Source organism: Cellulomonas sp. P4_D11, assembly GCF_056401915.1.
In genome coordinates, this window is sequence record NZ_JBFUIK010000004.1 from 1 (window position 1) to 56,775 (window position 56,775).

Annotated in this window: 51 protein-coding genes, 2 tRNA genes and 1 pseudogene (1 of these 54 only partly in view); 14 read left to right on the forward strand and 40 right to left on the reverse strand. The window is 74.0% G+C overall.

Annotated elements, in window-relative coordinates; genetic code table 11:
- A pseudogene (locus tag AC1DT4_RS03565) lies at nt 1–312 on the forward strand (hypothetical protein); the annotation flags it as partial.
- A gap of 24 nt (nt 313–336) precedes the next feature.
- Here AC1DT4_RS03565 and AC1DT4_RS03570 read toward each other — a convergent pair.
- From AC1DT4_RS03570 to AC1DT4_RS03645, 16 genes are all read right to left on the reverse strand, one after another.
- A complete protein-coding gene (locus AC1DT4_RS03570) occupies nt 337–588 on the reverse strand; it encodes a hypothetical protein (protein ID WP_477088392.1) in 252 nt (83 codons plus the stop codon).
- 79 nt (nt 589–667) lie between these two features.
- A complete protein-coding gene (locus tag AC1DT4_RS03575; RefSeq protein WP_477088393.1) occupies nt 668–2,143 on the reverse strand; it encodes a lipopolysaccharide biosynthesis protein in 1,476 nt (491 codons plus the stop codon).
- A complete protein-coding gene (locus AC1DT4_RS03580; RefSeq protein WP_477088394.1) occupies nt 2,140–3,201 on the reverse strand; it encodes a hypothetical protein in 1,062 nt (353 codons plus the stop codon). The genes AC1DT4_RS03575 and AC1DT4_RS03580 overlap by 4 nt, the downstream gene beginning before the upstream one ends.
- Nucleotides 3,194–4,468, reverse strand: coding sequence for an O-antigen ligase family protein (locus AC1DT4_RS03585; RefSeq protein ID WP_477088395.1), 1,275 nt, complete (start codon nt 4,466–4,468; stop codon nt 3,194–3,196). Before AC1DT4_RS03585 ends, AC1DT4_RS03580 begins: the two co-directional genes overlap by 8 nt.
- Nucleotides 4,465–5,313 carry a glycosyltransferase family 2 protein gene (locus AC1DT4_RS03590; protein ID WP_477088396.1) on the reverse strand — a complete coding sequence of 283 codons (849 nt, stop codon included), beginning with the start codon at nt 5,311–5,313 and terminating at the stop codon, nt 4,465–4,467. Before AC1DT4_RS03590 ends, AC1DT4_RS03585 begins: the two co-directional genes overlap by 4 nt.
- Nucleotides 5,306–6,247, reverse strand: a complete 942-nt coding sequence (locus tag AC1DT4_RS03595) for an NAD-dependent epimerase/dehydratase family protein (protein ID WP_477088397.1) — start codon at nt 6,245–6,247, stop codon at nt 5,306–5,308. Before AC1DT4_RS03595 ends, AC1DT4_RS03590 begins: the two co-directional genes overlap by 8 nt.
- Nucleotides 6,244–7,041 (reverse strand): WecB/TagA/CpsF family glycosyltransferase, encoded by a 798-nt coding sequence (locus AC1DT4_RS03600; RefSeq protein ID WP_477088398.1) that lies wholly within the window; start codon nt 7,039–7,041, stop codon nt 6,244–6,246. Before AC1DT4_RS03600 ends, AC1DT4_RS03595 begins: the two co-directional genes overlap by 4 nt.
- On the reverse strand, nt 7,028–8,239 hold the full coding sequence (locus AC1DT4_RS03605) for a glycosyltransferase (RefSeq protein WP_477088399.1): 1,212 nt from the start codon (nt 8,237–8,239) through the stop codon (nt 7,028–7,030). Before AC1DT4_RS03605 ends, AC1DT4_RS03600 begins: the two co-directional genes overlap by 14 nt.
- 50 nt (nt 8,240–8,289) lie before the next feature.
- The gene (locus AC1DT4_RS03610; RefSeq protein WP_477088400.1) at nt 8,290–9,813 is read right to left on the reverse strand and encodes a sugar transferase; all 1,524 of its coding nucleotides are present in this window, start codon (nt 9,811–9,813) and stop codon (nt 8,290–8,292) included.
- Nucleotides 9,814–9,928: 115 nt separating this feature from the next.
- Complete coding sequence (gene pth, locus AC1DT4_RS03615) at nt 9,929–10,549, reverse strand: aminoacyl-tRNA hydrolase (protein ID WP_477088401.1); 621 nt, start codon at nt 10,547–10,549, stop codon at nt 9,929–9,931.
- A gap of 143 nt (nt 10,550–10,692) precedes the next feature.
- On the reverse strand, nt 10,693–11,325 hold the full coding sequence (locus AC1DT4_RS03620; RefSeq protein ID WP_477088402.1) for a 50S ribosomal protein L25/general stress protein Ctc: 633 nt from the start codon (nt 11,323–11,325) through the stop codon (nt 10,693–10,695).
- Between the two features lie 275 nt (nt 11,326–11,600).
- The gene (locus AC1DT4_RS03625; RefSeq protein ID WP_477088403.1) at nt 11,601–12,269 is read right to left on the reverse strand and encodes an SIMPL domain-containing protein; all 669 of its coding nucleotides are present in this window, start codon (nt 12,267–12,269) and stop codon (nt 11,601–11,603) included.
- Between the two features lie 5 nt (nt 12,270–12,274).
- On the reverse strand, nt 12,275–13,258 hold the full coding sequence (locus AC1DT4_RS03630) for a ribose-phosphate diphosphokinase (RefSeq protein ID WP_477088404.1): 984 nt from the start codon (nt 13,256–13,258) through the stop codon (nt 12,275–12,277).
- Nucleotides 13,255–14,871, reverse strand: coding sequence for a bifunctional UDP-N-acetylglucosamine diphosphorylase/glucosamine-1-phosphate N-acetyltransferase GlmU (glmU, locus tag AC1DT4_RS03635; protein WP_477088405.1), 1,617 nt, complete (start codon nt 14,869–14,871; stop codon nt 13,255–13,257). Before glmU ends, AC1DT4_RS03630 begins: the two co-directional genes overlap by 4 nt.
- Nucleotides 14,872–14,935: 64 nt before the next feature.
- Nucleotides 14,936–15,199, reverse strand: coding sequence for a hypothetical protein (locus tag AC1DT4_RS03640; protein WP_477088406.1), 264 nt, complete (start codon nt 15,197–15,199; stop codon nt 14,936–14,938).
- Between the two features lie 52 nt (nt 15,200–15,251).
- A tRNA-Gln gene (locus AC1DT4_RS03645) sits at nt 15,252–15,323 on the reverse strand.
- A gap of 104 nt (nt 15,324–15,427) precedes the next feature.
- Between AC1DT4_RS03645 and AC1DT4_RS03650 the strand changes: the two genes are divergently transcribed.
- The 3 genes from AC1DT4_RS03650 to AC1DT4_RS03660 are packed head-to-tail and all read left to right on the forward strand — an operon-like array spanning nt 15,428 to nt 17,767.
- Complete coding sequence (locus AC1DT4_RS03650; RefSeq protein WP_477088544.1) at nt 15,428–16,027, forward strand: TetR/AcrR family transcriptional regulator; 600 nt, start codon at nt 15,428–15,430, stop codon at nt 16,025–16,027.
- 35 nt (nt 16,028–16,062) lie between these two features.
- Nucleotides 16,063–16,587 (forward strand): MarR family winged helix-turn-helix transcriptional regulator, encoded by a 525-nt coding sequence (locus AC1DT4_RS03655; RefSeq protein ID WP_456847032.1) that lies wholly within the window; start codon nt 16,063–16,065, stop codon nt 16,585–16,587.
- Between the two features lie 4 nt (nt 16,588–16,591).
- Nucleotides 16,592–17,767: an MFS transporter gene (locus AC1DT4_RS03660; RefSeq protein ID WP_477088407.1), complete on the forward strand. Its 1,176-nt coding sequence runs from the start codon at nt 16,592–16,594 to the stop codon at nt 17,765–17,767.
- On the opposite strand, the gene AC1DT4_RS03665 is transcribed toward AC1DT4_RS03660, so the two are convergent.
- A complete protein-coding gene (locus AC1DT4_RS03665; protein ID WP_477088408.1) occupies nt 17,764–19,551 on the reverse strand; it encodes an ABC-F family ATP-binding cassette domain-containing protein in 1,788 nt (595 codons plus the stop codon). The genes AC1DT4_RS03660 and AC1DT4_RS03665 overlap by 4 nt on opposite strands.
- An 86-nt stretch (nt 19,552–19,637) precedes the next feature.
- On the opposite strand from AC1DT4_RS03665, the gene AC1DT4_RS03670 reads away from it, so the two are divergent.
- Nucleotides 19,638–20,813, forward strand: coding sequence for an LCP family protein (locus AC1DT4_RS03670; RefSeq protein ID WP_477088409.1), 1,176 nt, complete (start codon nt 19,638–19,640; stop codon nt 20,811–20,813).
- A gap of 7 nt (nt 20,814–20,820) precedes the next feature.
- Here AC1DT4_RS03670 and AC1DT4_RS03675 read toward each other — a convergent pair whose 3' ends face one another.
- The 10 genes from AC1DT4_RS03675 to AC1DT4_RS03720 form a co-directional block, all read right to left on the reverse strand.
- The gene (locus AC1DT4_RS03675; protein ID WP_477088410.1) at nt 20,821–21,288 is read right to left on the reverse strand and encodes an SRPBCC family protein; all 468 of its coding nucleotides are present in this window, start codon (nt 21,286–21,288) and stop codon (nt 20,821–20,823) included.
- 21 nt (nt 21,289–21,309) lie between these two features.
- On the reverse strand, nt 21,310–21,768 hold the full coding sequence (locus tag AC1DT4_RS03680; RefSeq protein ID WP_477088411.1) for an SRPBCC domain-containing protein: 459 nt from the start codon (nt 21,766–21,768) through the stop codon (nt 21,310–21,312).
- Nucleotides 21,765–22,103 (reverse strand): ArsR/SmtB family transcription factor, encoded by a 339-nt coding sequence (locus tag AC1DT4_RS03685; RefSeq protein WP_477088412.1) that lies wholly within the window; start codon nt 22,101–22,103, stop codon nt 21,765–21,767. The genes AC1DT4_RS03680 and AC1DT4_RS03685 overlap by 4 nt, the downstream gene beginning before the upstream one ends.
- Before the next feature lie 140 nt (nt 22,104–22,243).
- A complete protein-coding gene (locus tag AC1DT4_RS03690; RefSeq protein WP_477088413.1) occupies nt 22,244–23,182 on the reverse strand; it encodes a 4-(cytidine 5'-diphospho)-2-C-methyl-D-erythritol kinase in 939 nt (312 codons plus the stop codon).
- Nucleotides 23,179–24,117, reverse strand: a complete 939-nt coding sequence (rsmA, locus tag AC1DT4_RS03695) for a 16S rRNA (adenine(1518)-N(6)/adenine(1519)-N(6))-dimethyltransferase RsmA (RefSeq protein WP_477088414.1) — start codon at nt 24,115–24,117, stop codon at nt 23,179–23,181. Before rsmA ends, AC1DT4_RS03690 begins: the two co-directional genes overlap by 4 nt.
- A gap of 68 nt (nt 24,118–24,185) precedes the next feature.
- Entirely contained in the window at nt 24,186–25,436 is a 1,251-nt protein-coding gene (locus tag AC1DT4_RS03700; protein ID WP_477088415.1) for a ubiquitin-like domain-containing protein, read from the reverse strand.
- Between the two features lie 360 nt (nt 25,437–25,796).
- Complete coding sequence (locus AC1DT4_RS03705; protein WP_477088416.1) at nt 25,797–26,930, reverse strand: aggregation-promoting factor C-terminal-like domain-containing protein; 1,134 nt, start codon at nt 26,928–26,930, stop codon at nt 25,797–25,799.
- Nucleotides 26,931–27,162: 232 nt separating this feature from the next.
- The gene (locus tag AC1DT4_RS03710; RefSeq protein WP_477088417.1) at nt 27,163–28,080 is read right to left on the reverse strand and encodes a TatD family hydrolase; all 918 of its coding nucleotides are present in this window, start codon (nt 28,078–28,080) and stop codon (nt 27,163–27,165) included.
- The gene (metG, locus tag AC1DT4_RS03715; RefSeq protein ID WP_477088418.1) at nt 28,080–29,873 is read right to left on the reverse strand and encodes a methionine--tRNA ligase; all 1,794 of its coding nucleotides are present in this window, start codon (nt 29,871–29,873) and stop codon (nt 28,080–28,082) included. Before metG ends, AC1DT4_RS03710 begins: the two co-directional genes overlap by 1 nt.
- Before the next feature lie 33 nt (nt 29,874–29,906).
- The gene (locus AC1DT4_RS03720; RefSeq protein ID WP_477088419.1) at nt 29,907–31,049 is read right to left on the reverse strand and encodes a PQQ-dependent sugar dehydrogenase; all 1,143 of its coding nucleotides are present in this window, start codon (nt 31,047–31,049) and stop codon (nt 29,907–29,909) included.
- Nucleotides 31,050–31,197: 148 nt separating this feature from the next.
- Between AC1DT4_RS03720 and AC1DT4_RS03725 the strand changes: the two genes are divergently transcribed.
- Nucleotides 31,198–32,406 (forward strand): cytochrome ubiquinol oxidase subunit I, encoded by a 1,209-nt coding sequence (locus tag AC1DT4_RS03725; RefSeq protein ID WP_477088420.1) that lies wholly within the window; start codon nt 31,198–31,200, stop codon nt 32,404–32,406.
- Entirely contained in the window at nt 32,403–33,344 is a 942-nt protein-coding gene (locus tag AC1DT4_RS03730; protein WP_477088421.1) for a cytochrome d ubiquinol oxidase subunit II, read from the forward strand. Before AC1DT4_RS03725 ends, AC1DT4_RS03730 begins: the two co-directional genes overlap by 4 nt.
- A gap of 205 nt (nt 33,345–33,549) precedes the next feature.
- On the opposite strand, the gene rsmI is transcribed toward AC1DT4_RS03730, so the two are convergent.
- Nucleotides 33,550–34,443, reverse strand: a complete 894-nt coding sequence (rsmI, locus tag AC1DT4_RS03735; protein WP_477088422.1) for a 16S rRNA (cytidine(1402)-2'-O)-methyltransferase — start codon at nt 34,441–34,443, stop codon at nt 33,550–33,552.
- A 64-nt stretch (nt 34,444–34,507) separates the two neighbouring features.
- Here rsmI and AC1DT4_RS03740 point away from each other — a divergent pair, with 64 nt between their 5' ends.
- Nucleotides 34,508–36,301, forward strand: a complete 1,794-nt coding sequence (locus tag AC1DT4_RS03740; RefSeq protein WP_477088423.1) for a dolichyl-phosphate-mannose--protein mannosyltransferase — start codon at nt 34,508–34,510, stop codon at nt 36,299–36,301.
- Between the two features lie 12 nt (nt 36,302–36,313).
- On the opposite strand, the gene AC1DT4_RS03745 is transcribed toward AC1DT4_RS03740, so the two are convergent.
- Both AC1DT4_RS03745 and AC1DT4_RS03750 read right to left on the reverse strand, forming a co-directional pair.
- Entirely contained in the window at nt 36,314–37,780 is a 1,467-nt protein-coding gene (locus AC1DT4_RS03745; protein ID WP_477088424.1) for a family 20 glycosylhydrolase, read from the reverse strand.
- Nucleotides 37,781–37,838: 58 nt separating this feature from the next.
- The gene (locus AC1DT4_RS03750) at nt 37,839–38,825 is read right to left on the reverse strand and encodes a bile acid:sodium symporter family protein (protein ID WP_477088425.1); all 987 of its coding nucleotides are present in this window, start codon (nt 38,823–38,825) and stop codon (nt 37,839–37,841) included.
- A gap of 100 nt (nt 38,826–38,925) precedes the next feature.
- On the opposite strand from AC1DT4_RS03750, the gene AC1DT4_RS03755 reads away from it, so the two are divergent.
- Nucleotides 38,926–39,201, forward strand: coding sequence for a GlsB/YeaQ/YmgE family stress response membrane protein (locus tag AC1DT4_RS03755; protein WP_477088426.1), 276 nt, complete (start codon nt 38,926–38,928; stop codon nt 39,199–39,201).
- 96 nt (nt 39,202–39,297) lie between these two features.
- Here AC1DT4_RS03755 and AC1DT4_RS03760 read toward each other — a convergent pair whose 3' ends face one another.
- The 6 genes from AC1DT4_RS03760 to galU form a co-directional block, all read right to left on the reverse strand.
- Nucleotides 39,298–40,284, reverse strand: coding sequence for a type IV toxin-antitoxin system AbiEi family antitoxin domain-containing protein (locus tag AC1DT4_RS03760; RefSeq protein WP_477088427.1), 987 nt, complete (start codon nt 40,282–40,284; stop codon nt 39,298–39,300).
- Nucleotides 40,285–40,582: 298 nt separating this feature from the next.
- A tRNA-Ala gene (locus tag AC1DT4_RS03765) sits at nt 40,583–40,655 on the reverse strand.
- Nucleotides 40,656–40,709: 54 nt separating this feature from the next.
- Entirely contained in the window at nt 40,710–41,846 is a 1,137-nt protein-coding gene (locus AC1DT4_RS03770) for a hypothetical protein (protein WP_477088428.1), read from the reverse strand.
- Between the two features lie 63 nt (nt 41,847–41,909).
- The gene (locus tag AC1DT4_RS03775) at nt 41,910–42,506 is read right to left on the reverse strand and encodes a GNAT family N-acetyltransferase (RefSeq protein WP_477088429.1); all 597 of its coding nucleotides are present in this window, start codon (nt 42,504–42,506) and stop codon (nt 41,910–41,912) included.
- Nucleotides 42,506–43,744: a molybdopterin molybdotransferase MoeA gene (locus AC1DT4_RS03780; RefSeq protein ID WP_477088430.1), complete on the reverse strand. Its 1,239-nt coding sequence runs from the start codon at nt 43,742–43,744 to the stop codon at nt 42,506–42,508. Before AC1DT4_RS03780 ends, AC1DT4_RS03775 begins: the two co-directional genes overlap by 1 nt.
- 26 nt (nt 43,745–43,770) lie before the next feature.
- Complete coding sequence (galU, locus tag AC1DT4_RS03785) at nt 43,771–44,673, reverse strand: UTP--glucose-1-phosphate uridylyltransferase GalU (RefSeq protein ID WP_477088431.1); 903 nt, start codon at nt 44,671–44,673, stop codon at nt 43,771–43,773.
- Nucleotides 44,674–44,792: 119 nt separating this feature from the next.
- Here galU and AC1DT4_RS03790 point away from each other — a divergent pair, with 119 nt between their 5' ends.
- On the forward strand, nt 44,793–45,431 hold the full coding sequence (locus AC1DT4_RS03790) for a 5-formyltetrahydrofolate cyclo-ligase (protein WP_477088432.1): 639 nt from the start codon (nt 44,793–44,795) through the stop codon (nt 45,429–45,431).
- On the opposite strand, the gene AC1DT4_RS03795 is transcribed toward AC1DT4_RS03790, so the two are convergent.
- A complete protein-coding gene (locus tag AC1DT4_RS03795; protein ID WP_477088433.1) occupies nt 45,421–47,988 on the reverse strand; it encodes a penicillin acylase family protein in 2,568 nt (855 codons plus the stop codon). The two genes, AC1DT4_RS03790 and AC1DT4_RS03795, sit on opposite strands and share 11 nt — an antisense overlap.
- 156 nt (nt 47,989–48,144) lie before the next feature.
- Between AC1DT4_RS03795 and AC1DT4_RS03800 the strand changes: the two genes are divergently transcribed.
- From AC1DT4_RS03800 to mscL, 3 genes are all read left to right on the forward strand, one after another.
- Complete coding sequence (locus AC1DT4_RS03800; RefSeq protein WP_477088434.1) at nt 48,145–48,453, forward strand: FmdB family zinc ribbon protein; 309 nt, start codon at nt 48,145–48,147, stop codon at nt 48,451–48,453.
- A gap of 242 nt (nt 48,454–48,695) precedes the next feature.
- Nucleotides 48,696–49,376: an SAF domain-containing protein gene (locus AC1DT4_RS03805; protein ID WP_477088435.1), complete on the forward strand. Its 681-nt coding sequence runs from the start codon at nt 48,696–48,698 to the stop codon at nt 49,374–49,376.
- Between the two features lie 48 nt (nt 49,377–49,424).
- The gene (gene mscL, locus AC1DT4_RS03810) at nt 49,425–49,982 is read left to right on the forward strand and encodes a large conductance mechanosensitive channel protein MscL (protein WP_477088436.1); all 558 of its coding nucleotides are present in this window, start codon (nt 49,425–49,427) and stop codon (nt 49,980–49,982) included.
- 106 nt (nt 49,983–50,088) lie between these two features.
- On the opposite strand, the gene AC1DT4_RS03815 is transcribed toward mscL, so the two are convergent.
- The 3 genes from AC1DT4_RS03815 to AC1DT4_RS03825 form a co-directional block, all read right to left on the reverse strand.
- Nucleotides 50,089–50,670 (reverse strand): dienelactone hydrolase family protein, encoded by a 582-nt coding sequence (locus AC1DT4_RS03815; RefSeq protein ID WP_477088437.1) that lies wholly within the window; start codon nt 50,668–50,670, stop codon nt 50,089–50,091.
- A 95-nt stretch (nt 50,671–50,765) separates the two neighbouring features.
- Entirely contained in the window at nt 50,766–51,041 is a 276-nt protein-coding gene (locus AC1DT4_RS03820; protein ID WP_477088438.1) for a hypothetical protein, read from the reverse strand.
- A 133-nt stretch (nt 51,042–51,174) separates the two neighbouring features.
- Nucleotides 51,175–55,809: a hypothetical protein gene (locus AC1DT4_RS03825; protein WP_477088439.1), complete on the reverse strand. Its 4,635-nt coding sequence runs from the start codon at nt 55,807–55,809 to the stop codon at nt 51,175–51,177.
- Between the two features lie 343 nt (nt 55,810–56,152).
- Between AC1DT4_RS03825 and AC1DT4_RS03830 the strand changes: the two genes are divergently transcribed.
- Nucleotides 56,153–56,775, forward strand: the 5' portion of a protein-coding gene (locus AC1DT4_RS03830) for a peptidoglycan-binding protein (RefSeq protein WP_477088440.1). The gene runs 508 nt beyond the window's last position; only the first 623 of its 1,131 coding nucleotides appear in the window; it begins with the start codon at nt 56,153–56,155; the stop codon falls past the right edge of the window.

Below are 56,775 nucleotides of genomic sequence, written 5' to 3' on the forward strand. Positions count from 1 at the left end.
GTGCCGACCGTGGAGGAGCCGCCGGCACTCCCGGGCGCGCCGGCCGCTCTCGACGAACCGGCCGCTGCCGACGTGTCGATCTCCGCCGAGCCGGCCGACTCCGCGCCGGCCGACGCCGGGCCGGCGGACGGAGAACCCGAGGCCTCCGCGCCGGCGGACGCCGGCGCCGACTCCTTGCGTGAGCACCCCTCCGCGGAGATCTCCGGGCTCGACGAGCACGGCGTCGCGGAGCGGCCGACCAACGGGACGCCGACGAACGGCACCCCGACGTCGACCGACGACGAGGCCGAGCAGCGCCACCCCGTGGCCTGACCGACCTGCCCGGGAAGGCCGGCGCTAGGGCCCGGCGAGCGCCATCCGCTCGGCCCGGGCGACCGCGTCGGGCACCGTCAGCCTGATCACCACGCCGCTGTGCCGGTCGACGAGCCGCGGCCCGTTGGCGATCGGTCCGTCGCCGCGGCCACCGCTGGTGTCGAGCACCACCAGGAGGAACGACGTCGCGTCCTGGCGTGCCCGCCGGCGGTCGACCCGCAGGAACGGGGAGTCCAACGTCGCCTCGACGGCCGCGACGGCCTCGTCCAGCGTCATCTCGTGCACAGTCATCCAGGCCGCCTCACCGCAGGGATCTGCCCATGAGAGCGCCGGCAGCGCCGTGCGCATTCCGCGGTCACGAGCTGCGGGCGGCCTTGGCCTTCTCGCCCCGCGCGGCGGCGTGCCGCAGCAGCCCGATCACCTCGGCGACGTCGCGCCGCACCGGCCGCACGACGAGCGCCACGATCGCGACGAGCGCGGCCCCGGCCACGGCACCGGCGGCGAGCGCGAGCACGGGGTCACCGATCCAGGAGCTGACGTACCAGCTGGCCAGCGCGGCGGGCAGCGCCACCCCGAGCAGGGCCCGCACCGCGCGCATGACGAGCGGCACCGCGACCAGGCCGGCGGACCGGGCGGCGACCAGCAGCCCGACGATCCAGTACAGCGGCCAGACGATCACGGCGGCCCACGCGGCGCCGAGCGCGCCCTGGCTGGCGCCGAGCACGATCACGGCGACCATGGTCGGCTGCGCCCACAGGTCGAGCCGGAACTGCACGCCGGGCCGGCCGCTGGCCAGGAAGATCCAGTACGCCAGCTGGGACAGGGACCGGAACACACCGGCGATCGCGAGCAGCGACAGGATCGGGGCGACCTCGGACCACCCCGGGCCCAGCAGGACGTCGACGATCGGCTCGGACAGGCCGGCGACGAACGCCAGCACGGTGGCCGTGAGGTACGCGCCGGCCAGCTGGGCGCGGGAGGCCGCGCGGGCGAACCGGTCGGGCTCGAGGTGGGCCTTCGACAGCACGGGCAGCGCCACGCGGGTCAGCGGCCCGTTGATCTGGTTGAGCGGGACGACGGCGATCTGCTGCGCGCGGTTGTAGACGCCGAGCACGGACGGGCCCCAGAAGGCGCCGAGGGCGACCGTGTCGGCGTTCTTCGACGCGTACGAGAGCACCTGCGTGCCGAACACCGACAGCCCGAACCGGAAGAACCGCCGGATCGACGCGCCCCGCTGCGGGAGGCCGGGGTGCCACCGCGTGCTGATGACGTTGACCAGCAGCGCGACGAGCGCGACGGTCAGCTGCTGCGTCACGATCGCCCAGTACCCGCCGCCCAGCACGGCCACGACGATCGCGACGATGGTGCCCACCAGCTGCGCGATCACGTCCGACGACGCCAGCGCGACGAACCGCAGGGCGCGGCCGAGGTCGGCCCGGTACTGGGTGTTGATGCCCGAGACGAGCAGCACGAGCGACAGCGCGGGGACCACTTGCACGAGCGTCGGCTCGTCGTAGAACGCCACGATCAGGGGCGTCGACGCGGCCACGATCAGCGTGCAGCCCAGCCCGAGGCCGGTGTTCGCCCAGAAGAGGTTGGTCCGCTCCCCCCGGCTCACGGTCGGCGACTGGACGGCGGCCGACGACAGCCCGAAGTCGCGCAGGATGTCGGCGAAGCCGATCGCCGCGGTGACCATGGCGACGATGCCGAAGTCGGCGGGCTCGAGCAGCCGCGCGAGGACCGCGAGGCCGATCAGCTGGAGCACGATCCGGAAGCCCTGGCCGCCGATGGACACGGCAGAGCCGCGCACGGCCGTCCTGGCCAGGGTCATCCGGCGCCCCGCACGGAGCCGCGCAGCTGCACGCGCAAGCCGTCCAGCCGGGCGCGCGCCCGCGCGACCGCGTCGACCAGCTCGGGCCGCCGCGCGTCGACGGCGTCGATGCGGGCCACGGCCTCGTCGACGCCGACCCCGTCGGTGCTGAACGCGACGCCGGTCGCGCCGACGGTCGCCAGGCTGCGCGCGAGCTTGCCCGCGCTGCCGGGGGCGAGGCCGACCGGGAGCGCCCCCTCGGTGTGCCCGAGGACGAGCGCGTGCAGGCGGTCGCTCACGACGAACGACGCGCGCCGGTAGACGTCGCGGACCACCTTCTCGGCGGCGGCGTGGTCGACGCCGTCCCACGCGACGAGCTCGCCGCCGAGGTCCGCCGCCAGCTCCCGCGCGCGGGGCAGGTCGCGGCCCACCTGCGGGACCACCACGACGTCGAGGGACCGGGCGGCGGCCACCGCGCGCACCGTGTCTGTCCAGGTCCGGCCGGGCGCCGGGCGGTCGCCGCGCAGCGAGACCGCGAGCACCGGGCGGTCGTCACCGTGGCGCGCGTCCGTGAGGTCCAGGGTGCCGAACGCGTAGCCCCAGTCGGGTGCGACCGTGCCGCGGCGCACCCAGGCGCGGCTCTCGGCGTCCCGCCAGGCCACCACCGAGCACGGCAGCAGCGCGACGTTCAGCACCGGGCCCCAGAGCCGGTGCGGCGCGCGCAGCCCGAGGCCGACGTGCAGCCCGGCGCCGCCACGCAGCCGGCTCAGCGTGACCAGCGGCGCGGTCTTCAGCAGGTGTCCGGCGTAGCCGGCGGTCGCGTAGGTCTCCCCCGCGTTGAACCCGTAGACGTCGCCGCGCCACGCGCCGGAGGTCGACCGGCGGGCCCAGTCACGACGGTCCCGGACGAGCAGGTCCTGGGCCTGCAGCCCGAGCGCCCCGACGTACCCGTCGGGCATCCCGTCCACGTTGACCACGAGCCGGCCGAGCGGCCGCAGCGCGTCGAGGAGGCCACGGCGCAGCACGGAGTCACCGAGGTTGTCGGTCTGCCCGCGGGCCGAGACGAGGACGTCACGCACGAGGACCACCCTGCCCTGCGGTGATCTCGTCCGGTACCCCGTCGGCGACGTCCACCCGTTCGCCCCCGGCCGGGCGCGGCTGCCCGAGGAGCACGACGCACAACGGCAGCAGCACGTACGGCCAGAACATCGCGCGGTCGACGACGCCGAACGGCACCTCGACGATCCCCGCCGCGAGGATCGCGGTGACCGTCAGGGCCGGCCACGCGTCCCCCAGGCCCGCGGCCCGCACGGCCCGCACGGCGCCGACGACGAGCAGCGCTCCCACCACCGCGACGAGCACGAGCCCGCCCGTGACCAGCAGCTGCATGAGCTCGTTGTGCGCGTGGTACGCGTACCCGCCGAGGTCGTCGGACGTGCGCGCGAGCCGGTCGTAGAAGTCCCAGCCGTGCCCGAGCACCGGAGCCTGCGCGAACTCGTCGCGGCCGGCGATCCAGTACCCGCCGCGGTTGGCCATCGCGCTCGGGGACGTCGTGACCAGCGGCAACGCCACGGCAACCAGCGCGACCGCCCCCATGCCCAGGCCCGCGACGAGCGCGCGCCGACGCAGCGGGACGAGCGCGAGGACGAGCGCGGCGGCCAGCACGACCACGGCGGCGAGCCAGGCGCCGCGCGACCACGACCAGCCGAGCGCGACGAGCACCAACGACCCGGCGACCACCCGCGACGCTCCGCGCAGCGCGAGCACCGACGGGATGCCGACCGCGAGCGCGAGCCCGAGGTTGTTCCCCGACGGCAGCAGGCCGGCGAGGATCCCGAACGGTCCCGCCTTCTCGGCGTCGGCACCCGCGTAGTCCTGGTACCGGGCGAGGTCGGGCACCACGAGACCCGCGACGATGCTCACGCCGGCGGTCGCGGCGGTGAGCCACCCGAGCACCGGGACCGTCCGCCACGACACCCCGACCACCCACGCGGTCGCCACGATCGCGGGGTACAGCACGGTCATCGTCTCGGGACGGGAGGACACCGCGAGCCCGGTCGCCACGACCACGACCCACGGCAGCAGCAGGAGCGCGAGCAGCGGCCAGCGCTGCCACGGCGCCGTGCGCAGCCCGAGCACGACGAGCGCGGCGCACAGCGCGAGCAGCCCGACGTTGCACGCCGTGGTCAGGCTCTGCACCAGCCCGTCAGCGCGGTCGGCGCCGTCGGTGATCGGCTGGAAGCCGCGTCCCGTCGTCAGCAGGATCGCGAGCTGCGGGAGGACGGCCGCGAGCCAGACGCCGACGACCAGGAGCGCGTCGCGGCGGTCGAGGACGCGCCCGATCACCGGCTCTCCCCGAGCAGGACGCCGACAGCGCGGTGCCCCACCACCGTGACCGTCGACCACCACCGCACGGGGGCGCTCGAGCCGACCACCCGGCGGACGTCCGCGGCCTGACCCCGCAGGTAGCGGCGGTCGCGCCGGGTGAGCAGGGCGTCGTGCTTGCGCACGTACAGACGGATGCCGTCGAGCCTGCGCTGGGTCTTGTCGGTGAGCTGACCGTGGCCGTGCACCCGGTTGGTGACGAGCAGCTCGGGCACGACGGCGTACGTCAGCCCGGCCGAGAGCGCGCGCACGAGCAGGTCCTTGTCGTTCGAGACCGGCAGCACCGGGTCGAAGCCGCCGAGGCCCCGGAACGCCGCGGTGCGCATGACGAAGTTGGAGCCGACGAAGCCGGGGTTCCGCGCCACGACGTCCTTGGCCCCGAGGCCCGGCTCGATCCGCGCCATCCGGTAGCCCGGCGCGTCCGCGTGGGTCCAGGCGACCGCGAAGTCGTGGCCGCCGGCCTCGAGCGCGCCGACCGTGCTGCGCAGGAAGGCGGGGTCCCACAGGTCGTCGTCGTCGAGGAACGCCACGAGCTCGGTCTGCACCAGCACGGTGCCGGCGTTTCGGGACGCGCCCGCCGTGCCCGCCTGCGGCCCCGACGAGTTCAGGTAGCGCACAGGCACGTCGGAAGCCGCGTCGAGCTCCGCGACGACCGCCTCCGTCGCGGACGACCCGAGGTCGTCGCTCACCACGACCCCCCGCAGACGGACGTCCGTGCCGAGGTCCTGGCCCAGCACGGACGCGACGGCCTCGGCCAGCAGGTGATCGCGGCCGTGGGTCGGGATGACGCAGGTGACGTCAGCCACCACCGGCCCCGATGTACTCCCACTGGCGCGCCAGTCCCTCCTCGACGCTCACCTTCGGCTTCCAGCCGAGCAGGTCGCGCGCCGCGGAGGCGTCGCCGCCGGTCCGCCAGGCGTCGCCGTCGACGGTCGGGTGCCGCTCGACGGAGACCTGCCGGCCCGTGACCGAGTGGATGACCGAGAGCACCTCGTTGACGGTCACGTTGGTGCCGCCGGCGATGTTCAGCACGGTGCCCGGGGGGACGGGCTCGGTGGCCGCCAGCACGTTGGCCTCGACCACGTCGTCGACGAACGTGAAGTCCCGGATCTGCTCGCCCGACCCGTACAGCGTGATCGGGCGGTCGTCGCGGACGGCCGTGAGGAACCGCGTGAAGGCCATGTCGGGGCGCTGCCGCGGGCCGAAGACCGTGAAGTACCGCAGCGACACCGTCGGCACCCCGAAGTTCGAGGCGTACAGCGAGCACAGGTGCTCCGCAGCCAGCTTGGTCACGCCGTACGGGCTCACCGGCTGCGGCAGGTCGACCTCGAGCACCGGGTAGCGCGTGGCGTCCCCGTACACCGACGACGACGACGCGTAGACGAGCCGCTTGAGCCCGCTCGCGCGCTTGGCCGCCTCGAGGAGGACCTGCGTGGCACCCACGTTGGCGTCGAGGTAGACGCCGAACTCGTCGCCCCAGCTCGCCCGGACGCCCGGCTGGCCCGCCTGGTGGAAGACCACGTCGACGCCGTCGAGCAACGCGTCGAGGTCCGCCGTCCGCAGGTCGTCCTGCACGAACGTGAACCCCGCGCCGAGGCGCGCGAGGTTCCCGCGCTTGAGCTCGGGGTCGTAGTAGGGCGTCAGCGCGTCGATCCCGGTGACGTCCCACCCGTCCTGGAGCAGCCGGGCGCTCAGCGTGCTCCCGATGAAGCCCGCAGCCCCTGTGACGAGTGCCTTCATGGACGTGAGTTCCTCTCCGCGAACGACCGGGCGACGACACTGAGGAAGTGCGGACCGCGCACCAGATACCTGCCGGCCAGCCGGCGGGGTTCCTGGGCCATCCGGAAGAACCACTCCATGCCCATCTTCTGGACGATCACGGGTGCGCGGCGCTTGGTGCCGGCGACGAAGTCGACGGCCGCACCGGCCCCGACATAGACCCCCGGCGGGAGCTTCTCGCGCCAGTGCGACACCCACACGTCCTGCTTGGGCGAGCCCAGGCAGACGAAGATGATGTCCGCCTTCGCCTCGTGCAGCTCCGCGATCACCTGCGCCGACTCGACGTCGCCCACCTCGGCGATCTTGGGGAACGGGATCGAGACGACGTCGGCGCCGTACTGCTCGCGCAGCTCGGCGGCGGCCTTCTCGCTCACGCTGGTCGCGCCGCCGGTGACGGCGATGCGCCAGCCGCGGCGCCCGGAGAGCTCGGCGGCGATCGGCAGCAGGTCGGCCCCGGTGAGCCGCTGCAGCCCGTGCGCTCCGAGCATGCGGGCCAGCAGCACGAGCGGCGTGCCGTCGGCGATCCGGATCTCGGCCTCGTCGTACGCGACGTGCAGCGCCGCGTCGTGCTCGATGCCGATGGTCTGGTCGACGTTGGGCGTGACGATGGAGTACACCTCGTCCGCCGGGAGGAGCTGGTCGATCCGCGCGATCAGCGCGTCCGCGTCCCCGACGAACAGGGGCCGACCCGCCAGCGTGACCTCACCCGAGCGGGAGACGTGCACCGAGACCTTCGATCCCTCACCCCGCGGCACCGACGATCCTTGCGACGAGCCGCGGTGCGGCGTAGACGGAGGCAGTGTCCCGGGCCGCACTGCGGTGGAGGACGCTGGCCTCGCTGATGGCGTGAGCAAGGTCATCGGGGTTCCTCTCGCTGACGACGTAGCCGTTGTGGCCCTCCCGCACGAGCGAGCCGGTGTCGGAGCCGTCCGTGACCACGGCCGGCAGTCCCGAGGCCATCGCCTCGACGAGCACGCGGGGGAAGCCCTCGTAGCCGGGGTGCGACGTCATGAGGAAGACGCCGGCGTCGGCCATCGCGGTGGCCACCTCCTCGGGGGCGAGCCGGCCGAGCAGCCGGACCCGCGCGCCCACGTCGGCGGGCAGGGCCGCGACGACGCGCTCGAGCTCCGGCAGCTGCGTGCCCGTGCCGACGACGTCCAGGCTCCAGTCCTGGTCCGGCGCCGACGCGATCAGCCGTCGGAACGCCTCGATGGCGAGCGCAGGGTCCTTCGGCTGCTCGAGCCGGCCGACCCAGATCACGCGCTGCGGGTGCAGCGCCTGGGCGCGGTAGCGGACGAGGGTCGGGTCGAACCACGTCGGCGAGAACATCGCGTCCGGGTTGATGGTCTGCGCGGTCTCGGCGAAGTCGGGGTTGAACACGACGACCGACTGCGCGTTCTTCAGCAGGTTGTGCTCGACCCGGGCGTGGACGTTGCCGGCCTTGCGCCAGAAAGAGTCGGAGGTCGCACCCGTGAGCCCGTGCTCCTGCGTATGCACGAAGTAGGCGAGGGGCCGGCGCAGCACCCGTGCGGCCACCGCGGCGACGTCGGCGCGGTGCGCTTGCACGACGGTGCTGGCCGGCAGCATGCGCTTGTGGCGGACGAGACCGGCGGCGAGCCGCAGCGAGTGCGGGATGCGACGGCGCTGGTCACCCGGGTCGAGCGTGACCACCGGGAGGAACCAGGCCGTGCGCTCGCCGATCCGGTGCAGCTCCCACTGGCCCAGCTCTCGGCCCGGGACCGCGCCGCCCGCGTCGACGCCCACGACCGCGAAGGTCACGTCGGCGGGCGCGTGGCGGATGAGGCCCCGGATGCACGTCTCGATCCCCCCGGGGGACTGGCGCGCGAGGTCGATCTGGTGCACCACGAGACGGTCGACGACGGCCGGAGGCGTCGCCCGCTGCGCGGGCTCGTCGTCCTCCAGGAACGTCAGGTCGGGCCGGGTCTCGGTCACGAGTACCTCCAGGTCCAGGTGTGGTCGGAGCCGCTGTCGCGGGCGATCGGTCAGTAGGCACCGCTGGGTCGCAGCACTGCCCGGAAGGTCTTCCAGAGGATGAGGAGGTCCATCGTCACGGACCAGTTGTCGACGTAGCGCAGGTCGAGCTTCACCGACTCCTCCCACGAGAGGTCGGAGCGGCCGGACACCTGCCAGAGGCCGGTGAGCCCGGGCCGGACCCGGAGGCGCCGCTGGACGGCGTCCGCGTACGCGGCCACCTCCTCGGCGAGCGGGGGGCGCGGACCGACCAGCGACATGTCGCCGCGGACCACGTTGAACAGCTGCGGCAGCTCGTCGAGCGAGTACTTGCGCAGCACGCGACCCACCGAGGTCACCCGGGGGTCGTGGCGCATCTTGAAGAGGATCGCGTTGCCCTCGCTCGAGCCGAGCAGCTCGGCGCGGCGCGCGTCCGCGTCGATGTACATCGTGCGCAGCTTCCACATGGTGAAGGCCCGGCCGTCGACGCCGATGCGCGTCTGCTTGTAGAACGGCGACCCCGGCGACGTGAGCCGCACGGCGACCGCCGCGACCAGGATCACGGGCAGGGCGACGAGCATGATGAGCCCGCCGAGCGTGCGGTCCAGGGCCGTCTTCGCCGCCATCCGGCCGCGGGACGCACCCACCTCGACCTCGAGCAGCGAGAGGCCGCCGGTGGGCCGCATGGTGAGCCGCGGCGCGGCGATGTCCTCGAGGTCGGTGGCCATGATGAGCTGCGCGCCGGCCCGGTCGAGCGCCCAGGAGAGGCGCCGCAGCCCGTTGCCGCCGATGTACGAGCCGGCCACGACGACCACGTCGACGGAGCGGTCGACGACCACCTGCGGGACGTCGCACACCGCGCCGATCATCGGGGCGCCGGCGACGACCTGCTCCTCGTCGACGCTCGGCAGGCAGACACCGACCACGCTGTAGCCGTGCGCCGGGTCGACCGCGAGGTCGCTCACCACGCTGGCGACGGGACCGGGCTCGCCGACCACGAGCGTGCGCATCATCGCCTGGCCGTGCAGCCGCGACTTCTTCAGCGACCGGCGCAGCACCAGCCGGGCGGTCACCGCCAGGAGCGCGGCCGCCGGCACGACGACGAAGACCAGGAAGCGGGAGACCTCCGCCTTGAACGCGTAGCTGGCCAGGACGAGGACCACGACGCTGACCAGGCCGGCCCGGACGAGCACCCGGGTCTCGGCGGCCGAGCGGCCGAGGACCGCGTCGCCGTAGCCGTGCAGCACGGCCACCAGCGCAACGAAGCCGAGGGTCGCGCCGGCGATCATGAGGGCCGTCTGACCGGCGGGCTCGTACAGCGCGACCATCACCGGCGTCGCGACGAGCAGGATGGCGGCCAGGTCCAGCAGCGCGGCGTGCACCCGGTACGAGTGCACGATCTGGCGCCAGGAACCGGCGACCGCGTCAGCCGAGTTGAAGGGGGTGGAGCGGCGCTCGAACGGCTCCGCGGAGGCCCACGACCGACGCTGCCCGAGACCCCGCCCGCGACGGTCGCCGAGCGCGAGATCCATGTCGTCGACGATCTCTGCAGCCACAGTTCCGCACCCCCGATCCGCCTAGTGGAATGGGAGTGAGGCTATACGTCGGTATGGCGCAGTTCATCACCTTCTGTCCGGTTTCACCCGATGCTGGCGCAGGTGAGGGCCGGGGTCACTCCTTCGTGTGAAACCTCAGCTGAGCCGCCTCGAGCCCGCTGGTGATCACCAGCTCGACTGCGTCTGCCGCGGAGTCGACGAGCCACGGCAAGTCCTTGAGCTCATTCTTGGCAAAATCGCGCAGGACGAAGTCCGCGGCGTCCATCCGACCCGGCGGCCGGCCGACCCCCACCCGGACCCGGACGTAGTCCTTCGTGCCCAGCGCCTTCGTCGTGTCCCGCAACCCGTTGTGGCCGCCCTCGCCCCCGCCGCGCTTGAGCCGGACGTCCGCGAACGGGATGTCGAGCTCGTCGTGCACCAGCACCGTCCGCTCGGGGGGCACGTCGTAGTACTTCGCGAGCGCCGCGACCGGGCCCCCCGAGACGTTCATATAGGTGGTCGGCTTCGCCAGCACCACGCGCGGGCCGGGCGCCCCGCCCGGCAGGACCCCGAGGCGCGCCTCGGCCACCGCCGCCTGCGGCCGGCGCGAGAGCAGGCCCGACGCCCGCGTGCCGAACGCGGCACCCGTCCGGCGCGCCAGCTCGTCGAGCACCATCTGGCCGACGTTGTGCCGGTTGCCGGCGTACTGCGGGCCCGGGTTGCCCAGGCCGACGACCAGCCAGGGTCCGTCGCTCATCGGGTCTCCTCCTGCGGGGTTCGTGCGGGAACGACGACGCCCGGCACCGTCAGGAACGGTACCGGGCGTCGAGGGAATGCTCAGGCTGCGACGGCGCAGTCACTCCGACCCGTGGTCGGTCCGAGCCTGCGCCCCGCTTCGGCTCAGCCCTCGGCCGACTCGGCGGCGGCGGCCGACGCGGCGGACTGCGACGCGGCGATCTCGGCGGCGGCAGCGTCGGCGGCGACGTCCTCGGCGGAGGCGTGCGGGACGCTGACGGAGACGACCGTGATCTCGGCGTCGGTCAGCAGGACCGAGCCCTCGGGCAGCGTGACGTCGCCGGCGTTGACGCTGGCGCCACCCTCGAGGCCCTCGATGGAGACCTGGACCTCGGTGGGCAGGTGCGTCGCCTCGGCCTCGAGGGACAGCGTCTGCGTCTCGACGACGTGGATGGTGCCGGGGGCGGACTCGCCGACGATCGTGACGGGGACGTCGACGGAGACCTTCTCGCCCTTCTTCACGATGAGCAGGTCGACGTGCTCGATCGTGTTCTTGACGACGTCGCGCTGGACGTCCTTGGTGATCGCGAGCGTGGTCTTGCCCTCGAGCTCGATGGCGAACAGCGCGTTGGCGTGCTTCACCGCGAGCATCGTCGCGTGGCCCGGGAGAGCGACGTGCAGCGGGTCGGAACCGTGCCCGTACAGGACGGCGGGGATCTGGTCGGCGCGGCGCAGGCGGCGCGCGGCGCCCTTGCCGAACTCGGTACGGGTGGTGGCGACGAGCTTGACCTCGGACACGTGTACTCCCAAGTGCTGACGTCGGCGCAGTGGACGCGACGTGGCGGCTGTGATGGCGTGGCGTGCGCGGCGGGAGCCGGGCGACGCGGATCTAGACAGGTGTGGTGGCCTCGACGCGGGACGCAGGACGGGCACGCGGAGGCGCTCGCCCAGTCGATCACGGAGCGACAGGTGGTCGTGGAACTTCGTCGACCGTCCTTCGTCCCTCGCCGAGGCAACCTGGAGAGACTACCCGGTCGGAGGCGCGGAGCCCAACCCGCTGCTCAGTCTGCCCGTCAGTGCGACGCCGCGCCCTCGTCGTCGGCCCAGCCCCAGCGGACGGTGACGGCGGCCGTCACCGGCTGCACGCCGGCCTCGACGGGGACCGACATCGCGGCGACGACGCCGCCCTTCGCGCGGGACAGGAACACCGGCGCGCCCTCGGACCCGCCCTCCTGCACCCACTGCACGGCACCGAGCCGGTGGCCCGAGAGCTCGGCCCAGTGGGTCGCGCGCACGACCGCGTCGGCCCAGGCGGCCTCGCGGGCGGCGGCTTGCGCCTCGGTGGGGTCGCTGACCTCGAAGCGGATGCCGTCCGTGCGGGCGGGCTCACCGCCGGCGATCACAGCCGCGCCGACGAGATCGCCGGCGGACGCGACGTCGAGCAGCGTGACCTGCAGGCCGAGCCGGGCCACGACGCGCGACGAGCCGGCCGCGGAGCCGTCGGTCCACGTGCTGGTCTGGGTCGTCCGCATCGCGCGGTCGTCCACGCCGGCCTCGCGCAGCACGGCGCGCATCCGGTCGACGCACCCGGCCGCGAGGCCGAGCGCGCGCTCGGCGTCGACCGCCCGGGCCTCGGCGCCGAGGTCGGCCACCGCCCGGTCGGGGACGGCGTCGGCCGCGCCGTGGCCGCTGACGGTCACGCCGCCGCGCGGGCCGCGACGGGCGACCTCGTCGTCGCGCACGACCGTCAGGCCTGGCCGTCGAACAGGGACGTCACCGAGCCGTCGTCGAAGACCTCGCGGATGGCGCGGGCGATGAGCGGGGCGATCGACAGGACCGTGAGCTGCGGGAACCGGCGGTCCTCGGCGATGGGCAGCGTGTCGGTGATGACGACCTCGCGCGCGCCGCAGCCCTGCAGCCGCTCGACCGCCGGGTCGGAGAGCACGCCGTGGGTGGCCGCGACGATGACGTCCTTGGCGCCGGCCTCCATGAGCACGCGGACGGCTCCCGCGATGGTGCCGGCGGTGTCGATGAGGTCGTCGACCAGCACGCAGCTGCGGCCCTCGACGTCACCGACCACGCGGTTGGCGACCGTCTTGTTGGGGCTGCGGATGTCGCGCGTCTTGTGCACGAAGGCCAGCGGCCCGCCGCCCAGCTTGGCCGCCCACTGCTCGGCGACGCGGATGCGGCCGGCGTCCGGGGAGACGACCGTGACGTTCGAGGTGTCGACGCGCGTGCGCACGTACTCCGTGAGGATCGGCATGGCCCAGAGGTGGTCGACCGGGCCGTCGAAGAAGCCCTGGATCTGCGCGGCGTGCAGGTCGACGCTCATCAGGCGGTCGGCGCCCGCCGTCTTGAACAGGTCGGCCATGAGGCGGGCGGAGATAGGCTCGCGGCCGCGGTGCTTCTTGTCCTGCCGGGCGTACCCGTAGAACGGCGCGACGACGGTGATCGTCTTGGCCGACGCCCGCTTCAGCGCGTCGACCATGAGCAGCTGCTCCATGATCCACGTGTTGATGGGCGAGGCGTGCGACTGCAGGACGAACGTGTCCGCGCCGCGCACCGACTCCCCGAACCGCGTGTAGATCTCGCCGTTCGCGAACTCGTACGCCGTGGTGGGCAGGAGCTCGATGCCCAGGTGGGCCGCGACGCTGGTGGCGAGGTCCGTGTGGGCGCGCCCCGAGAGGAGCACCAGACGCTTCTCGCCGTCCGAGGAGATGATCCCGGTCATCGTGCGGAGTCCTTCGTGTTCGTGCCCGTGTCAGGCAGTGCCGGCGGTGGGGTCGGTGGGGCGTCGGCTGCGGCCGCGGAGGCGCGCTCGCGCTCGGCGCGTGCCTGCGGGGAGAGGTCGGAGTCGTCGGCACCCGAGGGACGCACCACCGCGTTGGCGGCTGCCGTGCCGGCCCGGGCGCGCTGGACCCAGCCCTCGATGTTGCGCTGCGCGCCGGCACTGACCCCGAGCGCGCCGGAGGGCACGTCCCGCCGGATCACGCTGCCGGCCCCGGTGTACGCGCCGTCGCCGATGGTCACGGGCGCCACGAACATGTTGTCCGCTCCGGTGCGGGCGTACGAGCCGATGGTCGTGCGGTGCTTGTTCACGCCGTCGTAGTTGACGGTCACCGACGCCGCACCGATGTTGGTGTGCTCCCCGATCGTCGCGTCGCCCACGTAGGAGAGGTGCGGGACCTTCGAGCCGGTGCCGATCTGCGCGTTCTTCGTCTCGACGAACGTGCCGATCTTGCCGGCGTCGCCGAGCACGGTGCCGGGCCGCAGGTAGGCGAACGGGCCGACCGAGGCGTCCGCGCCGATCACCGCGAGGTTGCCGTGCGTGCGCACGACGCTGGCCCGCGGACCCACCTCGACGTCGGTCAGCGTGGTGTCGGGGCCGACGGTGGCGCCCTCGCGGACCACGGTCGCGCCATGCAGCTGTGTGCCCGGGAGCAGCGTCACGTCCCGCTCGAGCTCGACGTCGACGTCCACCCAGGTGGTCGCCGGGTCCACCACCGTGACGCCGTCGCGCATCCAGTCCTCGAGGATGCGGCGGTTCATCTCGGCCCGCAGCACCGACAGCTGGACCCGGTCGTTGACGCCCTCGACCAGCACGGGGTCGTCCGTGCGCAGCGCCCGGACGTGGCCGCCGTCGGTGCGCGCGATGGCGAGCACGTCGGTCAGGTACACCTCGCCCTGCGCGTTGTCGCGGCCCAGCCGGCCGAGCGCGCCGCGCAGCACGCCGGCGTCGAACACGTAGATGGAGGAGTTGATCTCGGTGATCGCGCGCTGGGCGTCGTCGGCGTCCTTCTCCTCGACGATGCCGAGCACGTCGCCGGTGCCGGGCTCCCGCAGGATGCGGCCGTAGCCGGTGGGCTCCGCCACCTCCGTGGTGAGCACCGTGACGGCGTTGCCGTCGGCGTGGTGGGCCTCGAGCAGCTCGTGCAGCGTGGCGGCGTCGAGCATCGGGACGTCGCCCGCGATGACGACGACGGCGCCGACGACCTGCGCGTGCGTGGCCGAGCCGACGGTCGAGTCCTGCGCGGCGTCGGCCTGCGCGGCGGCGTCGAGCGCCGTCATGGCCACCTGGACGGCGCGGCCGGTGCCGGGGATCTCGTCCTGGTCGGCCAGCAACGCCTGCGGGTCCAGCTCACGGACGTGGGCGGCGACCTGCTCACGCTCGTGCCGGACGACCACGAGGACGCGCCGGGGCTCGAGGGCGCGGGCGGTGGCCAGCGCGTGACCGACCATGCTGCGGCCGGCCAGCGTGTGCAGGACCTTGGGAGTCGCCGAGCGCATCCGGGTTCCTTCACCTGCGGCGAGGACGACGACGGCGGCCGGGCGGGGGAACGTCACCTGGGGGTGCTCCTCGCGGATCTGCCCGGGTCTCGGGCGGCGGATCTCGTGCGCACCGTGCACTCTACCCGGGCGCGGAGGTCGCTCCGGCCGCGCTGGAGTCATCCGGCGCGGGCGTGAGCGGGCGCGGTGGCGGGGGTACGACGCGCCGGCGCCGGGCGATCCAGACGGCTGTCACCACCGCACCGACGGCCGCGGCGACCAGCACGGCGACCCGGACGCCCACCTCGGGCGCGCCCACGGCGAGGTCCACGACCTGCGACACGACGACGAACACCAGCACGCCGAGCAGGAGGTAGGGGGCACGCTTCCCGCGCGTCGTCGCCATGAGCCGCACCGTACTCCGTCCACCCGTGCCCGCAGAACGGGCGCGTCGGCGGCTCCGCCCCCAGGATTCGAACCTGGACTGCACGGCTCCAAAGGCCGGCGTGCTGCCGTTACACCAGGGCGGACCGACGCGTGCGGCGTCGTGGTCGCCAAGTCTGCCAGCCGCCGTGGGCGCTCACGGCATGATGGGCCCGTGGCCACCGACAGCAAGCGCGCACCCCGCTCCCGCATGACGGGGACGCAGCGGCGGGCGCAACTGCTCGACGTCTCGCGCCGCCTGTTCGCCGAGAAGGGGTTCGACGGCACCAGCGTCGAGGAGATCGCCGCCCGTGCCGAGGTGTCCAAGCCGGTCGTGTACGAGCACTTCGGCGGCAAGGAGGGCGTCTACGCCGTCGTGGTCGACCGCGAGATCCAGGCGCTGACGAGCGCGCTCAGCGGTGCGCTCGAGAGCGGCGGGCACCCCAAGGCGATGGTCGAGCGGACGGCCCTGGCGCTCCTCGGGTACATCGAGGCGTCGGAGGACGGGTTCCGGATCCTCGTGCGCGACTCGCCCGTGGCGCAGGCGACCGGCACGTTCTCCAGCCTGATCGGGGACGTCGCCACGCAGGTCGAGCACCTGCTGGCCGACCAGTTCAAGAAGCAGGGCCAGGACCCCAAGACGGCACCGATCTACGCGCAGATGCTGGTGGGCATGGTCGCGCTCACCGGTCAGTGGTGGCTCGACGCCCGCAGCCCGAGCAAGAACGTCGTCGCGGCCCACCTGGTGAACCTCGCGTGGAACGGCCTGTCCGGGCTCGAGCGCCGGCCGACGCTCACCGGCACCGTGTGACCGGGATCTCTGTCGACGTCGAGTAATCTCGCGACATGGTGGCACGCACGTCCCCGGATGCCCCGGGGTCCCGCGACGAGGTCGATCGGATCGTCCTCGCCTGGGAGCGCGAGCGCCCGGACCTCGACGTCCGCCCGCTGACCGTCCTGTCCCGGGTCAGCCGCCTCGCCCGGCACCTCGACCTCGCCCGGCGTTCCGCGTTCGCGCGGCACGACCTGGAGACGTGGGAGTTCGACGTGCTCTCGGCGCTCCGTCGGGCCGGCGCCCCGTACCGCCTCTCCCCCGGCGCCCTGCTGACGCAGACGCTGGTCACCAGCGGCACCATGACCAACCGCATCGACCGGCTGGCGGAGCACGGCCTGGTCGAGCGGCAACCGGCTCCCGACGACCGACGCGGGGTGCTCGTGCAGCTCACGCCCGCCGGCCTGGCGCGGGTCGACGCGGCGTTCGCCGACCTCCTCGACGTCGAGCGCGGCCTGTTGGGCGACCTGGACGAGGCCGACCGCGACCGCCTGGCCGACCTGCTGCGCGAGGTGACCGCGCCGTTCGACGCGTCGTGAGGGCATGACGGCGGCGCGGTCCGCCGCCCGGGGACTCCTGCTCGCCGCCGTCCTGCTGTACGCGCTGAACCTGCGCGCACCGATCACGGCGCTGGCCCCGGTGGTCGACGACGTCCGCGCCGACCTCGGGCTGAGCGCCGCCGGCGTCGGCCTGCTGACCGGCATCCCGGTCCTCTGCTTCGCGCTGGCGACGCCGCTGATGGCGGTCCTGCTCGGGCGCCTGGGCACCGGGCGCGTGGTCGCCGCGTCACTGGTCACCGTGCTGGCGGGGACGCTGCTGCGGTCCTCCGACGGGTTCGGCACCGCGCTCGCCGGCACCGTGCTCATCGGCGTCGCCATCACCGCGGGCAACGTGGCCGTCCCCGTCGTCATCGGCCGCGACTTCCCGGGGCACGTGCCCCGCGTGACCGGCCTCTACACCGCCGCGCTCAACGGCGGCAGCGTCCTGACCACGACCCTGACCGCACCGCTGGCGGCGCTGATCGGCTGGCGCTGGGCGCTCGCGTCGTGGGGGCTGCTCGCCGTCGTCGCGCTCGTCGTGTGGCAGCGGGCGTACCCGATCGGCAAGGCCGAACCCGTCGTGCTCGTCGCGACCGCCGGCGCGCCGAACGTGTGGCGGCGGCCCGTCACCTGGCTGCTGGCCGTCGCGTTCGCGGGGCAGGCGTTCGGCTACTACGCGGTCAGCGCGTGGCTGCCGTCGGTCCTGCACGACACGCTCGGCCTGGAGCGGGCCGCGTCGGGCGGGGCGGCGGCCCTGTTCCAGCTGTTCGGGATGGTCGGCGGCATCGCCGTGCCGATCGCGCTGGGTCGGCGCGCGCCCGTCGCGGCCGTGTCCGCGGCGATCGCGGTCGGCTGGGTGGCCCTGCCCGTGGGACTGCTGCTCGCGCCGGCCTGGTGGGCGGTGTGGTGCACGTTCGCCGGGGTGGCGCAGGGCGGGAACTTCGCGGTGATCTTCACGGTCATCGCGTCCAGCGCCGGCTCGCAGGCGGCCGCCCGGCGCATGTCCGCCACGGTGCAGAGCATCGGCTACGGGTGCGCCGCCCTGGGGCCGAGCGTCCTGGGGGCCGTGCACGCGTCGAGCGGCGGCTGGACCGCGCCGCTGCTCGTCGTGCTCGCCGCCGTGCTGACCATGGGCACCGCCTCGGCGCTGGCCCTGCGCAGCATGCGCCGGGAGACCTAGCCGACGATCTCCGCGGCTTCCATCCAGGCCGTCTCCAGCTCGTCCTTCTCCGCCGCGAGCGCGCGGAGCTCGGCGTCGAGGGCGATGACGGCCTGGTGGTCCGTCGCCTGCTCCGACATGCGCTGGTGCAGCGTCGTCTCCTGGTCGGCGATGCGGGACAGCCGCCGCTCGATGCGCGCGATCTCCTTGCGGGCGGTGCGCAGGTCGGCCGTCGAGACCGCCGCGGGAGCGGCCTCGGTCACCGGCCTGGCGTCGAGCGGGGACGACGCCGTCGCCGTGGCGGTGCGCCGCAGGTCCAGGTACTGCTCGACGCCGCCGGGCAGCTGGCGCAGCAGGCCGTCGCCGAGCAGCGCCATCTGGGTGTCGCACACCCGCTCGAGCAGGTAGCGGTCGTGCGAGACGACGATGAGGGTGCCCGGCCAGCCGTCCAGCAGGTCCTCCAGCGCCGCGAGCGTGTCGGTGTCGAGGTCGTTGGTCGGCTCGTCGAGGAGCAGGACGTTGGGCTCGCCGACGAGCAGCCGCAGCAGCTGCAACCGGCGTCGCTCACCGCCGGACAGGTCGCGCACGGGGGTCCGGGACCGCTCGCGGTCGAAGCCGAGCCGCTCGACCAGCTGGGCGGCGGTCAGCTCCTTGCCGCCGACGACCACCGATCGCTTCTCGCTCTCGATCACCTCGATCACGCGCAGGCCGGCCAGCTCGTCCAGGTCCTCGACATCCTGGGTCAGCTCCGCCACCTGCACGGTCTTGCCGCGCTTGACCCGGCCGGTCGTCGGCTGCTGTCGCCCCGACAGCAGCCGCAGCAGCGAGGTCTTGCCGGCGCCGTTCACGCCGACCAGCCCGACGCGGTCGCCGGGGCCGAGCCGCCAGGTGATGTCGTGCAGCAGGACCCGGTCGCCGTAGACGACGGACGCGTCCTCGATGTCGAGCACGTCCTTGCCCAGCCGCGCCGTCGCCATGCGCGTCAGGCTCAGCTGGTCACGCGGCGGCGGCTCGTTCTCGATGAGCGCGTTGGCGGCGTCGATGCGGAACTTGGGCTTCGACGTCCGCGCGGGCGCACCGCGGCGCAGCCAGGCGAGCTCCTTGCGTAGCAGGTTCTGCCGCTTCTCCTCGGCGGTCGAGGCGTTCCGGGCCCGCTCCGCGCGCGCCAGCACGTAGGCGGCGTACCCGCCCTCGTACTGGTCGACGCCCCCGTCGTGCACCTCCCAGGTACGCGTGCACACCGCATCGAGGAACCAGCGGTCGTGGGTCACGACCACGAGCGCGCCGTTCGACCGGGTGTACCGCTCGACCAGGTGCGCGGCCAGCCACGCGACGCCCTCGACGTCGAGGTGGTTGGTGGGCTCGTCCAGGACGAGCACCTCGTCGTCGCGCACGAGCAGGGCGGCGAGGGCGACGCGGCGGCGCTGGCCCCCGGAGAGCGTCGCGACGTCCGCGTCGAGCGACACGTCGGCGAGCAGGCCCGCGTGGACCGAGCGGATGCGGGAGTCGGTCGCCCACTCGTGCTCGTCGGCGGACCCGTGCACCACGTCGAGGACCGTGCTGCCCGCCAGGAGGTCGTCGCGCTGCTCGAGGACCGCGACGCGCACGCCGCCGGCGCGGGTCATCCGGCCGTCGTCGGGCGCCTGCATGCCCGACAGGACGCGCAGGAGGGTCGACTTGCCCGCGCCGTTGGGGCCGACCACGCCGATCCGCTGGCCGTCGTCGAGCCCGAGGGAGACCTCGTCGAGAAGGGTGCGCGTGCCCAGCGTGAGCGTGACGCGGTCCGCGCCGAGAAGGTGAGCCATTTGCGTGAAGGCTACCCGCAGACCCGCACAGGCCCTCCACACGGACCGCCGATGCCAGGGCTGACCTGCGCGTTAACGTCCGAAGGGTGAACCAGCACGCGCGAGAGCGCCGGCGGACGACGTGGCCCCGGGCGGTCGGCCTGGTCACGGTCGGCGTCCTGACCTTCGGGGTGGCCGGCGCGGCCGCCGTCTACCTGAGCCTGCAGTCGAACATCGGCGAGGTCGACGTCGCCGACCTGGTGGGCGACGAGCGCTCGCGCCCGTCCCCCACGGCGCCGCCGCCGGGCGACGCGCGCGCGGGCTCCGCGGTGAACCTGCTGATCATCGGCTCCGACGACCGCAGCGGCGAGAACGCCGACATCGGCGGCGCGGAGGAGGGGATGCAGTCCGACACCACGATCGTCGCCCACGTGTCCGCGGACCGGTCCCGCGTCGAGCTGGTGTCCATCCCCCGCGACCTCCTGGCCGACCGGCCGTCCTGCACGATGTCGGACGGCACGACCACCGAGGCCCGGGCGCACCGGCAGTTCAACGAGGCGTTCGCCGTCGGCTGGAACCACGGCCACGACCTCGAGTCCGCGTCCGCCTGCACGTGGAAGACGGTCGAGAGCCTCACCGGCGTCCGGCTCGACGGCCTCGTGCTCGTCGACTTCGTCGGCCTGCGTGACATGGTCGACGCCATCGGCGGGGTGCCCATGTGCCTGCCCACCGACCTCGACGACGAGGACACCGGCCTGCACGTCCGGGCCGGCGCCCAGGTGTTCGACGGCCTCACCGCCGTGCAGTTCGCCCGCGCCCGGCACGGCATCGGCGACGGCTCCGACACGGGTCGGATCACGCGCCAGCACGACCTCATGGCCGCGATGTCGCGCTCGGTGCTCAGCCGCGACGTGCTCACCGACCCCGGCGCGATGCTGCGGTTCGCGCAGGCCGCGACCAGCTCGCTGACGGCCAGCAGCGGCTTCCAGTCCCTGACTGACCTGGCCGGGTTCGGGCTGTCGCTGCGCCACCTGCAGGCCGACCGGATCGTGTTCGCCTCGATGCCGACCGCGGTCGCCCGGTCGGACTCGAACCGCGTGGAGGCGACGCCCGCGGCCGCCGAGCTCTGGGCCCGGATCGCCGCGGACCAGCCGGTGGGCGAGGCGGCGCCGGCGACGGCACCCCCGCCCACCGGCACCGCGCCGCCCCCGGCCGTCGAGACCCCGTGGACCCCGCCGGGCGGCGTGCTCACGTCGGCGGACGGCGCCGCGGCCTGCGGTTGAGCCGGGCTCAGCGCGCGAGGTACGCGGCGAGGACGTCGAGGATCCCCCGGAAGCCCTCCTCGCGCCCGCTGCCGTCCTCCTTGCCGTCGAGGTAGGCACCCTGCTCCGTGAACGTGACGCGGGTGCCGCCGTCGACGGCCTCGAGCTCGGTCGTCGTCAGTGAGGTGGACAGGTGCTCGCCGCCCACCCACATGTCGTACGTCGAGACGATGCGCTCCCGCTCGACGATGTCCGTGTAGGTGGCGACGTACCGGCTGGTGGGCCCGCCGTGCCACTGGCCGTCCTGCACGGCCTGGCCGCCGACGCGGAAGTCGTCGGAAGCCTCCGTCTCGGTGAAGTTCTCGTCGGTGCCGAACCACTGGGCGTGCTGCTCGGGGATGGCGAACGCGTCCCAGACGCGGGCGAGCGGGGCGTCGAACGTGCGGTCGATGACGAAGGTCGCGTGGGCGACGGCGCCGGTTGTGCGGGTGGTCATGGTGTCGTTCCTCTCAGGGGGTCAGTGCGGGAGCGACGCGCCGAGCGCGTCCATGAGCTCACCGGTGCCGTGCTCGCGCTCGGCGCCGGTGTCGTGGCCGTCGAGGTGCACGCCCTGCTCGGTCCACGTGACGTGGGTGCCGTCGGGGGCGTCCTCGAGGGTGATCGTGGTGATCGACGTGGAGATGTGGGCGTCGTCGAGCCACATGTCGTAGGTGGCGACGATGCGCTCCCCGTCGAGCAGGTCCGTGTAGGTGGAGCGGTACCGGTAGACCGGACCGTCGGGCACCGTCCCCGCCGAGACCTGGTGACCGCCCACGCGGAAGTCGTCGGACAGCTCCGTGTCGTCCCCGCCGCCGAACCAGCGCCGCTTGGCGTCGGCGTCGGCGAAGGCCGCCCACACCAGCTCGCGCGGAGCCCGGTAGGTGCGCTCGAGCTGGAACGTGCTGTGCAGCTGGCTGCGCTGCGTGGTGCTGGTCATGAGGGGTCCTTCCCTGTCGAGGCGTCGAGGAAGTCGCCGAGCCGGTCGAGCCGGCGCTCGGCGGGCAGCCGCTGCCGGCCCATCCACTCCCCTGCGCCGGTCAGGGCGCCGGGGGCGAGCTGGACCGTGCGGACGCGGCCGATCTTGTGCGAGGTGACGATGCCCGCGTCCTCGAGCACCGCGAGGTGCTGGTGGACCGCCGGGAGGGACATCGCGAACGGTTCGGCGAGCGCGCTGACGGACGCCGGGCCGCGCACCAGCCGTTCGACCATCGCGCGCCGGCTCGCGTCGGACAGGGCCTTGAAGACCTTGTCCAGCTCGCCATTGTTAAGCATGTGCTTAAGTATTGCTCGTGCGGCCGGGATGTCAAGGGGGCTGCCGACGAATGCGCGAGATCCGGCCGTCCAGCGGCCGGATGCCGCGCATTCCTGTAGGCGGCTGAGGGGCGCGTCGACTCAGTGGCCGGGCGGGGGCGTCAGTCCGTGGAGCTGACCACGCGCGCGCCGGCCACGGGGCCGGCCGCGGTGAGCACGCGGTCCGCGACCCCCGACGCGGTGAACGCCGCGGCGAGCACCAGCGCGTGCTGCCGGCTGCGGCCCAGGGCGGCGATGGTCGGGCCCGACCCGGACACGACGACGCCGAGCGCCCCCGCGTCCTGGGCGACGGCGAGCGGCTCGGCCAGGCCGGGATCGAGCTCGAGGGCCGCCATCTGCAGGTCGTTGTGCAGCGCGGCGCCGAGCGCCCGGGGGTCCCCCGCGCGCAGGGCCTGCATGAGGGGGACGTCGTCCTCCTGGTCGGGCACCATCGCCGAGCTGTGCAGCTCGTCGAACGCGGCGTAGACGGCGGCCGTGGACAGCCCGCGGTCCTGCACGGCGAACGCCCAGTGGAACTCGCCACGGCTCAGCGCGGGAGTGAGCAGGTGACCTCGCCCCGAGCCGACGGCGGTGTGGCCGGCCAGCACGAACGGCACGTCGGAGCCCAGCTCGGCGGCCAGCTCCAGCAGGTCGTCCCGGCTCAGCCCGGTGCGCCAGAGGGCGTCGCACGCGACGAGGGCCGCGGCGGCGTCGGCCGAGCCCCCCGCCATGCCGCCCGCGACCGGCACGCCCTTGTTGAGGTGCAGGTGCACGCCGTCGTCGATCCCCGCGTGCTCCGCGAGCAGGGCCGCGGCCCGTAGCGCCAGGTTCGACCCGTCCGTCGGCACCAGCTCGGCCTGCGGACCGCTCACGGTGAGCTCGCGGGTGTCGGACGGGGTGGCGACGACCTCCTCGAACACCGACACCGCCTGGAACACCGTGGAGACGGCGTGGTACCCGTCGTCCTCGCGCGGACCGACGCGCAGCGACAGGTTGACCTTCCCGGGCGCGCGGACCTTGACCTCGTGCTCGGGCAGCGGGGCCACGGGGGTCAGCGTCACGGCTCCACTGTGCCAGGTCGCCCGGCGGCGGGCCCGAGGTGCTCCGCGATGCGCGCGAAGCCGCCGATGTCCACCCGTTCGCCGCGGGCCTGCGGGTCCACGCCGGCCGCCTGGAGGGCCGCGACGGCCGCGTCGGCACTGCCGGCGAGGGACGCGAGGGCCGAGCGGAGCATCTTGCGGCGCTGGGCGAAGGCGGCGTCGACGACGGCGAACACGGCCTCCCGCGAGGCGTCGGTGACCGGCGGCTCGCGGCGGTCGAAGCGCACGAGCGCCGAGTCGACGTTGGGCGCCGGCCAGAAGACCGTGCGCCCGACCGTGGCCGTGCGGCGGGCCGACGCGTACCAGGCCGCCTTCGCCGACGGCACCCCGTACGTGCGGCTGCCCGGCGGCGCGGCGAGGCGGTCGGCCACCTCCGCCTGCACCATCACGAGCACGCGCTCGAGCGAGTCGAACCGCTCGAGGAACGTGAGCAGCACCGGCACGGAGACGTTGTAGGGCAGGTTGGCGACGAGCGCGACGGGCGGGGGGCCCGGCAGCTCGCGCACGTCGAGGGCGTCGGAGAGCACGATCGTCAGGCGCTCGCGGCCGGCCTCGTCGCGCAGCACCACGGGCTCGTCGTCGGCACCCGCCACCACCGTCAGCCCCGGCACGTGCCGCGCGACCGTGCCCGGGAGGAGCCTCGCGAGCGTCGGGTCGATCTCCACGGCGACCACGTCGGCGCCCGCCTCCAGCAGCCCCAGCGTCAGGGAGCCGAGGCCGGAGCCGATCTCCACCACGCGGTCGCCCTCGGCGACGTCGGCCTGCCGGACGATCTTGCGGACCGTGCCGCCGTCGAGCACGAAGTTCTGGCCCAGCTGCTTGGTCGGGCGCACGCCCGCGCGCTCCGCCAGCTCGCGGATCTCCGCAGGCCCGAGCAGCGTGGTGGTGGTTGACATGCGCACGAGCCTAGGCGAGCACGGCAGAAGCCCCCGCCCGGCGTACCGGGCGGGGGCTTCTGAGGCGATCAGCTGAACAGGTTCTTCCCGCAGGTGGGCCACTGGCCGGCTCCCGAGCGGTTGTAGAGCATCTTGGCGCGGGACGTCTGCTCCTCGGGCGAGGCCTGCGAGGGAAGACCCGCACCGCCGACGCCCTGCCACGTGCCGACCGAGAACTGGTAGAGGCCGTAGTACTTGCCGCTCCCGGAGACGGAGGTGGGGTTGCCGCCCGACTCGCAGCGCGCGAGGGCCGCCCAGTTGAGCGAGTCGGCGTCGCCGCCCGCGGTGACCGGGGATCCCGTCGAGGCCGCGGGGGCCTTCGGGACGACCGGGCGCGCCTTGGTGCCGACGCTCAGCACCTCGTCGACCGGGGCCTGGGTGACGGTGTCGGACACGGCGATCCGGCCCGACTCGACGCCGTCGACCGTGGTGACGCGCTCGACGACGGTACGGACGCCGGGGACGCCCGCCGTGAGCGTGCGCTTCTGGTCCGTGTACCGCGACGCGTCCTGCTGCGTGCTCGACGCGAACGGGACCGCGACGGTCGAGGTGACGTCCTGCATGATGACGCGGTTGACGACGACCTGGACGCGGCCGGTGTCCGTCCGGACCACCGAGACGCGGTCAAGCGGGTTCAGCGTGATGCCGAGCTCGCCGAGCACCTGGGCCACGCGCGCGTCGGCGTCCGTGACCGCGAGGGTCTGGCCGTCGACGACCACGTCCGCCGGGCCGTGCAGCGCGAGGTCGAGCGCCAGCTCCGGGCGACCGCCCGCGGCGGACCGCGAGGCGACGAGCGCGACGGACTGGCCGCGCGCGGACAGCGAGTCGAGCGCCTCGTCCGCGGACAGCGCCGTGGTCCAGACCGACTGCTCCTGGCCGTCGACGGTCACGGCGACCTGGTGAGCGTGACGGACGACGATCTCGGAGCCCTCGCCCAGCGCGCCGGTCTGGCTCACGACGTCGCGGGCGCCGACGACGACGCCCTGGTCGTCCAGCAACCCGTCGACCGAGCCGGCGAAGGTGCTCAGCTGGGTGACGTTGCCGTCGACGTCGAGCGTGACGGACTTCTGCGCGTGCGCGAACGCGGCCGACCCGCCCGCGAGGACGAGGGCCACCGCCGCGGCGGAGATGGGGAGGATGCGTGCCCGACCGGACCAGTGGTCCTTCGGACGGGGCTCGTCCGGGCCATCGGGCTCGGACGTGTCGCGGGATCGCGCGAAGGGACCAGGGATGAGGGTCGAGAACTGCACGGGGCTCCAGCCGTCGAGGTGCCCGGGCACGGGGGGCGGAGCGCGCCACAGGTGCGGCGCCCGGCGGTGAACCTCGGGATTCGAGGTTCGGCGGACACCCGGAGGGGGGCGTCACCCGTCGGTCCCGGATCCCCGATCCGGCCGTCGCGGCGGCCCACACGGAGCGGGCGCCGGTGCCTCACGGACCGGACGTCAGCGCAGATGGGCTGATGTCCAGATCGCGAGGCGAGACCGACCGTAACCGGATCGTGACCAGAATGCCAAGCGCGCCTACCGCCCGATGCGGTACATCCGTGCTCGTTTCACCCTGTCGTCGGGCGTCGCCCCACGTCAGGCGGCGTGAGCGTCGTCACACGGGTAATCGGCCACACACCGGGTGAAACCGGCGGATCAGTACCAGCCCTTGGCCTCGTGCTGCGCCCACGCACCGCACGGGTTGCCGTAGCGGCCGCCGATGTAGTTGAGGCCCCAGGTGATCTGCGTGGCCGGGTTGGTCTGCCAGTCGGCGCCGACGGTCGCCATCTTCGAGCCCGGCAGCGCCTGCGGGATGCCGTACGCACCGGAGGACCGGTTGGCCGCGTTGACGCGCCAGCCGCTCTCCTGGTTCCACAGCGAGAGGAGGCAGGCGAACTGGTCGTCGCCCCAGCCGCGCGCGGCGGCCATCTCCTTGCCGAGGGCCTGGGCGGTGCCCGGCTCGACGGCGACGACGGTGGGGTCGGGGAGCTCGGCCGTGCCGACCTTGGTGACCTGCGTGACCGGCGCGACCGTCACCACGGAGGCGATCGGGGTGCGACCGGTGACCACGCCGCCGACGACCTGCAGCTCGTACGTCGTGGTGCGGACGCCGGCCTTGCCCTTGGTGGTGATGACGGTGTTGCCCTTGACCATCCCTGGGTCCTCGACCTCCTGGGAGTCGAACGGCATGGCCTCGGTCACCGTCTCGCCGCCCGTGCTGGCGCGGGTCACGAGGACCACCAGGCCGTCGACCGCGGTGGCGTCGAGCGGCACGGAGACCTGGTCGCCGTCGTCGAGCACGAGGCCGATGTCGCGCAGCGCGTCGCGGACGGTGGCGGCGCTGCTGACGCCGTCGATCACCTGCCCGTCCACGACGAGGTGGATGGTCTTCAGCGTGGAGACGCGCAGCATGTCGCGGCCGAGCTCCGCTGACCGGGACGCCGACAGGCGGACCTCGTCGTCGCGCAGCCCCAGGCCGTCCACGGCCTCGCCCACGGTCAGCGCGGTCGTCCAGACGTCCCGCTGCGAGCCGTCGACCTCGACCGCCAGCTCGCGACCGTGCCGGACGACGATCTGGCCGGCCCGGGAGATCGGCTGGTCCACCGCGGGGGCGACCAGGTCGCGCTCGCCGACCGTGATGCCGCCGCTCGCGAGCATGTCCCCGACCGTCCGGCCGAACGCCTCGACCTGCACCGAGGTGCCGTCGACGTCGACCGTCACGGTCTTGTGGAGAACCGCAAAAGCGCTCGTCGCGGCCGCCACGACGGCGAGTACGGCGGCCTGGGCCACCACCCGGACGGCACGTCGACCTCGGAGTCCGCGACGCGGCGTCGCATGCTCCAGGTCGGGCGTCACTCGGTGGTTCCTCTCGGCCGGTGCTCAGGAACGTCGTACGGACGGGTGTCCAGGACGCGTCGAGCAGGTCCGACCGTAACCGATCCGTGACCGAGGCGGGAAGTCGAGATCCGTCGTCCGGGACCACGGTCACCCGTGTGTCCGGCGACAGATCGGGACATACCTCTCACCAGGTCCCGTAGACGGCCTCGGACGTCGCCGACAGCGCGCGGCAGACGTCCTCCAGCGGTCGCTCGGTGACCTCGGCGACCGTGCGGACCGTGCCGGGTAGGAGATACGGGGCGTTGGGCCGGCCGCGGAACGGGTGCACCGTCAGGTACGGCGCGTCGGTCTCCACCAGCAGCAGGCTGGGCGGGACCTCGCGCAGCGCGGCACGCAGCTCGTCGTTGGCCTTGAACGAGATCGGGCCGGCGAACGAGAGGAACCAGCCCTGCGCGACGGCCAGGCGAGCCAGCTCCGCGTCGCCGGAGAAGCAGTGGAACACCGTGCGGTCCGGCGCCCCGTCGGCCAGCAGCACCTCGACCACGGCGTCGTGCGCGTCGCGGTCGTGGATCTGCATCGCCAGCCCCAGCTCCTTGGCCAGCGCGATGTGGGCGCGGAACGCCTCCCGCTGGACCTCGCGGCCGCGCGGGCCGGCGCGGAAGTGGTCGAGGCCGGTCTCGCCGATGGCGCGGATGCGCGGGTTGCCGCGCGCGGTCCGCTCCACGACGTCGATCGCTGCGGCCAGATCCACCTCGTAGGGCTCGTCCGGCTCGAGGCCGTCCGGGGCCGCCTCGACGATGCCCGCGTGCCGCACCGTCTCGTTCGGGTGGACGGCGACGGCGCCGAGCAGCTCCCGGTGCGCACGCACGGCCGCGTCCGTCCAGGCGATGGCGTCGAGGTCGCAGCCGACCTGCACCATCCGGGTCACCCCGACCGCCGCGGCGCGCTCGAGGTGCGCGGCGAGGTCGGGCGACCGGCCGTCGGGGTCCCACCCGTCGGCCTCCCACGGCAGCACCGTGTCGACGTGCGTGTGGTTGTCGACGACCGGCGCCGGCAGCGGCTCGGGCGGCGCGGGCCAGCCCCGCTCCTTGGTGCGCGCCATCAACCCTGGCGCAGCCGCTCGAGCTCCTCCTCGACGATCGAGTCGTCGAGCTTGGTGAACACCGGAGTGGGCTTGGCGATGGGGGTACCCGGCAGGAGCGGCTTCGACCGCCACGGCGCGACCGTCCGGCCGAGCTCGTAGTCGCCCGTGATGATCGGGTAGTGCCGCGAGTCGTCGTCGAGGTCCGTGACCTCGTCGATCCGGGGCAGCGGCGAGAACGTGCCCGTACCGCCGAGCGTCTCGTGCACCTTCTGCGCCGAGTGCGGCAGGAACGGCGCGAGCAGCGTGTTCGCGTCGCTCACCGCCTGCGCGGCCGTGTGCAGCACCGTGCCCAGGCGGTCGCGGTCGCCGGTCAGCTTCCACGGCTCGGTCTCGGAGATGTACCGGTTGGCCTCCTGGACCACCCGCATCGCCTCGCCGATGGCCGCCTTGTTGCGGTGCCCGCCGAGCAGCTCGCCGACCTTGCCGAACCCCGCCGCCGTCGTCGCGAGCAGGCCCTCGTCCACGGGCTGGAGCTCGCCGGGCGTCGGCACCTCGCCGAAGTTCTTGTGGATGAGGCTCGCCGTGCGGTTGACCAGGTTGCCCCAGCCCGCCACCAGCTCGGAGTTCGTGCGCGTCTTGAAGTCCGCCCACGTGAAGTCCGAGTCCTGGTTCTCCGGGCCGGCGACCGACAGGAAGTACCGCAGCGCGTCGGGCTGGTAGCGGGACAGCAGGTCGCGGACGTAGATGACGACGCCGCGCGACGAGCTGAACTGCTTGCCCTCCATGGTGAGGAACTCGCTGGACACCACCTCGGTGGGCAGGTTGAGCGTGCCGAACTCGCCGGGCGACCCGCCCTTGGTCCCGCGGCCGTCGTAGGCGAGCAGCTCCGCCGGCCAGATCTGCGAGTGGAACGTGATGTTGTCCTTGCCCATGAAGTAGTAGCTCAGGGCCTCGGGGTCGTTCCAGAACGGCCGCCACGCGTCGGGGTCGCCGCTGCGCCGCGCCCACTCGATCGACGCCGACAGGTACCCGATGACCGCGTCGAACCAGACGTAGAGGCGCTTGTTCGGGTTGTCCTCCCAGCCGGGGAGCGGGACCGGGATGCCCCAGTCGATGTCCCGCGTCATGGCGCGCGGGCGCAGGTCGTCGATGAGGTTGAGCGAGAAGTTCAGCACGTTCGGACGCCAGCCCTCGCGGGTCCGCAGCCACGCCTCGAGCGCGCTCGCGAACGCCGGCAGGTCGAGGAAGAAGTGGTTCGACTCGACGAACTTCGGCGTCTCGCCGTTGATCCGGCTGTGCGGGTTGATCAGGTCTATGGCGTCCAGCTGGTTGCCGCAGTTGTCGCACTGGTCGCCGCGAGCGCCGTCGTACCCGCAGATCGGGCAGGTGCCCTCCACGTACCGGTCGGGCAGCGTGCGCCCGGTGCTCGGCGAGATGGCCCCCATGGTCGACTGCTCGATCATGTAGCCGTTCTTGTGCACCGTGCGGAACATCTCCTGCACGACCGCGTAGTGGTTGCGCGTCGTCGTCCGCGTGAAGAGGTCGTACGACAACCCCAGGTTGGTCAGGTCCTCGACGATCACGCGGTTGTAGCGGTCCGCTAGCTCCTGCGGGCTCACGCCCTCCTGCTCGGCCAGCACCAGGATCGGCGTCCCGTGCTCGTCGGTGCCGGAGACCATGAGCACCTCGTTGCCCGCCATCCGCATGTAGCGGCTGAAGATGTCCGACGGGACACCGAAGCCGGCGACGTGACCGATGTGGCGGGGGCCGTTCGCATACGGCCATGCGACGGCGGAGAGGATGCGGGACATGCCGCCGATCCTAGGTGAGCGCGCCGGGTCGGCTCAGCCGACGACCACCCGCAGGATGCGGTCGTCGCCCGGCCGCGGGTCGCCGCGCCCGTCGGTGTTGTTCGTCATGACCCAGAGTGACCCGTCCGGGGCCACGGCGACCGCGCGCAGGCGCCCGTACTGCCCCTCGAGCAGCGCCTGCGGGGTCCCGACGCCGTCGGCCGTCAGCGGGACGCGCCACAGCCGCTCGCCGCGCAGGGCCGCGAGGTAGACGCCCTCGTCGGTGACCGCGAGGCCGCTGGGCGAGGCGTCGGCGGTCGCCCAGGTGGCCACGGGCGCCACGAAGTCGGCGTCGTCCGACCTCCCCTCGACCTCCGGCCAGCCGTAGTTGCCGCCCGGTTCGATGACGTTGAGCTCGTCCCAGGCGTCCTGCCCGAACTCGGACGCGAACATCCGGCCGTCGGGCGCCCACCCGAGACCCTGCACGTTCCGGTGACCCATGCTCCAGACCGGCGAGCCGTCCTCCGGGTTGCCCGGCGCGGGGTCGCCGTCGAGCGTGACCCGCAGGATCTTGCCGTTCAGGCTGTCGGGATCCTGCGCGGACGGCCGGTCGCCGGCGTCGCCCGTCGTGACGTACAGGTAGCCGTCCGGGCCGACCGCGAGCCGGCCGCCGTCGTGGTTGCCCGCCTTGCGGATGCCCGTGACGATCGGGCGCAGCTCCCCCAGCGTCGAGCCGTCGAGCGTGCCGCGCAGCACCCGGTTGTCGTCGGCGGCGGTCGCGTAGAGGGCCAGGTCGACCGAGCTTCCCGACGAGCCCAGCACGGCCACCCCGAGCAGACCGCCCTCACCGTCGGCGACGACGAGGTCGGTCAGCTGGTCGGCACCGGGACCGGTCACGGACGTCGCCGCGCCGTCGGGCCCGACGAGGATCAGCCGCGCCGCGTCCCTCAGCGTGACCACCGCCTCGCCGTCGGGCAGGAAGGCGAGGCCCCACGGGACGTCGAGGTCGCCGAGGATCTCGTCGACCGCGGTGACCTCGACCGTGGCCGCGCCGCTCGGCTCGCCGGAGGCCGCCGTCGTCGGGGCGGTCTCCGTGGGTGCCGGGGTGTCGGGTCCGCAGGCTCCGATGAGCGCCAGCAGCGCGACCGTGGCCACCGCAGCGGCCGACCGTACGCGGGACGCTCGTCGCACAGCCATGATCCAGCCCAGCACGACGCGCGCGGCCCCGCACTCCGGGACCACCCTGAGCCGGCCGCGGGCCCGCCTCCGGGACCACCCGGAACCGTCCCCGGTCTTCCCCTGGGAGCGGGGTCCGTTGCCCGCGGACGCACCTAGCGTCCACCGTGTGACCGCCGTCGACGCCGCCCGCACGCAGTTCGCGCTGCTGGCCGGCATCCACTTCCTGTTCGTCCTGGTGACCCTCGGCCTGGGGCCTGTGGTCGCGATCTTCCAGACCCGGTGGGCGGTCACCGGGCGTCAGGTGCACGAGCGCGCCACGCGGTTCTGGGGCCAGCTCTACCTGGTCAACTATGCGCTCGGGATCGTCGCGGGCATCCTGCTCGAGCTCCAGTTCGGGCTGCACTTCCCAGGGCTGCTCGACGTGGCCGGCGAGGTGTTCGGGGCACCGCTGGCCGTCGAGACGATGGTCGCCTTCTTCCTCGAGTCGACGCTGCTGGGTCTGTGGGTCTTCGGGTGGCACCAGCTGAACCGGTGGGTGCACACGGCGGTGTTCTGGCTCGTGGTGGTCACCGGGTACGCCTCGGCGTTCGCCGTCATGGTGGCGAACGGCTTCCTGCGGCACCCCGTGGGCTACGAGCTCGTCGACGGCGTCGCGCACCTCACCGACACCGCCGCGCTCGTGCTCAACCCGGCGGCCGTCCTGTCCCTCGGGCACGTCGTCGGCGCGTGCCTGCTGGCCGGCGCGTTCGTCGTCGTCGGCACCAGCGCCTGGCACCTGCGCCGCGAGACGGGGCACGACGAGCTGTTCCAGCGCTCGTTGCGCACCGGCGTCGTCGTCGGTGCGGTCGGTGCGCTCCTCGCCGTTGGGTTCGGCTTCTCGCAGTTCTCCTACTTCGCGGACCGAGCCGACGAGCCCACCCAGTCCCCGGTGGCCGGCGTCGCGCTCGGACTGATGATCCTCGGCGGTCTCGTCCTGTTCCTCGGCGCGTTCCCGATGCTGGCGCTCCTGGTCCGCGGGGCGCTGTTCCGGCTGCCGCTCGGGCTGCGGCGCGGGTTCTACGGGTTCCTCACCGTCGTGCTGCCGGCGCCGTTCGTGCTCGCGATCTTCGGCTGGCTGGCACGCGAGATCGGCCGGCAGCCCTGGGTCGTGGTCGGTGTCCTGAGGACCGCCGACGCCACGTCCGCCCACACCGCGACGTCGGTGCTGGTCTCGCTGGCGGTCCTCGTCGGGCTCATCGCCACCCTCGCGGTCGTCGACTGGCTGGTCCTCGCGCGACTCGCGCGCCTGGGCCCGGGCAACCCGGCCCTCGGCGCACCATCGTCGCAGGCCCGCGAGGCCGACGAGCCCCTGACCTTCGCCGAGGTGTCCCGATGACCGCCCTGTGGGCCGTCCTGCTGGCGGGCTCGCTGGCCGGGTGGGCCGTGCTCGACGGGATCAACCACGGGCTCGGCGCCACGCTGCGCTCGGTGGGCCGCACGCCGGGCGAGCGCCGGACCGTCCTCACCGCGCTCGGCCCGTTCCTGCTGGCCGGTGAGGTCTGGTTGGTGGCCGCCGCCGGCGTGCTGGTCGCCGGCTTCCCGGAGCTCGAGAGCGGGCTCTGGTTCGTCGCGTACCCGCTGGTCATCGCCCTTCTGGTCGCCTGGGTGCTGCGCGACGCGGGCGTCGGGCTCCGCAGTCGGCGGCCCGGCGCCCGGTGGCGGGCCGGCTGGGAGCGCGTGATCGTGGTCGCGTCCGTGGCCCTGCCGCTCGTGGCCGGCGTATTGCTGGGCGGCGCGCTCGTCTGGCTGCCGCCGCAGCCGTCGATCGCCGCGCGGGTCGTCGTCCCGGTGCTCACCGGGCTGTCGGCCATCGCCGTGACGCGGGTCCTCGGCACGACCTTCGTCGCCATGCGGACGTCCGGCGAGCTGCGCCGGCGCGCCGCGCGGCTGGCGCTGCGGTCGCTCCCGTGGTCCGCCGGTCTGCTCGCCGCCGCCGCGCTCGCCTACGTGATGCTGGTCCCCGCCGACGGCCCGCTCACCGCGGTCCTGCCCCCGCTGGTCGTCGCCGCCGGCTCGGGCTCCGCGCTCGTCGCCCGGCCCGCGCTCTCGGACGGTCGCCTGCACCGCGCACTGCTCGCGCTCGTCGCGGGTGGGATCCTGCCCGTCGTCGCCGCGGCGGTCGCGCTCGCGCCGCGCCTGGCCGCGACCGCGTCACCGGTGCCCGACCTCGGCCTCGCGCTCCTCGCGTGCGTGCCGGTCCTGCTCGCGGCGCAGGCGTGGGTCTGGCGGACGTTCCGCCACCCGGTCGGCCCGCGCGACGCGGTCTTCTACTGACACGACCGGAAGACCCGTCGCCGCGGACACCCCCGCCCCGCCCCCAGCGAGAACAACGTGGGGAACGTTCTGACGCCCGATAACGCATGCAACGTTGTTCTCGACCGGCTTCGTCCGTGACGAGCGGGCCCACGAGTGTCGCGGGGCCGGGTCGACGCTGGGGCCATGGCCTGGTCGGCGGGTCGTGGTCAGGAACCGGCGGCGGTCAGGGACCGGTCGGCGGGGTGCGGTCGGGGCGGGGCTTGGCCGCCAGGGCCGCCGCGTACAGGTCGCGCTTCGGGACACCGGCCGCCGCCGCCACCTCCGCGACCGCGTCCTTCAGCCGCTCGCCGCCGTCCGCGCGCGACAGCACCTCGGCCACGAGGTCCGCGGTCGACAGCTCGACCGCCTTCACCGCGCCGCCCACCACGACGACGATCTCCCCGCGCACCTGGTCGGCCGACGCCCACGCGACCAGCTCGGCGAGGGGTCCACGGACGATCTCCTCGTACGTCTTGGTCAGCTCGCGGCACACGGCGGCGGGCCGGTCGGCGCCGAACCCGTCGGCCATCGCCCGCAGGGTGTCGTCCAGCCGGTGCGGCGCCTCGAAGAAGATCATCGTGCGGCGCTCGTCGGCCAGGAGCTCGAAGGCCCGTGCCCGCTCGCCCGGCTTGCGCGGCGGGAAGCCCTCGAAGCAGAACCGGTCAGTCGGCAGGCCCGACAGAGCCAGCGCCGTGAGCACGGCGCTCGGCCCGGGCGCGGCCGTGACCGGCAGCCCCGCCGCGACGGCCGCGGTCACCACGCGGAAGCCCGGGTCGGAGACGGCAGGCATCCCCGCGTCCGTGACGACGACGACCGTGCCCCCGTTGGCGACGACCTCGAGCAGGTCGGCCGACCGGTCGGCCTCGTTGTGCTCGTGGTGGCTGACGACGCGCCCGCCGATCTCGACGCCGAGCCTCGCCGCGAGCGCCCGCAGCCGCCGCGTGTCCTCCGCGGCGACGACGTCGGCCTCCGCGAGCAGCCGCCGCAGGTGCGCCGACGCGTCCTCGGTGTTGCCGATCGGCGTCGCGGCCAGCACGAGGCGACCGGGGGTCTGCGCGGGGGGACTCACGGGGGTCACGCCGTCAGCCTGCCACCTCGCCGGACCCCTCCCGCCGCACAGCCCTCGCCCCTACGATGACCCGGTGCCGCCCACCGGAGACGACGACGCCGCGACCCTGACCGCCCGTCAGGGAGGCACCGCCCCCTCCCCCCGCTCCGAGGACGTCCCGGCCCCGCACGAGCGGTCGTCGGCCGCCGACGACGACCTCGCCGGTGGCAGCACCACCGAGACCGACGCCCCGACCGAGCTCGTGCACGACGAGTCGCGGGACGTGGAGGGTCCGGTCGAGTCCCACCGCGGCCGGTTCCTGCGTCGGCTGCTCGGCGACGACTCCCTCGCGCTCGACCGCACCCCGCGCGCGCGCCTGACGGGCTGGGCGTGGGCGCTGGCCGTGACGCTGCTCGGAGCCTTCCTGCGGTTCTGGGACCTGGGCCGGCCGCACCGCCTGGTGTTCGACGAGACGTACTACGTCAAGGACGCCTACTCGCTGCTGGTCAACGGCTTCGAGGCGCAGTGGGGCGACAACCCGAACCCGGCGTTCGAGGCGGGCGACACCAGCGGCCTCACGACGACCGGCGAGTACGTCGTGCACCCGCAGCTGGGCAAGTGGCTGATCGCGCTGGGGATCCACCTCGGTGGAGGCGTGGGCAGCTCGGCGGCGTGGCGGCTGTCGGCGGCGATCTGCGGCACGCTCGCGGTCCTCATGGTCGCGCGCATCGGCCGCCGCCTGTTCGCGTCGACGGCGCTCGGCACGGTGGCCGGCCTGCTCATGGCGGTCGACGGCGAGGCGATCGTGATGTCCCGCGTCAGCCTGCTCGACCCGTTCCTCATGTTCTTCCTGCTCGCGGCGTTCGGCGCCCTGCTGCTGGACCGCGACCAGGCCCGACGGCGGCTGGCCGAACGGGCCGGGAGGCGGCTCGACGAGGGCGGCGAGCTGGACGACGGGCCGCGCCTCGGGGTCCGCTGGTGGCGGCTCGCGGCGGCGGTCCTGCTCGGCCTGGCGCTCGGCACGAAGTGGTCGGCGATGTACTTCCTCGCGGTGTTCGGGCTGCTCAGCGTGGCGTGGGACCTCACCGCGCGGCGCGCGATCGGGGTCCGGCACTGGTGGCGGGCCGGCATCCTCAAGGACGGCATCGTCGCGGGGATCTCGATGGTCGGCATCGCCGTCGTCGTCTACCTGGGCACCTGGTGGTCGTGGTTCACGCACCGCGAGTCGTACGGGCGGCTCTGGGCCGAGAACAACCCCGACCAGGGCGTGCAGTGGCTGCCGCCCGCGCTCCGGTCGTTCTGGAAGTACCACCAGGACATGTGGGCGTTCCACAACGGGCTCGAGACGCCCCACTCGTACGCGGCTCACCCGATCGGCTGGATCGTGCAGTGGCGGCCCACGTCGTTCTTCTACCCGACCGAGATCTCCGGGCTCACCGGTCAGGCGGCCCAGGACGCGTGCGGCGCCCCCAGCTGCTCGCAGGCCATCGTCGCGCTGGGTAACCCGGTGCTGTGGTGGTGCGCGGCGGCGGCGGTCATCGTCGCGGTCGTCTGGCTGTTCCGGTACCGGGACTGGCGCGCCGGCGCCGTGCTGTCCGGCATCGTCGCCGGCTGGCTGCCGTGGTTCGCCTACGCGCACCGCACGATCTTCACGTTCTACTCGATCGCGTTCACGCCCTGGGTCGTGCTCACGCTGGTGTACGTGATGGGTCTGGTGGTCGGCCCGAAGGACCTGGATCCTCGCGGCCGGAAGTGGGCGATCATCGGCTGCGGGATGCTCGTCGGGCTGATCGTGCTGGTCAGCGCGTTCTTCTACCCGATCTGGTCCGCGTGGGTGGTGCCGTACAACTTCTGGCACTCCCACATGTGGCTGCGCACCTGGATCTGACGACCGGCACGGTCAGCTGGGCCACTCGACCTGCGGGCTCGGGTACCACGACAGTGCCAGGCGGTCCCAGAACGGCGCGTGCCGGGCGATCCGGGTGCGGAAGTCCTCCCAGTCGCGGCGCTCGGGCGCGGACCACGCCACCTCGGCGACGGCCGCGAGCCGGGGCAGCAGCATCTGCGTGAGGGCGGGCAGGTCGCGCAGCGTCTCGGTCCAGAGCCCTGCCTCGACGCCGATCACGGACTCGGCGGGCACACCCTCGATGAGGGTGGACGGCTCCCAGTCGTAGGCGTCGCGCAGCTCGACGTGCCCGGCCCACTCGAGGCCGAGCTCGGTGCTCGCGTCGTACTTCATGTCCAGGTACGCCTTCGACGCGGGCGACATCAGCAGCAGCGCGCCGGCCTGCGCGGCGGCCGCGAACGGCGCCGGGTCCACCCGCGTGTCCCAGTACTGCACGACCGTGCCGGGCTCGAGCGGGGTGTGCGCGATCTCCTGCCAGCCGACCACCTTCTTGCCGGCGGCCCGGACAGCGGCCGACGCGGCGGCGACGAGCGTGGCGTACTCGTCGGCCTCCATGGTCAGCACCTCGTCGCCACCGATGTGCACGTACTCGCCGGGGGTCATCGCGGCGACGTCGGAGAACACGTGGGTGAGGAAGGCGCCGGTCGCGGGCAGGTCGGCGTGCAGCCTGCTGAAGCCGACCTCGATGCCGGTGTAGGCGTCGGTGGGCTCACCGGACGGCGTCAGCTCGCCGTACGCGTGCGTGGCGGCGTTGACGTGCCCAGGGACGTCGATCTCGGGCACCACGCGGACGCCGCGCACGGCGCCGTAGGCCACGATGTCGGCGAAGTCCTCGGCCGAGTAGAACCCGCCGGGGTCGCCGTCCACGGAGGTGCTGCTGGACAGCCGGGTGAGCAGCGGGCGCGACGGCACGTGCAGCCGCCAGCCCTGGTCGTCGGTCAGGTGCAGGTGCAGCACGTTGAGCTTGTAGTGCGACAGGAGGCCGATGATGACCTTGACGTCGCTGACGGTGACGAAGTGCCGCGCGACGTCGAGCGACAGCCCGCGCCACGCGTAGCGCGGCCAGTCCTCGATCCGCACCCCCGGGACGCGCAGCACGCCGCCGGGCGCGGTGACGATGAGCTGGCGCAGCGTGACGATCGCCCGGACCAGGCCGGCGGGCGTGCGCGCCTCGAGGTCGACGCGGCCGTTGCGGGAGACCACCCGGTACGCCTCGTCGCCGGCGGGAAGGGACTCGACGAGCCGCAGCCGCACGATGTCCGACGCCCCCGCCTCGGAGTACCGCACCTCGACTGCACGCCCGCTCACGCGGCCGAGCAGGTCGGCCGCGAGAACCGCGATGCCGATGAGGTCCGGGCGGCCGTCGACCACCACGGTCGTCGCCTCGGTGAAGAGGAAGGGGGCGTCGCTGGTCCGCTCGAGCACAGCGGGCTGGGGGACGACGGCGATCACGTCGGGCACGGAGCTCCTCGACAAGGGTGCGGCGGGGACGGCCTGGACGAACCGGTCCAGGGAGACGCTACTCGACCTGCGCGGCCAGTCGGCGCGCGAGCACCGCGCATGTCGCCAGCTGCAGCTGGTGGAAGACGATGACGGGCAGCGCGACGCTCGCGGCGAGCGCGGGAGTGAACAGGACGGCGGCCATCGGGAGGCCCGTCGCGAGGCTCTTCTTCGACCCGCACATGAGCAGCGCGACGCGGTCGCCGCGCGCGAGCCCCAGCCGCCCGCCCCCGGTCCAGGTCAGCGCCAGCATGGACGTGAGCATCGCCGCGCACACGACCACGAGCACCACGACGGCGACCCAGGTGACGTGCGCCCACGCCCCGGACACCGTCGCGGAGCTCACCGAGGCGTACGCGACGAGCACGATCGCGCCGCGGTCGGTGAACCGGGTCAGTCGCGTGTGCGCCCGCACCCACGGACCGATCCAGCGGTGCAGCAGCTGCCCGGCCGCGAACGGCAGCAACAGCTGGACCAGGATGCCCGCGGGGTTGCCGACGCCGCCGGTGGTGCGGGCCAGGAGCACGCCGACGAGCAGCGGCGTGAGCACGATGCCGACGAGGTTGGAGATCGTCGCGCCGGTGATCGCGCCGGCCACGTTCCCGCGAGCGACCGACGTGAACACCACCGACGCCTGCACGGTCGACGGCAGCAGCGACAGGTACAGCAGACCGGTCTTGATCTCGGGCGAGACGACCGCGTCGGGCAGCAGCTGGACCAGCAGGCCCAGCACCGGGAACGCGACGTACGTGGCGGCGAGCATCGAGCCCTGCAGCCGCCAGTTGCGCAGCCCCGCCCAGATCTCCTCGGTCGCCATCCGCGCGCCGTAGAGGAAGAACAGCAGGACGATCGCCGCCGTCTTCGCCACGGCGAGCACGTCCGCGGCCGTCCCTCGCGCCGGGAGCAGGAGCCCCAGCAGCAGCGCCGAGAGGATGAGCACGACCAGCGGGTCGACCCAGCTGCGGGCCCGGGCGACGAAGCCCTCGGCGGGCGCTACGGAGGGCACGGCGACAGTCTGTCACCGCGCTCAGCGCGCGGATCCGGCGGATCCCCCCTAGATTCACTCGTCGTACCCGATAGAACCCCTCGTAGTCAAGGAGTTCCACATGACCCCCGAAGGCATCATCTCCGCCATCATCATCGGCGCCGTCATCGGCATCCTCGGTCGCCTGCTCGTCCGCGGGAAGCAGCGGATCTCGATCCTGCTGACCATCGTGATCGGGATCGTGGCAGCCCTCATCGGCACCTGGCTGGCCAGCCTCGTCGGAGTCCAGGAGACGAACGGCGTCGACTGGATCGAGCTGCTGTTCCAGGTCGTGCTCGCCGCGATCGGCGTCGCGGCCGTCTCCGGCAGCCGCAGCCGTCGCCGCAGCATCCTCTGAGCCCGCTCCCGAAGGCGGCCCCCATGCCGGGGCCGCCTTCGGCGTCTCCGGCCGCGTTCGCGTGAAGACTTCGTTGCGCTCAGCGTGGCGAAGTCTTCACGCGAGCACGGAGCAGGTCGGCGAGCAGGGCCTCGGACGACCTGCCCAGCCGCGCGAGCGCAACGCGGTCGACACCTGCGCTGCCGTGGCGCACGGCTCGGCCACCACGTGGCGCCACCGGTAGCGCAGGGTGATCTCCGCCCGCTCGATCAGCACGGCGTTGTCCCGCCAGGTGTCGCGATCCGTTCGACCGTCCGGGTGCGCCAGCTGCCCGTCAAGCTCGATCCGCACTCCGAGCCCGGCGTGGACCCGGTCGGCGCGGATCCATCGCCCACCCGACCGCTCCCTCACCTGAGCCTGCGCGGCCGGCAGCCGATGTCGACGTTCGACATCGCGTACGTACCGGTGCTCGAGCGGCGACTCGATGCCCTGCCCGTCGTCGCCCAGCAGGTCCTCGACCAGCTGGCGGTGCCGGAGGAACCTGCGCTCACCGGCATGCAGCAGGAGACGCCCCGGGAGGACACCTGCGCGGACGGCCTCGCAGACGAGAGCGACGACGTCGTCCTCGACGAGGAGCTCGTGCGCCAGGTCCAGCACCGTGGCGTCCACGCCGACCGCACGAAGCCGCCCTCCCGCGTACGGCATCGCCCGCCGGCGTCGGACGTCGATCCCCGGTTGCGCCGACACGGCCCGGTGGCCAGGGATGCTGACCACGATCTGCGGTCCGGGCGACGCGGCGATCCCGTGCACGAATGCGGCGGAGCCGTGGGAGAGCGCGGCGCCGTCGCTGGCGTAGAGCAGCGCTCCACGCGCGCGCTCCCGCCAGGTGATCGCACCTGAGTGCAGGGCGACGACACCTCGCCACAGCTGCTGCCAGTCACCGCGTGCGATCCGCCGTGACTGCATCGCGCGCCCGACACCCCAGGCCTGCAGCTGCGCCGAGGTCGCCACGGCGTCCTGTCGCGCGATCGCGGTCCGTGCCGCCGTACCGGGCGCCGTCGGCAGCCTGGCCGCGACCGATCCAGTGCTCCGGGAGTCAGTCATGGCGGGCAGGGTCCCGCGACATGCGCGTCGGCCGCGCCACGCAATCCACAGGCTCGCGATCGCCGTGCGGGCTCTCCCGGCCCGGGTCGCGAGGTGTGTCCTCACGCATGGCCGGCGCTCGGGTCCGGACGTGCCCGCATCGCCGCGGCCCGCCCGTGGGGCTCGCGTGAAGAGTTTGTCGCGCACGCCGCAACGGAGTCTTCACGCGAGCGGCCCGGCCGCGCGTCGGCCGCCGCGTCGGCGCGCCTCCGGGAACGACGAAGGCGGCCTCCCGGAGGGGGCCGCCTTCGTGTGCGGGTGGAGCTGAGGGGATTCGAACCCCTGACCTTCTCATTGCGAACGAGACGCGCTACCAACTGCGCCACAGCCCCGCGAGCGGGCTAAAGACTAACACCAGGCCCGGGCGGATCGCGAAATCGGCGGGGTCACTCGCCCGCTGCGCGGCGCTTCGCCAGGACGGCGTTGAGGTCGATGCTGCCGGTCGTCTCGACGGGTGCCTCGAGCGGCGTGCGCTCGGCGTCGCTGGGCGCCTCGGCCCCGGCCGTGCGGGCGGCCGTCGAGCCCTCGAGGTTCTCCAGCGGGGCGGGCTCGCGGCGGGGTGCCGACGCCTTCATCGTGTAGGTCGGGCGCGGCACGGGGACCGGGGACCAGGCCTCGTCCTCCCCCGCGGCGGGCTGCTCCGTCGCCGAGCGACGGACCACGGGGACCTGCCCGGTGGACGCGTGCCGCACGGGGCCGTCGGACTCGCCGTTGTCGGCGACGATGCGCTCGAACACCTCCGTGCTGGCGTCGGACGGGTGGATGGCGCGGCCGGTGACGAAGGCGAGCGGTGCCTCGCTCGGAGCGGCGGCGGGCTCGGCCGCCGGAGCGGCGGGAGCTGAGGCGGCCGGCTTGGCCGTGGCCGGAGCCCCGGCGCGCGAGGCGGTGGCCACCGCCCGCATGGCCCCGGTGCGCGGCCCGGAGGCCGTCCGACGCTCGTCGGCGAGCTTCTGCTCCCAGGCCTCGTCGGCCTCACGCCCGGCGAGGACGGCACGGCGACCGAGCACGAGGACGGAGCCGAGCAGGACGGTGGGCACGGCGCCGGCGACCCAGGTGACCAGCGGGCTCAGCCCGACGGCCGCCCAGCCGACGACGGTGGCCACGACGAGCAGCCCCGCGAGGACGGCGCGACGGCGCGCGGCAGCGGCGCGGCGGGCGACGGACGCCGCCCGGGCAGCACGTGCCTGCGCGGCGCGGCGAGCCGCGTCGGTGGTGATCCGGTCCTGGGTGCCGTGCGGTCGGTCCACGGTGGTGCCTCCTGTCGCGCTCCCGGTGGCCACCGGGAGCCCCTTGCTCGGGGTCAGCAGCCCCGCGGTACTGCTCGCCGTCGGCCCGCACTCCGCGGAGGCGGCCTCGTGGCGGATGCGCCGGTCGCTCACCGCGACCACGCGCAGCGCCTCGGAGAACCGGTCGTCCGCCCGGGACTCGAGCAGCTGCTGCCGGTGTCGCAGCTTGTGCGGCACCAGATAAGCCACCCACAGGCCGACCAGCGCGAGCGCGACCGGTCCTGCGAGATCGTTCACGTCACGACGGTAGGCGTCGGGGCCGCGCGTCCTCGGGACCGCCTCGGCGTGTCGCCCTGTGGGTCACCCGTTCCGGGCCCGCCAGCGCTCCAGCAGGCCGCCGGGGACGTCCTCGACGGTCAGGGCGAACGTCCGGTGGTCGCACCACCGGTCCTGGATGTGCAGGTATTTCTCGCGCAGCCCCTCGTCGCGGAAGCCGAGCTTCTCGACGACGCGCAGCGACGGCCCGTTCTCGGGGCGGATGTTGACCTCGACGCGGTGCAGCTCCAGCGACGTGAAGCAGTGGTCGGTCGCCAGCGCGACGGCGGTCGGCGTGATCCCGAGGCCGGCGACGTGCTCGGACACCCAGTAGCCGATCGCGGCCGACCGCAACGACCCGTACGTGATCGAGGAGACGGTGAGCTGGCCGACCAGCCGGCCGTCGAGGTCGATGGCGAACGGCAGCGTCACTCCCGCGCGCGCCTGCGCCGAGAGCGACCGCACGAACGTGCCGAACGACGGCCGCGGACCGGTGACGGGCACCGGGCTCGTGGCGTCCCACGGCTCGAGCCACGCGGCGTTCTGCGCGCGCAGCGCCATCCACGTCTCCTGGTCGCGCCGCCGCAGCGGACGCAGCCGCACGGCGCCCTCGACGAGCACAGCGGGCCAGCCGGTGGCCATCAGCCCTCCAGGACGAGGCAGTGGATGATCTGGCGGGGGTGCACCGTCAGGTCCTGCTCGCCGACGACCGCGAGCGCGTTGGCCTGCGCCAGCGCGTTGATCGTGGGCGCCGAGGGATCGCCGATCGGGGTGACGCGGTACCCCTCCTCGGGGGAGCCGAGGACGGTCGCCGGCACGAACTGCCGCAGCCCGGGCGGCGAGACCCAGCCCTCGGTGGCCTCGGCCGCGACCGAGGGTCGGAACAGCTCGGTGTGCCCGGCCATGGCGCGCAGCGCCGGGCGGACGAAGACCTCGAACGACACCTGGGCCGCGACGGGGTGCCCCTGCAGCGCGAAGATCGGCACCGACTTGTCGCTGGCCAGCTCGTCGGCCACCGTCCCGAACCCGTGCCGCTGCCCGGGCGTCATGGCGATCTGGTCGAGCCGCACGCTGCCCATGGGCGCGAGCACGTCCTTGACGGTGTCGTGCGTCAGCTCGGAGAGCCCGCCGGTGATGACGATGAGGTCGGCGCGGACCAGCTGGTCCTCGATCGCCTCGCGCAGGATCGCTCGGTCGTCGGGCAGGATGCCCACCCGGACGGAGGCGGCGCCGGCGTCGCGGACGGCGGCCTCGAGCGCGTGCCCGTCGGCCTCGAACGCCCCACCGCCGGAGCGGTCGGCGTTGGTCCCCGGCTCGACCAGCTCGTCGCCCACCGAGAGCAGGACCACCCGGGGAGTCGGGTGCACGCGCAGCCGACCGCGGCCCATCGCGGCCGCGAGCGCGAGCTGCCGCGCGCCCAGCCGCGTCCCCGCCGCCATGACGACGTCCCCCGCGCGCACGTCCGACGCCGCGGCGCGCACGTGCTGCCCGGCGACCGCGGGGCGCTGCATGGCCACGCGCGCGGTCCCGCGGTCGGTCTCCTCGAGCGGGATGACGGCGTCGGCGCCCAGCGGCAGCGGCGCACCGGACGCGATCCGCACGGCGGTGCCGGGGACCAGCCGCAGCGGTCCGCCGGACCCGGGCCGGACGTCGTGCGCGACCGGCAGCGCCAGCTCGCTCGCGTACCCGGCGCCGGCCGTGTCGTGCGCGGCCACGGCGTACCCGTCGCGGGACGCGACCGCGAACGCCGGCAGGTCGTGGGTGGCCGTGACGTCCGCGGCGAGGATGCAGCCCACGGCGTCGTGCAGCACGACGTCGAGGGGTGCGACCGGTCCGACGGCGGCCAGCACGGCCGCTAGGTGGTCCTGGACCGATCTCATGCGCGCATTCTGCCCCGCCCGACGCGTCAGTCGGCGAGCGACCCCGCGAAGTCGGTCAACCAGGCGCGGAAGTCGGGTCCCAGATCGGGACGGTCCACCGCGATCTGGACGACGGCCTTGAGGTAGTCGAGCCGGTCGCCTGTGTCGTAGCGGCGCCCCCGGAACACCACGCCGTACACGCCGCCGCCCTCGGACGCGGGCAGGTCGGCCAGCGTCGCCAGCGCGTCGGTCAGCTGGATCTCGCCGCCGCGGCCCGGCTCGGTGTTCTCGAGCACCTCGAACACCGCGGGGTGCAGCACGTACCGGCCGATGATCGCCAGGTTGCTCGGCGCCTCGTCGGCCGGGGGCTTCTCGACGAGCCCGGTGATCTTCACCTGGTCCGCGTCGTCCGCGCCGTCGAAGGGCTCCACCGCCGCGCACCCGTAGAGGGAGATCTGCGACTCCGGGACCTCCAGCAGCGCGATGACCGAGCCGCCGGTCCGCTCCTGCAGCGCGAGCATGGTGCTCAGCAGCTCATCGCGCTCGTCGATGAGGTCGTCGCCGAGCAGCACCGCGAACGGCTCCTGCCCGACGTGGTGCTTGGCCTGCAGCACCGCGTGGCCCAGACCCTTGGGCTGGCCCTGGCGGACGAAGTGCACGTGGCCGAGGTCGGTGGACTCCCGGACCTTGGCCAGCCGCTCGAGGTCGCCCTTCGCCTCGAGGGCCGCCTCGAGCTCCGGGACGGCGTCGAAGTGGTCCGCGAGCGTGCGCTTGGAGCGGCCCGTGATGAGCAGGACGTCGTCGAGCCCGGCCCTGACGGCCTCCTCGACGACGTACTGGATGGCCGGTTTGTCGACGACCGGGAGCATCTCCTTGGGCGTCGACTTCGTGGCGGGCAGGAACCTGGTCCCCAGGCCCGCGGCGGGAATGACTGCCTTGTGGATCGTCATGCCGGGACCCTAGCCGCGGCCGCCGAGGTGCGCAGTGGCGTGCGTCACCACGTGCGGCTGTTCACGATCGATCCCCCGGGACGTCGCCCGGGCGTCCCCGGGTGCGCGAGACTGTCCCCATGAGCAGCGTCGCCCAGCCGTATCCGCGCGTGTCCGAGGGGGACGAGGTGGAGGACGTCAAGGAACGGCTCCGGGTCGCCATCCGCGAGGCACGCAAGACCCGCTCCGTCCGGCTTCGCGACGAGGCCGCCCGCGCGCTCGCCGACGTCGTGCTGACCATCCCCGCGGTGGCGGAGGCCACCTGCGTGTCCGTGTACGCCTCGCGCGTCACCGAACCGGGGACGGGACCGCTCCTCGAGGCCCTCGCGGCCCGCGGCGTCCGCGTCCTGATGCCCGTGCTGGGCAGCGGGCTGCAGCGCGACTGGGCGGAGTACGCGGGTCCCGACGACCTGCGCGAGCGCGCGCCGGGCCGTCCGCCCGAGCCGGGCGGCGACACCCTGGGAGCGGCGGCGCTGGGCGACGCCGAGGTCGTCATCGCCCCGGCGCTCGCCGTCGACACCACCGGTGCACGGCTGGGCCAGGGCGGCGGCTGGTACGACCGCGCGCTCGAGCACATCCGGCCGGGCGTCCCGGTGGTCGCGCTCGTCTTCCCGGAAGAGCTCTACGACGCCGCCAGCCGCCCGCTGCCCCGCGAGCGCCACGACCGCCTGGTCGACGCGGTGGCCACCCCCCTGGAGTGGCACCGCATCACGGGGTGAGCGTCAGCCTGTCCCGGACGTCCGCCTCGGTGGCCGCCTGCGTGAACGGCCACGGGAACGTCTCGCCGCGCGACCACGGCCCGAACTGGTCGGCGTAGTGCACGCTCGCCGGGTGGCCCGAGGTGCCCGTCAGGGTCACCCACGTCGACGCGTCGAGGTCCCCGAGGTCGACGACCATCCGCATCGACGGCGCCGACGTGACGCCGAACGAGCTCGCGCTCGCGTCCCAGGCGGTGGCGTCGACGATGGACGAGCCGCCGCCCACCGGGAGCGCGTCGGGGTTCACCAGGCTGCGGATCACGGCCGGGATCGACTCGCCGCCCAGCACGGGGTGCTGGGGCGCGGCGGTGTGCAGCCGACCCCAGCGCCAGTCCGTGGCCTCGCGTCCCAGCTGCGCGGTGAGCTGACGGCGCGCCGCGACCATGGCGCGGGTCAGCACCTCGTCGCGACCCTCGACGACGCCGGGCGTCGACTTGTCGTCCCACCACGGCGACGCGGGCTCCTCGAGCAACCGGCGCACCACCTCGAGCCATCGTGAGCCGCCGTCCGGGCCGAAGCCCTCCGGCAGGTCGTCGGCGAACGCCGACCTCAGCACGTCGGCCCAGACCGCGGAGAAGTACGCTGCCGCCGCCGAGTCGGACGACTGCACCCGGTCCCAGGTGCGCAGCAGCTCCTGGCCGTCGTCGTAGAACGGGTCGTCGATGTTCAGCGTGAGCAGGACCGGGACGAGCACGTCGGCATACGGGCTGTGCTGGTCGAGCTGGATCCTGCTCATGTCCGCCGCGTCGACCTTGCCCTCGGCGGTGGCCTTGGTGAGCAGCTCGCGGATGCGCTGGGACCGGTAGCCGTAGTCCCAGTCCTCGGTGAGGAACGGCCCGAGGCCGGCCGGGGTGACCGCCTGGTTCGCGGTGACGATGAAGCCGTCGGCGGGGTCGATCGTCCGGGGCATGTCCGCCGGGTCGACGAAGCCCTTCCAGTCGTAGCGGCTGTCCCAGCCCGGCCGGGGCCAGGTGCCGTTCGACGGGACGGGGCCGCCGAGCACGGTCGCGCGCAGGGGGATGCGGCCGGGCGCCTGGTAGCCGATGTGGCCGTCCGTCGTCGCGAAGACGATGTTCTGCGACGGCACGTCGAACAGGGCGGCCGCGTTGCGGATGTCGTCGGCGTTCGACGCCACGTTCATGGCGAGCACCGCGTCCATGGTCCGGCCGGGCTGCAGGGCCGTCCAGCCGAGCGCGACGGCGAACCGGCGGCCGGGGGCACCCTCCGGCACGGGTGCGGTCCCGACGCCGACGAGGTCGAGCACGTCGCTGACGATGGGCCCGTGCACCGACTCGCGCACGGTCAGCCGGACGTCGGCGGCCCCGTTGACGTGGATGAGCTCGGTGCGCTCGGTGATCGGAGCCGCGCCGTCGTCGAGCCGCGTCGTGTTCTCGTCGACCCGCTCGAGGAAGAAGTCGGTGACGTCCGCGCCCAGGTTGGTCAGGCCCCAGGCGAGCTTGGCGTTGTGGCCGATGACGACGCCCGGCATGCCCGCGAAGGCGAACCCGGAGACGTCGAACGGGCACTCGGCCGACACGTCCGCGCACCGCAGCCCGACCTGCTCCCAGATGCCCGGCGCGGAGATGCTCAGGTGCGGGTCGTTGGCCAGCAGCGGCTTGCCCGACTCCGTCCGGTCGCCCGAGACGACCCACGAGTTGGAGCCGACGCCCTCGCCGTCGCCCAGGAGGTGCGGCACGGCCGCGAGGGCGGCGCTTGCTGACGCCATCGCGGCCTGGACGTCCGCGTCCCCCAGGTCGAGCGGCGTCGTGGTCGCCGACGTCTGGACGATCTGGGTGGGCAGCACCTCCGCCGCGGACAGGATCGGCTGGTTGAGGTCCTGCGGGTAGGTCGGGAACAGCTCGTTGACGCGGGCGATGTCCCCCACCGACGAGAACGCCGCGGCGCGCGCGAGCTCGTCGTCGTAGTTGCCGCGCAGGTCCCAGGCCATCGCCTTGAGCCACGCCAGGGAGTCGATCGGGTCCCACGCCTCCGGCTCCCGCACGGTGACCTGCCGACCGAGCACGGTGTACTCGACGGCGATCGCGCCCGGGTCCTTGCCGTCGAGGTACGCGTTGACGCCGTCCGCGTACGACTGCAGGGCGGCCCGCGTGGCGGGTTCCAGCAGGTCCCACTCCTGCTCGGCCACCCGGCGCCAGCCGAACGTGCGGATGACCTTGTCGGCCTCGAGCGCGTCCGCGTTCTCGCCGACCAGCTCCGACAGCCGCCCGGCGGTCACGTGCCGGCGGTAGTCCATCTCGAAGAACCGGTCCTGCGCGGCGACGTAGCCCTGGGCGCGGAAGAGGTCGTCGGCGGTGGTCGCCGTGATCGTCGGAACCCCCCGCGCGTCCCGCGTGACCGTGACCTCGGCATCGAGCCCCGCCAGCTTCTGCTCCCCCGCCACCTCGGGCAGCGGGCGGCGCACGACGACGAACGCCGTGACCACCGACACCACCAGCGCGACGACGACCACCGCGGCGACGGTGATCAGGGTGAGACGGGCGAGGTGAGGACGAGACACGCTTCGGAGGGTACTTCGCCGTCCCGGCCGCGGCCGACGCGACGCCCGGCGGCGGGCGTCGGAATGTCCCGGTCGGGCGAGCGGTTACGATTGGCACTCGGACGACGCGAGTGCCAGACCTTTCCGCCCGCTCGATCAGCTGCCAGGAGACCTTCAGTGCCCACCTACGCCTACGCCTGCACGGCGTGCGGTCACGCCTTCGAGATCGTGCAGTCGTTCAGCGACGACTCGCTGAGCGTCTGCCCCGAGTGCGAGGGACGCCTGCGCAAGGTGTTCTCCTCCGTCGGCGTCGTGTTCAAGGGTTCCGGCTTCTACCGCAACGACGCCCGCGCCGGTGCGAAGTCGTCGTCGCTGAGCCCCGCGGCCACGACCCCCGCAGCGACGCCCGCACCCGCGACCGCGTCATCCTCGACGCCCGCGCCTGCCACGGGTGGCAACGCCGCGAAGCCGGCCGCGTCCTCCTGACCGACGCGCACCGAGCCTCCGGCGCCTCTCACCCTCCGGTGAGGGGCGCCGCTCTCGTTCGGGCCGCTCGCCCCGCTCCGCACCGCTCGGGCCTGCGAGCCTCGAGGCGCTGACATCTCGGTCCGCGGCCGGGACAGCGCAACGCGCACGAGACGCCCACAGCCCCACCGACGAGTGCTCTCGCCCTCCTCCGGTGCCCGCCCCAGATCGCCTTCCGTCGTGGCGTCCTAGCGTCGACGGCCATGCACCCACGTCCGCTCGGCGGCCAGCCACCGCCCCTGCCGCGTCGCCGGCGCCCGCTCGGGCTCGCCGTGCGCATCGGGCTCTGGCGCGCCCGGTTCCTGGTCGCGGCCGCCTGCCTGGGCATCGCCTCGGGGTGCACCGTCCAGGCCCTCCGACCGCCCGAGCCGCCGACGTCCGCGGTCGTCGTCGCCGCCCGCCAGATCCTCGCCGGGACCACCGTGACCGAAGCGGACCTGCGGGTCGTCCGGCTGCCGGTCGCCCTGGTCCCGGAGGGCGCGTTCGCCGACGCCCGCCGCGTGGTCGGCGAGTCCGCCGCGGTCCCGCTCGCCCGCGGCGTGCCCGTGCTGCCCGGCCTGCTGGCCGACGCCGAGGTCCGCGGGCCACCGGGCACGGTCGTCGCGACCGTCCGGTTCGCTGACCCCGCCGTCGCCGACCTGCTGTCGCCCGGTGTCCGCGTCGACGTGCTGGCGGCCACCGCGGAGGGCGGTCCGGGGAGCGTCGTGGCGACGCGGGCCCTCGTCCTGCCCGTCGCCCGGCGACCCGCGGACGAGGGCGCGCTCGGGGTCGGCGGCTCGGCCGACACCTCCGTCCCCGTGCTCCTGGCCGTCGCTCCGGCCGAGGCTCCGGCCCTCGCCGGCGCCGCCGCCTCCGCCTTGCTGTCCGCGGTCGTCGTGCCATGATCGACCGACCGAGACGGGTCAAACCACCACCTACCCCGAGGGGGCAACGTGACGGACAGGCTCAACGCCGGGCTCAACGGCGCACGTCAGGGTCTGCAAGGCACCGCGAAGGTGTTCCAGGGCTTCAAGGACTTCATCTCGCGGGGCAACGCGATCGAGCTGGCGGTCGGTGTCGTCATCGGTGCGGCGTTCGGAGCCGTGGTCAAGTCCATCGTCGACGGGCTGATCGGACCCCTGATCTCCGCGATCTTCGGTCAGACGGACCTGAGCAACGTCTGGTCCTTCACGATCAACGGCGCCAAGTTCTCGTTCGGGCTGATCCTGAACGCGCTGATCCTCTTCCTGTTCACCGCCGCCGCCGTGTACTTCCTGATCGTGCTGCCGCTCAACGCCCTGGCGGCGCGGCGCAAGCGCGGCGAGGAGGAGGAGCCGGCCGCCCCGTCGGAGGACATCCTGCTGCTGCAGGAGATCCGTGACCTGCTCGCCGCCCGTCCCACGCGGGCGATCATCAACGACGCCGGCACCGGTGCCCCTGACGTGCCGAACCCCCGCACGGACCCGCCCCCCTCGATCCCCCCGAGCGGCCCCACGACCCCACCGCTCTGACCGGCCGGCACCCCGGCCGCCCTCCCCCGAGAACAACGTTGCGCTCGCTATGGACCCCCACAGCGAGCGCAACGTTGTTCTCGCGCGAGACGAGACCTGGCGGCGGCTACTTGATCGTGGCGAGGAACGCCAGCGCGCGCTCCGTCAGCTGCGCCGTCGCGGCGGCGTCGTACGAGGACAGGCTGCTGTCGGCGAAGAGGTGCTCCTCGCCCGGGTAGAGGAACAGCTCGCCGTGCGGGGCCGCCTCCTTGACCAGGGCGCGGGCCGCCTCGATGTCGCCCTCGTCGACGAAGAACGGGTCGGCGTCCATCCCGTGGATCTGCACCGGGACGCCCTTGGGCCACACGCTGTCGAACTCCGACGTGGGCACGCACGAGTGGAAGAACAGCGCTCCCTTGGCGCCGGGGCGCGTCTGGGCGAGCATCTGCGCGGGGAGCACACCGAGCGAGAAGCCGGCGTAGACGATGCCGTCCGGCAGGGCGTCGACCGTGTGCTGCCCGCGCTCCATCACGGTGCCGAACCCCACCTCGCCGGCGTACCCGAGTCCGGCCTCGATGTCGTCGAACACCCGCCCGTCGTACAGGTCGGGCACGTGCACGGTGTGGCCGGCGGCGCGCAACGTCTCGGCGAACTCCTGGACGCCCGGCGTCAGCCCCTGAGCGTGGTGGAACAGCAGAACCTCGGCCATGGGTGGGTCTCCTTCGGGTGGTCGACTGAGCGGCCCTGCGATCATCCCGCACCCCACTGACACCGGCCGCCCTGGCGATCAGGGGTGCTGGCCGGCTACCAGTGCGGCGGCTTGTCCTGGGTCAGGCGGTCGTCGTTGGAGCCGGCCTCGCGCTCGCCCCAGCCGATGTCGGTGTCGTCGGCGCTCCGTCCGCCCACGACGGGCTCAGCCGTCGGGGCCTTGGGCTCGCGCACCAGTGGCGGGTCCGCCGAGATCGCGGGGTGGCTCGACACCAGGTTGGCGTCGTCACCGCCGACGGTCCCGGCGGGCCGGACGACGCGCCGCGACCGACGCGCGGAGGGCGCGTCGTCGGGACGGTCTGTCGAGGCCACGCTCGATGATCCCATCTCACCGATGCGACAGGTGCGGTCGGGTTCGCCGAGACGCCATCGAGCACCAGTCGTGCGCGCGGGCATCCGGCGGACGGAGAGCCGTCGGGCACGCGCCGCGCGGGCTGACCGCTCGTCAGCGCATGCCGCGGCTGATCGCGCTGCGGACGGCCGTGTCGATGCGGTACGAGCGACGCGTGATGCCGAGCTCGTCGCGCAGGGCGGCGGCCAGCTGCTCGCGCGTGCGCTCCTGCTCGTCGGACTGCAGCCACGCCACCAGCTCGTCCAGCTGGTCGTCGCTGTAGGCGCCGATCGGCAGACCCGTGCGGATGTCGGGACGCTGCCGCGTCGGCACCGCCAGGGCCAGCTGGAGGGGGCGGCTCGGCGGACGCGGGTCCTCGGCGTCGGCGACCGGCTCGGCGGACGTGACGGGGTCGGCTGCCTTGGCGGCGCCCGCATCCTCGGCGGACTCGGACCGGGCTCCGGCCGGTGCGGACGGCGCCCCGGCGGTGGGCGTGGCCGCGACGGGCGCCGACGCGGGATCTCCGGCCGCGGCAGCCGCAACGGCACCGGAGGTCGTCGGGACGATCGCCGGGACCGCGACCCGACGAGTCGACACGCGGATCGGCGCGGTGGCCGGCCGAGGATCGGTGGCCGGCGTCTGCGCGTCGGCGGCAGCCGGCGTCTCCTGGTCAGCACCAGCCGGCTGCGCGCCGATGACCGGCGCCTGGGCGCCCGCCGGTGCCGCGTCGTCACCCGACTCGATCACCCCGACAGCGGACCACGCACCGGTGGCCGGCGCGGGCGGCTCGGTGGCGGCGGCGGTCGGGAGCTCCTCGGCGTCGTCGGTCTCCTCGATCAGCCCGAGGTGCAGGGGCGCGCTGCGCGGCGCGGCCGGCGCGGGCACGCGGGCGTGGACGGCGCGGCGGATGCGGTCGACCTCGGCCTGGGGGTCCATGAAGGCGGCGGCCGACCAGACGCGCACGACGCTCCACCCGACGCGCTCGAGGCGGTCGGCGGTGAGGCGGTCGCGGACGCGGACGCTGGGCTCGGCGGTGTAGGACTCGTCGTCGGTGAGGACGGCGACCAGCATCTCGCCCGGAAGATCGGGGTGGCCGACGACCAGCGGGATCCGGTCGCCGCCGGGGATGCCGTGGTCGGCCTCGACCAGCAGGCCGTGCTTCCAGAGCCGCTCGGCGAGGTCGAGCAGCAGGCGGTCGGGCTGGGTGGCGGCGGCGAGCGCCTCGTCCGCGGCGGCGGCGGCCGCGGTGATCGAGCGCAGCAGCGGGTCCGCGGGCTCGGGCTTGACCAGGTCGGTGACGTCCTGCCCGGCGGCGCGGCGGGCCGCGAAGGCGAGGAGGTCGGCCAGCAGTCGCGGGCCGGCGCCGCGCACACGCTCGGCGTCGAGGTCGTCGGCCCCGAAGCAGGACACGACCGTGAGCCGGTGCCGCGTCGAGCCGAGGGCGTCGAGCAGGAGCGCGTCACCACCGGGCGCGGAGATGGGCCCGAAGGTGTGGAGCACGCGACGGTGCGGGGTCCGGCCGAGGCCGAGCGACAGGATGATCGCCTCGCGCCGCAGACCGGCGACGTTGGGCAGGTCCGTGACGACGAACGGGTCCACGCGGCCGGAGTCGAAGAACGCGGCGAGCGCCGGGTTGCCGCGCACCTCGGTCAGCACCGACTCGCGGATCGCCTCGGCGTGCGTGGCGGTCGCGGTGATGACGGCCAGGGACTCGTCGGGACGCAGGAGCGCGTGGGTGAGCACCAGCTCGACGACGTGCTCGACCTCCTCGCGGGTCGAGTCGACGGACCCGGACTCGCGGTCGGGCATCCCGGTGCCGTCGACGAGGTCCAGGCCGACCAGCGGAAGGTGCTGCGGCAGCGGCGTCGGGCGCAGGACGCCGGCGTAGCCGTGGGCCGCGAGGAACGCGGTCAGGTACGGGTCGCGGCGCGACGAGTCGGCGCGCAGGGCGACCGACGGCAGGACGTCGGCGAGCTCGCGGACGGCCGTGCCGGACGCGCAGCGGGCGTCGCCGACCACCACGACCTGCCGGCCGCGGGCCACGGCGGCGAGGGCGACCTCGACGGGCAGGTGGGCGGCGGAGTCGATGACGACGAGGTCGACGGTGCGCGTCGGGGGCAGCACCTGCGGCACGAGCATCGGGCTCGCGGCGATCACCGGGCGCAGGCGGCGGGCGACGTCGGGGTGCCGCACGACCGTGTCGCGCAGCGACGTCAGCCGCTCCTCGATGAGGTCGGCGAACAGCGCCTCGGCCTGCTCGCGGTGCTGGCGCAGCGCGTGCGAGACGTGACCGACGACGGCACCGAGCACCGGGCCGGACAGGCTCTTCACGTGGGCGCGGTCGAGCGTCGCGTACTGGGCGGACAGGGCGCCGAGCGCGGCGCCGTCGTAGCCGGCCAGCGCGGGGTCCTCGCCGAGGATCTGCTCGATGACCGTGCTCCACCAGGCCAGGTCCAGCTCGGCCGGGGCGAGGGCGGGGTCGATGCGCCGGGTGGCCAGGTCGTCGACGAGGGCGCCGAGGCCCGCTGCGCGCAGGCGGTGCAGCAGCCCCGTGCGGTCCGGGAGGTCGGTCAGCGCATCGGTGTCGGACCGCAAGCGCGTGAGCCGCTCGGTCAGCGCCGCGAACGGCATCGTCGACAGGCCGGCACCGCCGGGGGTCGTCGACAGCACCTCGTCGAGGGCGTCGAGGTCCGCCCGCACCGCGGCGAACTCCTCCTCGATGTGCTCGAGCCCGTCGGGCAGGCGCGGCCAGCCGCCGGACGGGCAGTGCGCCTGCCACGTCTCCCGCTGCGCCTGCACCTCGAGCAGCGCCGAGTGCAGGTCCGCGACCGGGCGACCCGGGCGGACCATGTCCTTCGACTGCTTGCGCAGCCGGCGCCGGAGCCAGTAGCCCATCTCCAGGCCGCGTTCCGCACGCCACTCCTTGGTGGCCGTGGCGGCGACCAGGTCCGCGGCGGTGCGCTCGAAGACGATCGGCTGGAACACGTCGAGCGCGGCCCGCACGCCGTCGAGCATGCCCAGCTGCTCGGCCCACGCGACGACGGTGGTCGCCTGCGTGAGCCCGGTCTCGGCGGCCACCTGCGCCGTCCGCTCGACCAGCGACGGCAGGGTGGAGTCGAGCACGCGCGCGAGGCGGCGCACCACGTTGTCGGCGTCGGCACGCGTGCGCAGGTCCGCGCCGTACCAGGGGGTGTCGGTGGGCCGGACGCGGAACGCCCTCAGCTCGCCGGCGCGCACCAGGTCGGCCGTGAGGTCGGCCCTGCGGGGCGCATCGAGCACGCGGGCGACGTCCGGGGTCAGCCGCACGGTCGTCTTGGGGGTCGGCCGCGCGGACGTCAGGCGCGCCAGCTGCTGCAGGGCGTCGTAGGCCGACACGCCCCACGGCGCGCGCTCGGCGTGCAGCGCGTCGACGTAGGAGCGCAGGCGCTCGCGGGTGGCGACGAGCTCGGTGCGGAGCGCCACGACGCCGTGCGCGTCGACCGCGGGCGCCTCGAGCGTCATCGCGCCGAGCAGGCGGCGGGAGATGGCGGACCGCCAGCCGGCGTCGGGCGCGACGTCGAGCAGCAGGTCGCCCAGGCCGAGCGCGCCGAGCCGGTCGGCGAGGGCAGTGGCCGCGCGGCGGTGGCCCGGCACGTAGAGGACGGTGCGCCCGGTCGCGGCCGCGTCGGCGACGAGCGCGGCCAGCGTGCCGGTGACGTCGGCGCCCGCCGGGGCGTCGACGAACAGGTGCGTCCCGGTGGCCACCATGTCGAGCACGTGCTGCTGCGCCGGATCGAGGTCGCCGACGCCGCGCTCGTGGCCAGGGTCCCGGTCGCCGCGGACCGGCGGCGGCAGGACCCGACGCAGCCGCGCGCGGGACTCGTCGACGCCCGCGAGCGCCGCGACGACCTCGTGCCGCTCGAGCGTGCCGGACAGGTTGTCGAGGTCGTCCACCAGGATCTGGCCGGGGTGCACGAAGGTGCCGACGACGACGCGCTCGCTCATCGAGAAGTCGTCGAGCACGGCCTCGCCCAGCGACGTGAGCCGCTGCAGCGCGCCGCGCGGGTCGAAGCCGTCGGTGGTGAACGTGCCGCGCGCGACCGCGCCCGGGTCGAGCAGCGCGCCGCGCGACCGCAGCGCCCGCGCCAGCACGGGGTTGACCTCGAGCGACGGCTCGAGCGCGAGCTCGTAGTCGCTCTCGCCCGAGCCCCGGGCGCGCAGGGTCACGGGCCGCAGCAGCACGGGTGCCCGGACCGTCCGCGGTGCGGCGTCGGCGGGCTGCTCGCCGTCGGGGGTCCGCTGGCGGGTGACCGACGCGAGGGCCGCGACGTCGTCGCTCGCGATGTCCGGGGTGGTGCGCTCGGTCCAGGTGGCGACGCCGATGGCCAGCGAGGTCGGCGCGATGCCGTACCGCTGCGCGTACACCGCGGCACGCGCGCTGACGGCCCGCGCCCGGCGGCGGGCGGTGGAGAGCGCGGATCCCTCGCGGACGAGGTTGGACAGGCGCGTCTCCCGGCCGGCGAAGAGCTGCGAGATCCCCGACGGGTGCGCGGCCGACAGGTCGAGCGCGGCCTCGCCGAGCAGCTCGACGTCGACGAGCGTCGACCCACCTGCGGCCTCGACCAGAGCCGCGCGCCACGTGGCGACGGCCCCTTCGAGGACCTCGGCGGGCGTCGCGGGCTCGACGAGCACCGGGCGGTCGGTGGGGTCTGCGCCGGTCTCAGGAGCCTGGTCGGGTCCCGGGCCGGTGGTGCGCACGGGGACGGTCACGCTGGGAACGCTAACCGCGCTGCCGCGTGATCCCGGGCATGGCGCGCCGTTGCGGGACACACCGGGAAAACAGAGGGCGGGACGGGTCAGGGGACCCGTCCCGCCTCCGGACGTGGAAACGGTGCGCACCGCGCAGGGGGCAGGCGATGCGCACCGTCAGAACGAGTGTGCGGCACGGATGCGCTGCTGGTCAAACGTCCAGGCGGCCCATCCGGGTGAATCCCGCGGGTGGATTTGCGGCGCCTCCGGACGTCTGTAGAGGCATGACAAAGATGCTGTATCCCTTGACGAATCCGCGGCTCCTGGAGGATGACGGACGTATCGAGGACACGGGAGTCGAGCGATGGACGAGACCGTTTCGCCGGGCACCGCACCGGCCGTCACAGCACTGCAGGCCACGGGCCCGCTGAGCGTCGCTCCGGCCGACGAGATGCCGCCCGGCGTGCTCGTCGAGAACGACACGGTCCCGGTCGAGACGTTCGCCCAGGACCCCGACCCGGCGGTCGACTGGCTCGACCCGTCCGGCATCGGCCAGACCCGCGAGCCCGTCCTCCCGCCCGCCCCGCCGGAGCCCCCGGGCGGCCCCGGCTACCAGTACGACTACGTCTCCCCCGCACTCGCCGCGCTCGACATCGCCCGCGCCGAGCTGGGCACCATCGGCGGCTCCAAGTACAAGCAGTACTGGAACGCGCCGTCCACGGCCGCCTGGTGCGGCTACTTCGCGTGCTGGGTGCTCCGCAAGGCCGGGATCACCGACGGCCCCGCCACCGGCTGGACCCCGAACATCGTCCAGTGGGGCAAGGACCGCGGGAAGTGGAAGACCGCCGACGCCCACCCCGGCGACCTGATCCTGTTCATGTGGCCGACCGTGTCGAAGAACGGCCGTGGCACCCCGCCCGTGTGCCACGTCGGCCTGGTCGAGACGGTCAACGCCGACGGCACGCTCACGACGATCGAGGGCAACAC

Coding starts and splice junctions, on each gene's coding strand:
- AC1DT4_RS03570 (WP_477088392.1), bottom strand. CDS start 588: ATGACGCTGGACGAGGCCGTCGCGGCCGTCGAGGCGACGTTGGACTCC.
- AC1DT4_RS03575 (WP_477088393.1), bottom strand. CDS start 2,143: ATGACCCTGGCCAGGACGGCCGTGCGCGGCTCTGCCGTGTCCATCGGC.
- AC1DT4_RS03595 (WP_477088397.1), bottom strand. CDS start 6,247: ATGAAGGCACTCGTCACAGGGGCTGCGGGCTTCATCGGGAGCACGCTG.
- pth (WP_477088401.1), bottom strand. CDS start 10,549: ATGAGCGACGGACCCTGGCTGGTCGTCGGCCTGGGCAACCCGGGCCCG.
- AC1DT4_RS03630 (WP_477088404.1), bottom strand. CDS start 13,258: ATGACCGGGATCATCTCCTCGGACGGCGAGAAGCGTCTGGTGCTCCTC.
- AC1DT4_RS03640 (WP_477088406.1), bottom strand. CDS start 15,199: ATGGCGACGACGCGCGGGAAGCGTGCCCCCTACCTCCTGCTCGGCGTG.
- AC1DT4_RS03650 (WP_477088544.1), top strand. CDS start 15,428: ATGACGGGGACGCAGCGGCGGGCGCAACTGCTCGACGTCTCGCGCCGC.
- AC1DT4_RS03655 (WP_456847032.1), top strand. CDS start 16,063: ATGGTGGCACGCACGTCCCCGGATGCCCCGGGGTCCCGCGACGAGGTC.
- AC1DT4_RS03660 (WP_477088407.1), top strand. CDS start 16,592: ATGACGGCGGCGCGGTCCGCCGCCCGGGGACTCCTGCTCGCCGCCGTC.
- AC1DT4_RS03665 (WP_477088408.1), bottom strand. CDS start 19,551: ATGGCTCACCTTCTCGGCGCGGACCGCGTCACGCTCACGCTGGGCACG.
- AC1DT4_RS03675 (WP_477088410.1), bottom strand. CDS start 21,288: ATGACCACCCGCACAACCGGCGCCGTCGCCCACGCGACCTTCGTCATC.
- AC1DT4_RS03680 (WP_477088411.1), bottom strand. CDS start 21,768: ATGACCAGCACCACGCAGCGCAGCCAGCTGCACAGCACGTTCCAGCTC.
- AC1DT4_RS03685 (WP_477088412.1), bottom strand. CDS start 22,103: ATGCTTAACAATGGCGAGCTGGACAAGGTCTTCAAGGCCCTGTCCGAC.
- rsmA (WP_477088414.1), bottom strand. CDS start 24,117: ATGTCAACCACCACCACGCTGCTCGGGCCTGCGGAGATCCGCGAGCTG.
- AC1DT4_RS03710 (WP_477088417.1), bottom strand. CDS start 28,080: ATGGCGCGCACCAAGGAGCGGGGCTGGCCCGCGCCGCCCGAGCCGCTG.
- metG (WP_477088418.1), bottom strand. CDS start 29,873: ATGTCCCGCATCCTCTCCGCCGTCGCATGGCCGTATGCGAACGGCCCC.
- AC1DT4_RS03720 (WP_477088419.1), bottom strand. CDS start 31,049: ATGGCTGTGCGACGAGCGTCCCGCGTACGGTCGGCCGCTGCGGTGGCC.
- AC1DT4_RS03730 (WP_477088421.1), top strand. CDS start 32,403: ATGACCGCCCTGTGGGCCGTCCTGCTGGCGGGCTCGCTGGCCGGGTGG.
- AC1DT4_RS03755 (WP_477088426.1), top strand. CDS start 38,926: ATGACCCCCGAAGGCATCATCTCCGCCATCATCATCGGCGCCGTCATC.
- AC1DT4_RS03760 (WP_477088427.1), bottom strand. CDS start 40,284: ATGACTGACTCCCGGAGCACTGGATCGGTCGCGGCCAGGCTGCCGACG.
- AC1DT4_RS03775 (WP_477088429.1), bottom strand. CDS start 42,506: ATGGCCACCGGCTGGCCCGCTGTGCTCGTCGAGGGCGCCGTGCGGCTG.
- AC1DT4_RS03780 (WP_477088430.1), bottom strand. CDS start 43,744: ATGAGATCGGTCCAGGACCACCTAGCGGCCGTGCTGGCCGCCGTCGGA.
- galU (WP_477088431.1), bottom strand. CDS start 44,673: ATGACGATCCACAAGGCAGTCATTCCCGCCGCGGGCCTGGGGACCAGG.
- AC1DT4_RS03790 (WP_477088432.1), top strand. CDS start 44,793: ATGAGCAGCGTCGCCCAGCCGTATCCGCGCGTGTCCGAGGGGGACGAG.
- AC1DT4_RS03805 (WP_477088435.1), top strand. CDS start 48,696: ATGCACCCACGTCCGCTCGGCGGCCAGCCACCGCCCCTGCCGCGTCGC.
- AC1DT4_RS03815 (WP_477088437.1), bottom strand. CDS start 50,670: ATGGCCGAGGTTCTGCTGTTCCACCACGCTCAGGGGCTGACGCCGGGC.